Origin of the sequence: Pseudomonas frigoris (genome assembly GCF_047758635.1) — a bacterium.
GTDB lineage: Bacteria > Pseudomonadota > Gammaproteobacteria > Pseudomonadales > Pseudomonadaceae > Aquipseudomonas > Aquipseudomonas frigoris.
This window is the reverse complement of the sequence record NZ_CP180479.1, coordinates 4,972,965-5,029,414: the sequence shown is the minus strand read 5'-3', so window position 1 is coordinate 5,029,414 and position 56,450 is coordinate 4,972,965. Positions and strand designations below refer to the sequence as shown.

Here is a 56,450-nt window from a genome sequence, read left to right as displayed (position 1 = left end):
TGCCGGGAATACGGAAAGTCTATCCATCAGTCTGAGGGGGACGTTTCATGAGCACAGCCTATCAAGAAGACATCAGCACCAGCGTCTTGCGCCGCATGAAAGAAGGCGGCTTCGACTTTTCACGATTCCATCCCATCGAGTTCTACGCCATTTTCCCGGACGAGGAGCGGGCGCGCAGGGCGGCAGGGCATTACTGTGGTGAATCCTTGAATGCACAAATCAGCGTGCGCGACGACGGCGCGTGGTACCTGGAACTGAGCAAAGTGATGTACGCCACCTATGACGGCATCGGCGATTTTGAGCAGAATTTCGAGGCGGTGGTCGAGCCTTTGGGCGGCATCATCGAAGGATGGGGCGTGAAGCAGGAGGTACGAGGGCGACTCGCATAACTTATGAACAGTGACAACACTCAGCAACGGCTGACCTTCGGGTTGGCCGTTTTCGTTTGTGGGTTTGGAAAGATCAAAAGATCGCAGCCTCGTTTCACCTGTAGGAGCTGTCGAGTGAAACGAGGCTGCGATCTCTTGATCGTGTTTTTGATTCATAACGTTTCAAAAACGCAAAAAAAAGCCGCCTGAACAGGCGGCTAAAGGGAAGTTCATCAAGTTTTCCAGCGAATGCGCGGATTATCCGCAGCGACTCCCGGGCAGTGAAATCAACTCTGGCTATGCTGGTGAGAGGCGACAACATTGCTTCGCAATGAAGCGGGGGCGATCAGCTGGGGGCATTTACCGCACAGGATTGGTGCGGTGCGTGCGGTGCGATTATCCAACTGATTGATATCAAAGCGTTTATGCCGATGGCACGGGCTTTGCGAAGCCCAGATGTCCGGGTGACAAGGAGTACGGCATGATCCGCACCTATTTTGATGAGATGTACGATGCCGGCGGCCAGGTCCGCCCGCATTATCGGGAGTTTGCCCGTTGGCTGGCCGAAACGCCTGACGAGCTTTTGGCACAACGGCGACGCGAGGCCGATCTGTTATTTCATCGCGCCGGGATTACATTCACGCTCTATGGTGATGAGCAAGGGACAGAGCGCCTGATTCCCTTCGACACCATCCCCCGCAGCATCCCCGCCAGTGAATGGCGAGTTGTCGAGCGCGGCTGCATTCAGCGGGTCAAGGCGTTGAACATGTTCCTCGCCGACCTCTATCACGAGCAGCGCATAATCAGGGCAGGCATCATTCCGGCCGAGCAGGTGCTGGCCAACGAGCAATACCAGTTGGCGATGCAAGGGCTGGATTTGCACCGCGATATCTATTCCCACATCTCCGGTGTCGATCTGGTGCGCGATGGCGACGGCACGTACTACGTGCTTGAAGACAATCTTCGTACACCGAGCGGCGTCAGCTACATGCTGGAAGACCGCAAGATGATGATGCGGCTGTTCCCCGAGTTGTTCGCGGCCCAGCGCATTGCCCCTATCGACCACTATCCGAACCTGTTGCTCGACACCCTGAAAAGCTCCAGCCCGATTGATAACCCGAGCGTGGTGGTACTGACGCCGGGTCGTTTCAACAGCGCGTTCTTTGAACATGCGTTTCTGGCGCGGGAAATGGGCGTTGAGCTGGTGGAAGGCGCGGACCTGTTCGTGCGGGATGACAAGGTGTTCATGCGCACCACGGACGGGCCGAAAGCCGTCGATGTGATCTACCGTCGCCTCGACGATGCATTCCTTGATCCGTTGGCGTTCAACCCGGACTCGATGCTTGGCGTTCCAGGGCTGCTGTCGTCGTACCGCTCCGGCAATGTCGTGCTGGCAAATGCCATCGGCACCGGGGTCGCGGACGACAAGTCGGTGTATCCATTCGTCACGGACATGATCCGTTTCTACCTGGATGAAGAGCCGATTCTGAAGAATGTGCCGACGTGGCAGTGTCGTAATCCCTCTGAATTGTCCCACGTACTGGCCAATCTTCCGGAATTGGTGGTCAAGGAAACCCAGGGCTCCGGCGGTTACGGAATGCTGGTCGGGCCGGCGGCGACGGCGGCGGAAATCGAGTCTTTCCGCGCGCGGATCAAAGCCAAGCCCCATGCGTACATCGCGCAACCGACGTTGTCCCTGTCGACCTGTCCGACCTTTGTCGAAAACGGCATCGCTCCACGCCACATCGACCTGCGTCCGTTTGTATTGTCTGGCCGCGAAACCCGGGTTGTGCCTGGCGGTTTGACCCGTGTTGCCCTGCGCGAAGGCTCTCTGGTGGTGAATTCATCCCAAGGCGGCGGAACCAAGGACACCTGGGTGGTCGAGGATTGAAGGAAGCCTGCCATGTTAAGTAGAACTGCCTCGGATTTGTATTGGATGTCGCGTTACCTGGAGCGGGCGGAAAACCTCGCACGGATGCTCGACATCAGTTATTCGCTGTCGCTGATGCCACAGGATGGCCGCGGTGATGGCCTGCATGAACTCGCCATGCCGTTGTTGATCACCGGCACCCTGGACGATTACCTGGAGCGTCACGGCGAATTGCATGCTGAACGGCTGCTGCATTTCTTCGCCCTGGACGCGGCCAACCCGGCGAGCATCTACAGCTGCCTCGGCGCTGCGCGGGCCAGTGCCCATGCGGTGCGTGGGCGAATCACCGCCGACATGTGGGAAAACATCAATGCCACCTGGCTGGAAATTCGTGGGATAGCTGATCAAGGCTTGAGTCGCTACGGCATGAGCCGTTTCTGCGAGTGGATCAAGGAACGTTCCCACCTGTTCCGCGGCGCGTCCTACGGCACGATCATGCGTAACGATGCGTTTCGCTTTATTCGTCTGGGAACGTTTATCGAAAGGGCCGACAACACGTTGCGCCTGCTCGACGCCCGCTACGAAATGGCTGGCGATCAGGCCGAGGCGGTCAGCGATGGCACCGCTCACGCGTATTACCAGTGGAGTGCTTTGCTGCGGGCGTTGTCCTCGTTCGAGGCCTACACCGAGATCTACCGCGATGCGCCCGGCGCCCGGCATGTGGCCGAGTTGCTGTTGCTGCGTGCTGACGTTCCGCGTTCATTGCGAGCCTGCACAGAAGAAATCGACCAGATCCTTGCCCAATTGCCGGGGGCCAATGGCCGTCCCGCGCAACGCCTGGCAGCGGAAATGGACGCACGCCTGCGCTACACCGGCATCACCGAAATTCTCGACGAAGGCCTGCACGCCTGGCTGACCGAGTTCATCCCGCTGGTACGCCAGTTGGGTAACGCCATACACAGTTCCTACCTGGAGGCTGCATGAGACTTTCCATTAGCCACGAGACCACCTATCACTACGAAGATCAGGTGCGGGCGAGCATCCAGTACCTGCGACTGACACCCCACGACAGCGAGCGCCAGCATGTGCTCAGCTGGCAGCTCGACTTGCCGCGCCCGGTGCGCGCGCAACTCGATCCGTTCGGCAACATCCTGCACGTGCTGACCCTGGACGAGCCTCACGAGGCGATCATCATCGGCGCCCGGGGTCAGGTGGACATCGACGAATTGCGTGAGGCGGAGCATGAAAGCCAGTCGGCGCTGCCGTTCTTGCGCTTCACGCGCCTGACCGAAGCCGACGAAGCCCTGCGTGCGTTCGCCGAGAAGGAGTGCAAGCAACGCCGGGATCGCACGGCGTTGATCGACTTGATGCATGGCCTGAACCAGCACATGACCTACACGCCGGGCTCCACCGAAGTGGACACCAGCGCCGCCCAGGCCTTCGCCGGGCGTTCGGGCGTCTGCCAGGACCACACCCACGCGTTTCTCGCCTGCGCTCGCAGCCTGGGCATTCCTTCGCGTTATGTGTCGGGCTATTTGTACAGCGAGAACAGCGAACACCTGGCCAGTCACGCTTGGGCGGAAGCCTGGCTCGACGACGCCTGGTACAGCTTTGACGTGACCAATGAATTGGCGCGGCCTGAGCGTCATCTGAAACTGGCGGTGGGCCTGGATTACCTGGATGCCTGCCCGGTACGTGGCATGCGGCGTGGCGGTGGTTGCGAGCAGATGCATGCGAAAGTGTTTGTGTCGCCAACACCATTACCGGTTATCTCCGTCCAGCAGCAGTAAACCGATATACCACACCCCCCTGTGGGAGCGAGCTTGCTCGCGATAGCGTCGTATCAGCCAGCACTTCTGTGACTGATACACCGCCATCGCGAGCAAGCTCGCTCCCACAGGGGAATGATGTCAGGGTTTAACCTTGCGCCCAGCCATATGCTTCAAATACCCCACCAACCTCTCCAGATCCCCGTCCGGCAACACCGTCGCCGAAAACCCGGGCATCTTCGCCTGTGGCCACTGGCGCAAGCTCTGCGGATCACGAATGTAGCGCTTGAGGAAATCCGCGCCGAAGTACTCGGTCGGGTTAAACGGAATATTCAGGTCCGGCCCGAACTGCGCATCCCCGGCGCCGTTCAATCGATGGCACGCCAGGCAATTCTTCTGAAACAGCGCAAAGCCCTTATTCACCGGATCGTCAGCCTTCAACGCCGGATCGGGCAGCAGGGCAGGGAAGCGCTCGGCCACCGGTGCCAAGCGCTTGATGCTCGCCACTTGAAATGGCCATTGCTCGGGGCTGATATCGCTCGCCTGAGGATCGGTCCAGACCAGATAGAACGGCCCGGCGCCGGGTTTGCCTTCCGACAGCGGTGGCCACGGCTTGGCGGGTTCTTCAATCGCCAACCATGCGCGCGCACCCTGGGTATTGAGCAATGGCGCAGCCGACAGTTCTGCGGCAAAACCATCTAGGGCTACCGCCTGTAAATGGTCTTCAGGCTTGATGCCCGTCAACAACGCAGCCACCGGAACAGCGCGATAACTCATGTCCCGTTTGTAGGAAACGTCGTTGCTGATGGTGATGGTCTGAACCTGAGGATGCTTTAGCAATTCTTCGGTTTGCCAGGTGCGACTGCTCGCGCCCAGCTCAAGGTTCAGCTGTGCGGCAGACAGAGGCGTGCTGAGCAGCAAGGCCCCGAAAAGAATGAGCGTTTTCAAGTGATCGCCGTCCATGTCGTGGAAGTGCCGTAAAGGTTGGCACACCCACGCTGGCCCGGGTAGCGAGCCAGTCACATTTTTAGAGGGCGATATAAAACCTGGCGCCGTATTTTTTAATGACCGACTAGCCGATCACCTTGGTCAGGTTCGGCAAAATCAACAACAGCGTAGTGGCGAAAAGAATGAGCCCGGCTTGACGTACTTTCGATTGTTTGAACATGGCTTGACCGCCTTTATTGTTATTTCCTGATGCCTGCCTGCATTTCTCCATGACGGCAGAGCGTTGCACTTCCTGTTTGACGAGCGCCTCGGCAAAACCCGACGACAACTTCGTACAAGTTCACCTTAGAGCCCGCGTCACGCTTGGTTTAGATCCATTTCGTATGGGCTTCACATAAATTGCTCTTAAAAAGGCATGAGGCCTATTGCCAGCTTCTTGGGCGCCCGTTTGCTAGACAGCTTGGTGTCCTGAATCGGTTAATTCGGTCGTTGCCTACCGTCCGTCTGAGCGTGACCGTCAACGTCTGTGAGCACTGCGGTCATTGAATCCAGGGCTGCTCGGCCTAAGGTAGGAACTCTGAATTTACTCCCCTGCCCAGGTTCGAGAACGTCATGACTCAAGCTTTTATTTTCGACGCGTTACGCACTCCCCGCGGCAAAGGCAAGGCCAATGGCGCCTTGCACAGCGTCAAACCGGTGAACCTGGTGGCCGGGCTGCTCACCGCGCTGCAACAGCGCACGTCCCTCGATACCAGTCAGGTCGACGATGTGGTACTTGGCTGCGTGACGCCCATCGGCGACCAGGGTTCCGACATCGCCAAAACCGCGACCCAGGTGGCGGATTGGGACGTCAGCGTGGCGGGTTTGCAGATCAACCGCTTCTGCGCCTCGGGGCTGGAGGCGGTGAACCTCGGCGCGATGAAAGTGCGTTCCGGCTTCGAAGACCTGGTGGTGGTCGGCGGCGTCGAGTCCATGTCCCGCGTGCCGATGGGCAGCGATGGCGGCGCCTGGGCGCAGGACCCGGAAACCAGTTTTCACAGCCATTTCGCCCCTCAAGGCGTGGGCGCTGACCTGATCGCCACGATCGAAGGCTTCAGCCGTCAAGACGTCGATGCCTATGCGCTGCACTCCCAGCAAAAGGCTGCGCGGGCAAGGGTCGACGGTTCGTTCAACAAATCGCTGGTGCCGGTGCAGGACCAGAACGGCATTATCCTGCTCGATCACGATGAATTCATCCGCGCCGGATCAACCATGGAAGGCTTGGGCCAGCTCAAGCCGAGCTTCGAGATGATCGGGCAAATGGGCTTTGATGCCACCGCGCTTCGGGTCTTCAGCCATGTTGAGCGGATCAACCACGTGCACACGGCGGGTAACAGTTCCGGGATCGTCGATGGCGCGGCGCTGATGCTGATCGGCTCCGAAGCCAAGGGCCGGGCGCTGGGTTTGCAACCGCGGGCGCGGATCGTCGCCACGGCGGTCACCAGCACCGATCCGACCATCATGCTCACCGGTCCCGCGCCGGCCACCCGCAAGGCACTGGCCAAAGCCGGGCTGCGGGTTGAAGACATCGACTTGTTCGAGGTCAACGAAGCTTTCGCCTCGGTGGTGCTGAAATTCATCAAGGACATGGCGATCGACCCGGACAAGGTCAACGTCAACGGCGGCTCCATCGCCATGGGCCACCCGCTGGGTGCCACCGGCTGCGCAATTCTCGGCACGTTGCTCGATGAACTGGAAACCCGGCGCCTGCGCTATGGCCTCGCGACGCTGTGTGTCGGTGGTGGCATGGGCATCGCCACCATCATCGAACGCCTCTGAGCCCCGACCGACTTCAAGGAAGCACTTTCATCATGACTGAAGCCATTCGTTACGAAAAAGGTCAGGACCAGATCGTTGTCCTGACCATCGACATGCCGGGCCAGAGCGCCAACACCATGAACGCGGTTTACCGCGAAGCCATGGCCGCGTGTGTTGCCAGACTCGTTGCCGACAAAGACACCATCGCCGGCGTGATCGTCACCTCGGCCAAGAAAACCTTTTTCGCCGGAGGCGACCTCAATGAACTGATCAAGGTCGGCAAGCCTGAAGCCAAAGCCTTCTATGACATGGTGCTGACGCTCAAAGGGCAGTTGCGAACCCTGGAAACCCTCGGCAAACCGGTGGTCGCCGCGATCAACGGCACCGCGTTGGGCGGCGGTTGGGAAATCTGCCTGGCGTGCCATCACCGGGTGGCGCTGGACGATTCTTCGGTGCAACTCGGCCTGCCGGAAGTGACCCTTGGCCTGCTGCCGGGCGGCGGCGGGGTGGTGCGCATGGTGCGGATGCTCGGTATTGAAAAAGCCTTGCCCTATCTGCTCGAAGGCAAAAAAGTCCGGCCGCAGCAGGCGTTGCGGGCAGGTTTGATTGATGAGTTGGCGGCGGATCGTGATGAACTGCTGGCCAAGGCTCGCGCCTGGATTATTGCCAATCCTTCGGTTGTGCAGCGCTGGGACGTGAACGGTTACCAGATTCCGGGGGGCACGCCGTCGAACCCGCTAGTCGCGCAAATGCTGGCCATCGCGCCGTCGATCCTGCGCAGCAAAACCCAAGGCTGCCTGCCCGCGCCAGAGAAAATCCTCTGCGCTGCGGTAGAAGGTGCTCAGGTGGATTTCGACACCGCGCACCTGATCGAAACCCGTTACTTCACCGAATTGACCACCGGCCAGGTGTCGAAAAACCTGATCGGCACGTTCTGGTTCCAGCTCAACGAAATCAATGCCGGCAGCTCGCGGCCCCAGGGTTTTGCACCTTACGTGACGCGTCGCGTGGGCGTGCTGGGCGCAGGCATGATGGGCGCCGGAATCGCCTTTGTCAGCGCGTCGGCCGGCATCGACGTGGTACTCAAGGACATCAATCTTGGGGCCGCACAGAAGGGCAAGGCTCATTCGGCGGCGCTGCTGGACAAGAAGGTTGCTCGTGGCCAATTGAGTGCCGATCAGCGCGATGCAACGCTGGCGCGAATTCACCCCACTGAAAGCGATGCCGATCTGGCCGGTTGTGATCTGATCATTGAAGCGGTGTTTGAAGATCGCGATCTGAAAGCCAACGTTTCTTCGGCGGCGCAAAAAGTCGTTGGGCCGGATGCAGTGATTGCTTCCAACACGTCGACCTTGCCAATCAGCGGCCTCGCGACCGCCGTGCCGGATCAGAGCAAGTTCATCGGTCTGCATTTCTTCAGCCCCGTGGAGAAAATGCCCTTGGTGGAAATCATCAAAGGCGCCCACACCAGCGACGAAACCCTGGCTCGCGGGTTCGATTTCGTCCTGCAAATCAAGAAAACCCCGATTGTGGTCAACGACAGTCGCGGTTTCTTCACTTCGCGGGTGTTCGGCACATTCACGAACGAAGGCATTGCCATGCTGGGCGAAGGCGTGAGCGCGCCGATGATCGAGACCGAAGCGCGCAAGGCCGGCATGCCGATCGGACCTCTGGCGATCTCCGACGAAGTTTCCCTCAGCTTGATGAGCCATATCCGCCAGCAAACCGCCAAAGACCTGCAAGCAGAAAGGAAACCGCTGATTGAGCACCCGGCGTTCGCTGTGATTGACTTGTTGCTCAACGAATACAAACGTCCGGGTAAGGCTGGAGGGGGTGGTTTCTACGATTATCCGGCCCGTGGGCAGAAGCATCTGTGGCCAGAGCTGAAAAGCCGTTTCGAGAAGGCTGACGGGCAGATTTCGCCGAAGGACGTGCGTGATCGACTGTTGTTCGTGCAAGCCATCGAAACGGTGCGCTGTGTGGAGGAGGGGGTGTTGACCTCGACGGCGGACGCCAACGTCGGCTCGATCTTCGGCATCGGCTTCGCCGCCTGGACCGGTGGCGCGCTGCAATTCATCAATCAGTACGGCGTGAAAGATTTCGTCGCCCGCGCCCAGTACCTGGCGGAGCAGTATGGCGAGCGATTCGCACCTCCTGCGCTATTGCTGGAGAAAGCGGCTAAAGGGGAGGCGTTCTAGGGGACGGATGACGCATTCCGGGGCTTGCCTTGCCACTGTGTTTCAAGGCAGGCTCTGGGGTGTGCATTATTCCCATCACGTGTCAGGTATTTTTTATGTCGTTACGCATCTGCATTCTGGAAACCGACATCCTGCGTCCGGAACTGGTCGATCAATATCAGGGTTACGGGCAGATGTTCCAGCGTCTGTTTTCGCAGCAACCCATCGCTGCCGAGTTCACCGTTTACAACGTGATGCAGGGCGAGTATCCCGGCGAAGAGCTGACGTTTGACGCCTACCTGGTCACCGGCAGCAAGGCCGATTCCTTCGGCACCGACCCGTGGATTGAAACCCTCAGGGCTTACCTGCTGACCCGCTACGAGCGTGGCGACAAACTGCTGGGCGTGTGCTTCGGCCATCAACTGTTGGCATTGCTGCTGGGCGGCAAGAGCGAGCGTGCGGCCCAAGGCTGGGGCGTCGGCACCCACAACTACAAACTCGCCGCCAAGGCGCCGTGGATGAGCCCGGTGAGGGAAGAACTGACCTTGTTGATCAGCCACCAGGATCAGGTCACCGCGCTCCCGGAAAACGCCACGGTCATTGCTTCCAGCGATTTCTGCCCGTTTGCCGCGTACCACATCAACGATCAGGTGCTGTGCTTCCAGGGGCATCCGGAGTTCATTCACGATTACTCGCGCGCGTTGTTGGATATTCGTCAGGAAGCGCTGGGCGAGCAGATTTATTCGAAAGGTATGGCGAGCCTTGAGCACGAGCATCATGGCACTACCGTCGCGGAGTGGATGATGCGGTTTGTGGCGCATAAGCCAGAATCTGGGGCGGTTTAAAAGATAAAAGCTTCGCGAGCAAGCCCGCTCCCACAGTGGATCTCCGGTGTTGCAGAGATCATTGTGGGATCGGGTTTGCTCGCGAATGTCACAGGCACCTCGGTGATGGCTACAACCACCCAGACTTCTTGAAACTCGCCCACAAACCGACGCAACCAACCGCAATAAACCCCAACACCCCGAAATACCCGTAATGCCACGACAACTCCGGCATGTTCTGGAAGTTCATCCCGTAAATCCCCGCCACCGCCGTCGGGAACGCCAGAATCGCCGCCCACGCCGCAAACTTGCGCTGCACCACGCTTTGGCGTGACGCCTCCAGCAACACCCCAACCTCAATGGTCTGACTGGCAATGTCCGCCAGGGTCGTCAGGTCTTCCATCTGCCGTGTCACATGGATCTGCACATCGCGAAAGTACGGGCGCATGTTCTTGTCGATGAACGGAAAACTCAGCTTCTGCAATTCCTCACCGATCTCCACCATCGGCGCCGCAAACCGGCGCAAGCGCAGTACATCGCGGCGCAGGCTGTGGAGTTTTTGAATGTCGCGCTCGTTCAGGGAGCTACACATGACGTTGCGTTCCAGCTCATCGATCTCCGCATGGATCGCTTCGCCCATGGGCTGGTAGTTTTCGATCACGAAGTCGAGGATGGCATAGAGTACGAAATCTTCCCCGTGCTCCAGCAACAGCGGACGCGCCTCACAGCGCTGTCGGACATGGGCGTAGGACGCGGAGTGGCCGTTGCGTGCGGTAATGATGTAACCATTGCCGGCAAAGATATGAGTTTCGATGAACTGCAGTTTGCCTTCATGCCGGATCGGCGAATACGTGACGATGAACAGCGCGTCGCCGAAGGTTTCCAGTTTCGGCCGACTGTGTTTTTCCAGGGCGTCTTCGATGGCCAGTTCATGCAGGTTGAACTGGCGTTGCAGATTGAAAAGTTCCTGGGCATTCGGCTCTTCGAGGCCGATCCAGACAAAGTGGCCAGGCTTTGCAGCCCAGGCAGCGCCTTCGTCGAGGGTGATATTGGTGACTTTCTTACCAGCGCTATAAACCGCAGCAGCAACAACTCTACCCATGATAGTGATTCACTTCTTATTGGCAGCTTTCTATTAGCAAAGATGGCAGTGGCAGGCAGTCTCCAGCTTAGCCCTGTCTGCTGCTTGAGAGTCAGTGAAATCTGTTGAGTTCGCAGGCAAAAGCTCGCAGGCAAAAGAAAACCCGCACATGGCGGGTTTTTTTACGCGGCTTGCAGTTGCCGATCCATCGAAGCGATGCACTCGCGCATCTGCTCGCGGCACTGGGCTATCAGCAGCGGCATGTCATCCAGGCTCAATCCAGCCGTAGGAATCGCCGGTAACGAGCGGATCAGAATCTTCCCACTGCCCCAACGGTTCAATCGCATGTGTTTAACGTAACTGCTGACACACACTGGAACAATCGGCACCCCGGCGGAAATGGCCATTTGAAAGGCGCCTTTCTTGAACGGCAGCAACTCTTCGCCCAAGTTGCGTGTGCCTTCCGGGAAGACCCAGATCGAAGTGTCTTCATTCTGCAGCGTGTGGGTAGTGGTCAGCATCGACTGACGCGCTTTCTGCGCATTGCCGCGATCGATCAGCACATTGCCCGCCAACCAGAACAACTGACCAAACAGCGGCACCCACTTCAGACTCTTCTTGCCGATACACACAGTACGGCGGGGCACCACGTTACCGAACACAAACAAATCGTAGTTGGACTGGTGGTTGGCGATGATCACGCAGCTGTCGGGTTTATCCATCAGCGGTCCGACGTCAGCCTTCACCCGCAGACGCAAAATGCACATCGCCGGCCATGCATAAAGACGCGCGCACAAACGGCTGTTGTCCGGATTGAACGGTCGGCACAGGCCGAGAATCACCCCGAGCACACCGGCCAGAATAAAGTGCAGGCCCATCAATAACATACGAAACACAAACAGCATTTACAGGCCCCACCGGGACAAAAGGTGGCGCAGTGTACGGATGTGCACTGTTTTCGGCAATTGCCGCTATAGAGGTGGGAGATAGGCGATGTTTGAGCGCATGTTTCCGACTTATGGGTCAGATGCGATCTAGAGCGGTTGTAGGCTATTCAACAGAGCGCGTAAGAAAAAGCCCGACACGACGGTCGGGCTTTTCGGTGTGGCACGTTTGGGTTTAAACCAAAAAATCCTGATCCTCGATGATCGCGTTGTCCAGCCTCTCCAGCAGCGCTTTGCGCACTTTGAGCTTGGTGTTCTTGTGAGCGGTCATGTTGATCTTCTTCAACTGACGAGCCGCCGCCAGCGCCGCGCCTTGCAGCTCTTCGGCCGACACCACCAGGTCGAGGAACCCGGCATCCATGGCGCTCTGCGGATTAAACATTTCAGCGTTGATCACAGAGCGGTGGAACGCCGACTTGCGCAGACGATCACGGGCCAGTTCGATACCGGCGTGGTGCATGGTCATGCCGATCTGCACTTCGTTCAAACCAATGCTGAACGGGCCGTCGACACCAATTCGGTAATCCACCGACAACAGCAGGAACGCGCCCTTGGCCACCGCATGCCCAGGGCACGCGACGATCACCGGGAACGGGTGCGCCAACAGACGACGAGCCAGGGTCGAACCGGCAGTCACCAGCGCCACGGCTTCTTTAGGGCCGGAGGTCATCACCTTCAAGTCATAACCGCCCGACAGAATCCCAGGCGTACCGGTAATGATCACCACCGCACGATCAGTCACCGCCTGATCCAGCGCGGCGTTAAACGCAGCAATCACGTCCGGAGAGATGGCATTGACCTTGCCATTGCTCAAGGTCAGGGTCGCGATACCGTCTTCGAGATGGTAGGAAATCAACTCACTCATGACGCTATTCCTTTCAATAAAGTAGGGCAGACGTTACCCACCGCCGTAGGCAAGGTAAAGCGCCGTGACTGACCGCCCAGTCACCCTTTCCCCGCCCGGCAAGCGTCGCCCGCCACGCCAACCGCGCATTCCCCTCTATATAGAAGAGGGCGCGAAGCCGGAGATTGGCGGATTTGCCATGGACTGTAACCTGCTCGAACGACTAAAACGCTAAGCGCATGAAAATTCTGAAAAAAAAATTTGCCATCGGAAAAGCTTTCGACTACATTAGCGCGCCTCGACAGACAGAACATGTTTGACGAGATACGGTGAAGTGTCCGAGTGGCTTAAGGAGCACGCCTGGAAAGTGTGTATACAAGAAATTGTATCGAGAGTTCGAATCTCTCCTTCACCGCCACATTTAATCGTTAGAGCCCTGATTATTCGGGGCTTTTTCGTTTCTGCGGTTCTAAAAAAAAATTCAGCCCATACTTTGGCCCATACCCTGGACGGCTCAGTGCTTTGCGACCAAAGGCTGATTTTTCGACAGTTTCTAAGCGGTGTACATCATTCGACGCACTGTATTCCGTGATGATCCCCGCATCGTGTAAGCCCAAGGCATAGCCCTCTGCACGACTGGCTGATTCCAACACCAGGTGCATGAGGCTGCCTTCGATGATCTTGAGAGTGGAGTATTAGGCGGATCACCGGTAGCGATCCGCGAGAATGCTTACTCTGGCATTGTCCAGGATTGTAGCTTGTAGCCCTCCTGGCTCAACTCGGCGCGCACCTCTTCCAGCAGGCTTTCCAGCTGCGCCGGGTCGGAATAGGCACTGCTTGGAACCTGTTTGCGACAAATATGAGTGTTGGCCCGGTCGATGACGGTCAGGCTCAGTTCGCCATTACCGTCTTGCGGAGCCCAGGCGACGCATTGAAAAGGTTCGAATGCGTGGCCGGCAATCAAAAGTGCTTCGTTGATGCGGAACGGGGTGCTCATGGGTTGTCTCTCCTTGTACCCAAACAAATGATGTGCCATCGGGTGGGCTTACCGGTCGGCTGTTTATTAGTAGGGGGGCGGGTCACACGTAGTAATAATTTTGTTTAAACTTTATTTCATTCACAAAAATTAACCCGCGATTGTGAAAGTTGAATGGACGGTAGTAATTCATTAGGGAAACTCTGAAAAAGACTTCCAGATTTGGTGAAATTGTTGGCGCTGATTGAAAACTCACACACCCTGCCGATTGAAATTAGACCCAGGACGGATTGCTGATTTCGCAGCAGCAATTTCGAATAAACTTAGCAGCGTGCCGATCACATGAGTCGCGGAAGACCTGCTGCATGCAGTCATGCAGCAGGGCATTTCCACAACAACAGTCAAAATTGCTGGTCTTCCTCCGTACCCGCTCTGGCCCACAGCAGTTTTTCATTGCTTTACATAACTGCCTGGCGCCGGCTCCAGAGGCGGGAATTTGTCATTCCATATGTGCGGAACCGCTGGTTGGCGCTCGCCGGAGTGTCCCGCCAGCCAGTTGAACCAATCATTCCACCAGCTACCGGGTTGCTGCTCAGCATTCTTGAACCAGGTCTCCGGGTTTTTCGTGACCCGATTATTGGTCCAGTAATGGCGCTTCTGCTTGGCCGGTGGATTGATGACGCCGGCGATATGCCCTGAAGCTCCTAATACAAAACGCTTGGCCCCGGAGAGCAGGTTGGTGCTGGCGTAGGCGCTTTTCCAGGGCACGATGTGATCGTCATGGGTGGCGAGGATGTAAGCGGGAGCGTCAATTGCACGCAAATCAAGCTTGACCCCACAGCACTCCAGCTCGCCTGATTTCAAATCGTTCTGCAGATAGGTGTGGCGCAGATACCAGCAGTACATCGGCCCTGGAAGGTTGGTGCTGTCGTTGTTCCAGAACAGCAGATCAAGCGGGATCGGCTTCTGCCCCTTGAGGTATTTGTCGACGTTGTAGTTCCACCACAGCTCGTTGGGGCGCAGTAGGGAAAAGGTATTGCCCATGTCCTCACCACGAAACAGACCGATGGGACCATTCATGCCGCCGATGGTGCGCTCTCGATAGGTCACCAGTTCTTCGTCGACGAATATGTCGATGGGACCGGTATCCAGGTAGTCAAGGAACGTGGTGAACAGGCTCACGCTGGCGATCTCCCTGTCGCCGCGTGCAGCAAGTACTGCCAGCGCCGTGCTCAGCAGGGTGCCGCCGATGCAGAAGCCCACGCAATTGAGTCGCTGCTCGCCACTGATATCGCGGGTCACCTGCAAGGCGTCGATTACCCCGTGCTCAATCAGGTCATCCCAGGTGGTGCCAGCGTGTTCCTCGTCAAAGTTGCGCCAGGACATCAGGAATACGGGATGTCCCTGTTCCAGCAGGTGGCGGACCATCGAGTTGTCCGGGCGCAGATCAAGGATGTAGTACTTGTTGATCGACGGAGGTACGACGAATACCGGGTGTCGGTACTGGGTTTCGCTTTGCGGGTAGTACTGAATTAGTTGGAATAGGTGATTCTCAAAGACGATTTCGCCGGGGGTGTTAGCCAGATCGACGCCAACCTTGAAGGCGCCGCTGTCACACTGGCGCATTTTGCCTTCGTTCATGTCGCTGGCCAGATGCTGCATACCTGTGAGCAGGCTGGCACCTTGAGTCTCAACCACACGCTGGAGCGCATCAGGGTTACTGACCAGGAAATTGCTTGGCGCACTGGCGGCAATGGCTTGCTCCACCAGATAGCGCAGGCGTTGGCGCGGTTTTTTTTCGTCGATCAGCAACTTGTCGAGCAGTTTCAGGAGAAAGCTGGAGTTGAGCAGGTAAAACGCAGCGAGGGAGCCGAACTGTGGCTCGCTCCAGTTGCCGCTGGAGAAGCGTCGATCATCGAAGCTGAAGGGTTGGCCGGTCAGCAGTTTTTGGCCGAGTTGGCCCCATTGAACCTGGTAGTCCGCTTGAAGGCTGTCCAGGGTTTCGCGAGGTAACTCGAACCAGGCGCCGTGCTCATGCCCGGAAAACCACGGATTAGTGCTGACCCATAGGCGTAATTGTTGCACTGCAAAGGAAGCGATGAACGGAACCTGGCCTGACCAACAGGTTTTGAATGTATGCGCGTTGTTGTCCATAAAGTTCCTTGCCCATACAGATGAGCCGGGCAGAAAAAAAGCCGCGCTTTGCCGGACTCCGGCGTAGCGACGGCAGGAATGCGGGCAGCGTTGTCTGACGCCAACCTGACGCCAATCTGATGCGCGGAACAAGGTCCCAAGTCCGCGCATGGGCTACTCAGAAGCCGTTGGTTAGCGCTCGATAGCCAGGCCGACGCCTTGTCCGCCGCCGATGCACAAAGTGGCCAGCCCCTTCTTGCCGTCGCGACGGATCAGTTCGTGCACCAGCGACACCAGAATCCGTGCCCCCGATGCGCCGATCGGATGGCCAAGGGCGATCGCGCCGCCGTTGACGTTGACTTTGCTGGTGTCCCAACCCATCTCTTTGCCAACCGCCAGCGCCTGGGCGGCGAAGGCTTCATTGGCTTCGATCAGGTCCAGGTCCTCGACGCTCCAGCCGGCCTTTTGCAGGGTCAGGTGTGTAGCCGGGACCGGGCCGATGCCCATGATCGACGGGTCCACACCGGCGCTGGCATAGGCTTTGATGCGTGCCAGTACCGGAAGGCCGAGCGCTTGTGCTTTAGCGGCGCTGGCCAGCAACAGCACGGCCGCACCATCGTTGAGGGTCGAAGCGTTGCCGGCAGTCACGCTGCCGTCTTTCTGGAATGCCGGTTTGAGTTTTGCCAAGGCTTGCGCAGTACTGTCGATACGCGGCTGTTCGTCGGTGTCGAAGACCAGCGGTTCGCCCTTGCGCTGAGGAATCAGCATCGGGGTGATTTCGCTCTGGAAACGCCCGCCCTCAATGGCTGCGGCGGCCTTCTGTTGCGAGGCGGCAGCGAAGGTATCCTGTGCTTCACGAGAGATCTCGTACTTCTGCGCCAGATTCTCAGCTGTGATACCCATGTGATAGTCGTTGAAGGCGTCCCACAGGCCATCCTGGATCATGCTGTCTTGCAGTTGCGCATGGCCCATACGCAGGCCGGTGCGTGCCTTGGGCAGAACATAGGGGGCCAGACTCATATTTTCCTGACCGCCAGCGATTACCAGTTCCGCGTCGCCGCAACGGATTGCCTGGACGGCGAGATGGACCGCCTTGAGACCGGAGCCGCAGACCTTGTTCAAGGTCAGGGCAGGCGTGGTGTGTGGCAAACCGGCTTTGATCGCTGTCTGGCGTGCCGGGTTTTGCCCAGCGCCGGCAGTGAGTACCTGGCCGAGGATCACTTCATCAATTTGAGCAGCATCGATACCCGTCTGCTTCAGCAAGCGGCGAATCACTGCGGCACCCAGTTCGGTCGCGGGAATTGCAGACAAAGCACCCTGGAAACTGCCAATGGCGGTACGAGTAGCGGCAACGATTACGACTTCGTTCATGCGTGACCTCATCGAAAAGACAAAATTCGTCGAGCAAACCAGGGCATTCCTGCCCTGATCGGGGTTATTGCATGTTCATGCCGCCGTTTACCGAGAAATCGGCACCGGTGCTGTAGGCAGACTCATCGGAAGCCAGCCAGGCCACGATTGAGGCGATCTCTTCGGGTTGGCCAAGGCGACCGACCGGAGTTGCAGCGATCATGCCTTCGAGAATGTCCGGGCGAATTGCCGCGGTCATGGAGGTCTGGATGTAGCCTGGGGATACGGTATTGACGGTCACGCCCTTGCCGGAGACTTCCCGGGCCAGTGCCATGGTGAAACCATGAATGCCAGCCTTGGCGGCGGAGTAGTTGGTCTGACCGAACTGGCCACGCTGACCGTTGATCGAGGAGATATTGATGATCCGCCCCCAACCGTTGGCCAACATGCCTTCAATGACCTGCTTGGTAGTGTTGAACAAGCCCGTCAGGTTAGTCCCAATCACGCTGTTCCAGTCTTCCGGGGTGAGCTTGCGAAAAGAGGCGTCGCGAGTGATGCCGGCGTTGTTGACCAGCACATCGATCGGGCCGAATTGTTCACGAGCCATCTCGAAAGCCTTGCGGGTGGTCTCCCAATCGGTGACGTCGCCATAGATGCATTCGAACTGATAACCCGCCTCCAGCTGGCTGGCAATCCAGTCGTTCTTGCGGCTGGAATCAGAGCTGCAGCCGACGATTACCTTGAATCCTTCCTTGTATAGACGTTGGCTGATTGCCGTACCGATACCGCCCATACCGCCCGTTACTACAGCAATACGACTACGCGACTCCATACTTCTACTCCATTTTTTTTACGCTGTAGGAGAGAAGATTGTTGGTTATCGACGGGCCGTGCGGAAGTGTTTGAAGGTGACGTTCTCCTGTCCTTCGGTGCCACGCGGGGAGGTGCCCGCTGGCAAAAAATGAGGAGTACCTATACTGGGATCAATGTTTGAAACTGAAGGGATAGTTAATATTTCTGCAACGTAGTTGAAATATGTTCAACGCATGTCAGTATCGGCTTCGGACAGGACGTTCGGTTCCATTGGTCATTGAGGACGCCATGTATAGAATGAGTTCAGGTTATGCCAGCATGCTGGCGAATACGTTTTTGGCCCAAGGACTGGACCTTGACGGTCTGTGCCAGGAGGCGGGACTGGATGTCGAGTTCGTGAGTAAACCAGGAGCATTCTGCGAGCGAAGCGTTATCTATCGTCTTTGGGACTTGGCTGCTCAGGCTTCGGATGATCTGAATATCGGTTTGAAAGCCTACGGGGAATTCCATCCCAGTAGTTTTCAGATCGTGGGCTACACGATGATGTCCAGTTCGAATCTGAAAAGGGCGCTTGAACGTCTGGTTCGTTTCAGCCCGTTGATCGGTACCGGATTCAGCCTTTTCCTTGTCCATGAGCAGCAGCATTACCGATTGGCCAGTCTCGATCATCAGCAACATGGCTCGGTCAAACCCCGGCAATACACGGATGCAGCCTTGGCTTCGCTGCTGGGTTTCTGCCGTTGGCTGGCAGGTGGCAAGTCACCGCAACCGTTGAGTGTGGAGTTCACTTATCCCGAACCTGAAGACACGTCGGAGCATCAGCGGCTTTTTGGCTGTCCGCTGAGTTTCGGGGCGGCATATGACAGCATCTTGTTCGATGGCCAGGAGCTTCTGAGTCCATTGAGCATGGCCAACGAGGCGTTGGCCACACTCCATGACAGTTTTGCCGAGGCTCAATTGGACGTGTTGTCCGGGTACTCTATTGTTGGCAGGGTTCGCGCGCTGATTAACGAGCGCTTGAGCCAGGGGCAAGGCCGATGTGATATGGAATCGATTGCGGCGGCACTGAGAATCAGCAAGCGAACGCTCCAACGAGGCCTTGAAAAGGACGGCACGCAATTCAAGGATGTCCTGAATGATGTGCGCCGGCAGTTGGCCGACTTCTATTTACGCCATTCTCATTTCAACATGAAGCATGTGACTTACCTGCTCGGCTTTCATGATCACAGCAGCTTCCATAAGGCATGCACCCGTTGGTTCGGTATGACCCCCGGTCAGTATCGAACCGACGATTCGTTGCTTGTGCTCGAGGAATTCGCGCCTGTTCGACTCATGAACCCCGTCGGTTTGCGCAGAGATCAAAAGATCGCAGGCTTCGCCGAACGGATGCACCGCTAATCCCTTGTGAAGGGTCATTGAGGCTTGGGGCCTGTTGTCCCTTTGCTCGCTTTGCGCTTCGGGGCTTTAACTACGATGGCGGGAGCGGGCAGTGGTGTGTCTGCGGCGACAGCGTCACTGCAAGCGGAAATGGCTCCGAAGGGGTCTCCTGCGGGATGACAACTGTTTCACTGGGTGGTTGGGTCAGGCTGAAGCCCGGCAGCGGGACTTCGAGCAACGCTTGCAGTTCACGCCAGAATTCGCCTTCAGCGGGAGATCGGAGTCGGCGATCAGGGTTTCATGATCGAACTTGAGCAGCAGTGGATACCCGGCGCGTTCATGGGCCTGCGTATTGTCGCCGCGCTGGCGCAGGGTGTCCCAGAACAGCAGGCTGCGTTGGCCGAGGTCGGTGAAGTATTCCTGCCAGTCAGTGGGCGTGGGTTGTCTGAGTTGACCCCACTTCAGAGGCGCGAGGGTTTTTTCCTGGCGCTGGCGCAAAGCATCAAGGACGTTCAGGGTAATGAGGTGCTGCAGATGACTCAGGTGTTCGAACAGGCCGCGTTGAGAGGAAGATTTTTCATATTGCGATGCAATAATATCTTCCTGGCCCATGGTGATCACCTGGCGTTATGCATGAGAAGCAGCTGCCTGCGCCTCATTAGTAAAGAGGGTTTGGCTGGCTGTTCGATGTTAGGAGTCTATAGCGAATAGAGGCAGGAGAAGAAAGATTTTTGTGCGCTGCACAAAAAATCATTGCTAAACGAATTTGTGCGCTGCAATATTAAGGCTAACGCGATGACCGGCAGGATCGCTATCGCGTCCTCGGGCCCATGTAGGCCTTCCAGTATCAGGAGATTCAAGCATGTCTTTTTTTAACTCGGAAAAATTGCAAGACGCTCAGAAAGCCAACCTAGACCTCCTGCAGCAAATCAGCGGCAAAATCTTCTCCAGTGTTGAACAGTTCAGCCAATTGCAGTTCAAGACATTGCAGGCCTCCACCGAGGAGCAGTTCGACGGCTTTCGCAAGCTGCTGGCAGTCCGTGATCTACAAGGGCTCGCTGAGCTCCAGACTTCTTTCACCCAGCCAAATGTGCAAGCCGAACGCCTGGTTGAGTTCAATCGCCAAGTGCAAGCGTTGATTGTCGGCACTCACTCGGAAATCGCCAAACTGACCTCGCGTCAGGTTGAGGCGGGCACCCAGCAGGTGCAAGAGTTCGTCGAAGTGATCAGCAAGAATGCACCGGCTGGCTCCGAGCCTGTTGTGGCTGCGTTCAAGTCGTCGCTGGCGAATGCCGGTACCGTTTTTGAAAGCGCACAGAAAGCCGTAAAACAGGCTGCTGACGTTGCCCAGAGCGGTTTTGACGCAGCGACCTCCGCAGCCGGTAAAACCGCTCCTGGTGCCAAGGCTACAAGCGGTAACAAGTAAGTCACATTAGAGCGGTTACACTGATGGCGATGGGTTTACTCCCCTATCGCCATTTTTTTCGGCCCGCCACCGGCACCTGGCTTGCCTGGTGGCATGCCGCCGAACAGGCCGAAGAGGTTCTGAGTGTTCAGGTAGAGGTTTTTTGACTGGTCGACATACTGGCGCATCAAATCCTGCATGACCGGTGCTTGCTGGTGCATGAACTTGCTCCAGGCTTCAGAGGACTGAGCGCCGGTCTGGGACTGGATGTCGATGACCGTCTGGATGCTTTTATCTAGGTAGCTGCCGAGGACGCTCTGGTAGGGACCGTAGAACACGTTAAACCAGAAGTCATAGGGTGCAGGCCTTGTGAAGTCTAGGTTTTGGTGGGTTAATTTGAGTCATACCCGGTTGCGTCATACCCGGTTTAGCGCCCGGTTTTGAAGCTGCATATGATTTTACTTTCTCAGCAGTTACGTTGCTCTCGGTGCGCTGAGGCATTTGATCAAATGTCCTCGTTCGTTTGCTAAGAGGATCTTGCTTGACGTGACTAACGGCGAAGGGCCGGAGTCGCCCCCACAGCGGCCGGTCATTCGTCTACGGAAGTGGAGGCGTTGAAGTGTCAACCGTCAACCACGTTAGAGTTAGAGTAGGTCCATGGTGGTCATGGAATCAGCCATGCGGTAGCCCATCGCTTTGTAACCCGCCTGGCGCTTATCCCACATCCTCATCAGCGCGACATTACCCTCGTCAACGAAGTCGATCACTCGCACGTCGGCCTTATCGGCATGTGATCGATGCAACCGCCCCGCATATTGCTGAAGGATTCCCTTCCATGAGATGGGCATTGCCAGCACCAGCGTGTCCAACGGCGGATGATCGAAGCCTTCACCTACTAGTTTTCCTGTTGCCAACAGCACTCGTGGAGCATCAGGGGGAAGGGACTCAAGCTCATGCATACGGGAAATCCGCTGTTTCTTAGGCACTCGCCCATGAAGCGTGAAAAGGTTATGCACGCGCTGCTTCAATTCTAATTCAAGGGCATCCACATGTTCTGTTCGCTCCGTTAGCACTAGAATTTTTCTACCCTCGTTGTACGCCAGCTCAATCTCCGAGACGATTTTGGCTGTCCGCTCAGAGTCGTCCACTAGATGCCGAAAAACGTCCTGAATCCCAAAGCCGTCGGGGACCACTATTGGTTTGGACAGCAATCGAGGCACGACAGAGAGGTCATGGGGCGCACTCGCTGGTCGAGCAGCAGAATGTCGGATCGGTCCGCACTGCATGAAAATAATGGGCTGCTGCCCATCTCGGCGCACTGGGGTTGCCGTGAGTCCCAGCACGTACCGCGCGGTCGCGCTCCTCAGTAGTGCCTCGAATGACACCGCTGATAGGTGATGACACTCATCAACGATGATCTGGCCGTAGTTTTTTACCTGATCGCTGATTTCGCCTTTTCGCGATAAAGACTGCATGACGGCAATGTCGATGATGCCGGTAAGCTTCGCTTTTCCGCCCCCAAGAGTTCCAACGACACCATTCCCGACTCCCAAGAACACCTGCAAGCGCTCTTGCCACTGCCTTAACAGTTCCGTCCGATGCACAAGCACCAACGTGTTAATGCCACGTGCGGCAATCAACGCAGCAGCACTGACAGTTTTACCGAAAGCAGTCGGTGCGCAGAGGATACCGGTGTCATGACTTAGCATTGCGCTGACAGCCGCCTCTTGGTCAGAACGCAGGGTTCCGAGAAAACTCACGTCGATGGTGTCGCCCGCGAAGCGTTCGTCTTTAAGAATAGGGGTAACCCCGTTTTCCCCTAAAAGCTCCAGCGCAGCATCCAAACAGCCACGTGGTAACGCAATATGTTTGGGGAAGTTCTGGGCACAGCCGATAATCCTTGGCTTGTTCCACACTGACATGCGCATGGCCTGAGCTTTGTAGAACTCGGGATTTTGAAAGGCAGCGAGCCGGACAAGCTGGTTTGCCAATGGCTGTGGCAATTCCGACTTTTCAAAGTAAATTAAGTTAGCCAGCGTGATGTTGACAGCAGCAGGCAACGGGCATGTCAATTTACGTGATCTCGATTCACGATCTTTCCAAGGTTCTGCATCACCTTCGTCATCGACATAGGCGACCCCTAGAGGGTCCCGATTACCCATCGCCTGGATAATAACGGGCTGGATATCTTCTGGACTCATGCGCTGAATCGATGCCAGGAAGGCCCATTGATCAGGATGAGGCTCAAGCGTGTCGTCTACAAAAACGCTGTTGTTTTGGGCCCTGGCCCGCTTTTGCAAAGGGAGTGCGATGAGATTTCCGAAGCCGCCCTTAGGCATATAGTCCTGATTTGGAAACAGTCGATCATAGGAGCTGAGCGCCAACTGCCGGGTGCGCTCACAGGCATGACTGATGATTGCGGCACCGAGGCGGCGCGCATCGCAGGCAGGAACATTACGCTCAAAGAAAATCCAGCCATGAGCCCCTTGGCCTGAGCGCGATATTTCCAGCGCCACCGGGACGTTCAGCTCATGGCATGACTGCACAAAAGCTTTGGAATCATCACGCCATTCGGCCTCATCGAAGTCGACCGCCAAAAAATAACAAGTGTCATCAGAGAGTAGGGGGTAGATGCCAACGACCACTTCGCCCGCCAGATGGCGATAGACCACCTCATCGGTCAGCGGAAGCAGCTGGCGGTTACCGCAGTCGCCACATTTAATTCGGGGCTTCTCACAAACGCCAGGCCTCCATTCGTTTGCGCAAGCGGGTGCGTATCCTGATTTTCCTGCCTTGCTTTCCCAGCGGATGGGATAAACGTCCGTCCTACCACGAAACAAGCTTCGGAATAGGGCAAGCTTTCCATCAGTATCGAGTTGCTGTGATTGTTCTGCTCGGAGAATCGCTATCTTGACTGGCTCAGCAGGCGGGCGCCATTCGATGCCATGAGCATCCAGCAAGGCAACCAATCTTGCATTTTCAGCCCTTAGCTTCGCCACCAGACTAGTGTCTATCACCGCCTTCAGCCTCTACGTCTCAGGTGAAGCCTGTAGCCTCGAGCTACAACCCTCAGTCCATCAGTAAAACATAGAGGTTATCAAACAACAGAGGTTAGGTTCAGGGGCTCAAGAGGTCCGTCCTAATCCCAATCAAATCGTTGGCTGGCTCAATCTGCCAGTGAGGGATACGGTGCCAGCCTGGCACTGCTGATGCTGAGAGCGATGGTTGATAAGCGCAGTGATACGACCAAGAAACCCGTCAAGGATCAGACGTACTTTCCACAGGCGAACCCAGGCAAGAGGCCGAGGGGCAAGGGCGGTAAAGGGAAAGACAGATGACCGGTGTGCAGTACGACGACGAGGGCGCCCATGGGGAGCGCCCTTTATTTTAAAAGGCGCAGCATGCCGTCAGCCTCGGCTTTTTTGAGTAGCATGTACATTTCACATAGGTAATTGAATTCGCTGCAACCCCCGGAGAGTTTTGCCGCGCAGGCTTGAGCCACTTCCACCGCAACAAGTTGAGCCTCTTTCGATAAAGAAAGGTAGGCGTCCACTGTCCAGTCGATATCAACGGCGCACATCTCAGTGTCGTCGCCAGCTCTAATCATGAGCTTAGTGCCGGATTTGAATTGGGCCTTGAGACGTTTCATGACCGCCTCATTGAAATAGTGTACGTTTTCGTTGTTCATGATCCGCGCCATCAAGTGCCCAAGGTTGCCAGGTCATTGTGACCCAATCGGTGGGATTCACCAGTGGCTTTGCTGCGGACTGCTCTCAGGCGTCGCCACGGTGCTGGACTGGGGGCGCTCTACGGTTTGTTCGCATGACCAGCGAGTGAGTACAGAAAAAGGGTACTTGGAGAGTGCCCTTTGTTTTGCCACTTGGTTACCGCCAGAGGCTGTAGACCAGCAGACCGAGGATCAGCCAGCCAACTTGGGTTGAGCAGCGCAAGCACAGATACCGCCAGGCTCTATCGAGATTGTGAAACGGGCGGTACGCGCCGTTGAGGAAAACACCGAGCGTGAAGATCGCACCGACCGCAACCCAGAGCAGCAGCCACTGGTCACGGGCGCCTACGATGAAGGCCATCGCCCCAAAAAAACCGCACGATATAGCAGCCACCACGGCCCCCGCGACTATGCCCTTGGGCGTCAGTCTCAGCGGTTCCTTTTCCGGTAGCAGTAGATCAACTGCCTTGTAGGCTGCGCGCTCCAGGTCGTATTCCCTGAGGTTGCCCTCGTCGTTCCTATCTGTGCTCATGATGCCGTCTCCGTCAGTACCACCTGGTTGGGGTTACTGCCCATCGTCTTCGGTCTCTGGGAGCGACGCTTGTTCATCTGGTTTACAGGGCCGTGGATCTTGCGCCACGAACCACGTCCTGTACGATTTGGCCATCCACTCATAGCCATCCGAGTAGCAATGAATTCTCTCTGGATTCCTCGGTGGCATGTAGGTGAGGAGCCGGGTTACCTTTGCCTCGGTATCGTATAGCGGGTTACCAACTACTAGTTCCCGCAGGGCCGGCTCGGCCCAGCACCGCAGTGTCTCAATGCGGCGCCACAGGTAGGTAATCTCTTCCTTGAAGTCAGCGATATCGTTGTCGTACCGCGCACGCCATGCTCTCCATTCGCTGCGCTCGGCTTCCAATTCCCGTTCCAGCTCCGCGCTGCTCCGGTTTAGGTTACTCATGATCGGACACCTCTGTTTTAGAGTAGTCGTCGGAGGCGGTGCCGTGGTCTATGTGCTGATCCCAGTCATCTGGGCGTTTGTCGCTCCAGTAGGTGGGCCGGCGCCAGCACCAGGCTTTGTACCTGGCGGTAGTTGCGTTGGGGTAGCACCTAACACTTCCATCGCATTCGCGTACCTGTTCGGGGTCAGCCTTCCCGGCACGATCCCGTCACAGTCCACCGCGATTGCACGCGCCATGCTCGCGTAACGGCCAATGTCTCTGTCGAAAGGCGGCAGTTGCTTATCCAGAAGTGGGCTGAGGATCTCTACCATCGGGTCAACCGACTGTTGTTGTAGTTCCCGTGCGGCCGCTGCAGCCGTCTCTTACTTTCGTTCCATGCTCGTCATCGTGTGTGACGTAACGTTTGAGAAGCAGTGGCCGAGCTTCAACAGGTTGTTCCTGCACCGAATCACCATTCACCAGAATGGCTGTCAGCCTGCTGAGTAGTCTTGCAGTGTCCGTTGATCGATCTGACGCACATCGTTGTAACCGGGGCCGTCCTCTGACCGACACCAACGCACGAACGCTTGCCAACGATCGCTATGCGCTTTGACCGTGGCGAAGTGGCCGCCGGCAAACAGTTCCTTGAGCGCTTGTGGGCCGGCGTAGCTCAGCTGGTGGCCAAAGCCAAAGTTGCGACTCTCACGCCGACCGATCAGAGCCATCTTCATCACCGTTTTCGTTTGTTTGTAGAAAGAGCAGCAGGGCTTTCCAGTGAGGGCTGAGCCTGTCCAGCTGCTGCCAGTGCGTCGGGCGGATCAGGAGGGCGTTCTCTTGGTGTTGCAGCAGTGCCCCTTCTTTCCACAGTTGCTCGATCAGCCGGGCGAGGTTGGCAGGCTCAATTGGTGGTGTGGCGACAGCGGCGACAGTGGCGACAACCCGCGTCGTTTCTGGCCTGGCGCGTGGCGACAGGGTGGCGACAGAGGCGGCGACACGCCGCGATTCAGGCTGCGATTGATGTTGCGCCTGGTAGCGGCGCACCGCGTCATTGAGGCGAAACATGGCGGACCTCGAAAGTTTTTCCGTCGCGGCTGCTCAGCCAGCGATGAGTGATCAGCACGACCAATAAAGAGGCGGTATGGTCAGTGCTCTTGCGGGCAAAACGAGGGCCGTTGCGATTGACGTCGCGGATGGTGAAGTGGGTCCAGCCTTTCTGCACCAGCCAGCGCAGCAGCCGATCCGCCTCTTCGCATCGGCTATTGACCGGTTCCTGTTCGGTCAGGCGCTGGATCTCGGCCAGGTAGTAATCCATCAAGGTGGAGGCGCGCTGGATGTGTGTTTCGTCTAACGCACTGGCCTCTTCAACCATGGCCATCACGCCCGCGATGCGCAGCACATTCGCCGCCGCTTTGCCTGCGGCAGGCTGGACGCCGGCCAGCTCGCCGAACTCGCCAGACTGGCACTCGATGGTGTCGTGAATATCGATCCAGGCCCGTCGGGCCCGGGCAGTCAGTTCCAGCGTGGCGGGATTGAGTGAGTCGTCCTGGTGAAGCGACCAGGGCTGTTGCAGCAGGGCGGTGATCCGTTGCTGGTAGCGCTGGACTTTGGCATCTCGGGTCAGGTCGATTGCCTTGTAGAGCCGCTGGCCGGCCAGGCGCTCGGGCCAACTGATCAGGCAACGGCCGAGGATGCCTTGGCCATTGATCACCGGGTCTTTGAACAGTTGGTTGGCCAGGTAGGGCTGCAGCATCAGATGCAGACTGAGGCGGCGGTCATAGGCGCGCAGGCTTTCTCCGGTCATGGAGCGCGCCCGGTCGATCGGGCTGCCATCCCACAGTGTCGACAAGGTGGTAATCGCCTTGAGCCAATTCTCTTTGCTCATGGTGCTGCTGCCCAAGAACTGGCCCCCTTCATCATAGAACAAGCCCATGCTGGGCAAGCCCTGGCACAGGCTTTTGACCAGGGCCTTAATGGTCGGCTCGGCAATGATCAATCTCGGCGGTACCGGCTCGGACAGCTCATCGCCTTCTGTATCTGCGTGTTTCTTTGAGGTTTTGGGTTTGACCGTGATGCTGCTGGCAGCGCGATAGGCTTTGAGCTTTTCCGCGTACAAGGTCCACTGCTGTCGTTCCCAGTCACGCGCCGCCTTCAGTGCCAGCTGATCCACCGCGCTTTTGCGATCCCCCGAGGATGCCACCGTCAGTAGGTAGAGGGACAACGGATAGGTTCGGCCATCGAGTTGGACATTGGCATGACCCTGGCTCACCCGGGCCGCGCTGGCCAGCACCGATTGTGCAGCCATGGCGCAGGGCACGCCGATCACCTCGGCCAGTCGGTCGACCGCAGGGCCCAACAGTTCTCCGAGTGCTTCGACCGGGTAGGGCAGTGGCGCCTGCTGGTACTCCAGCAATGGTTGTGGTGGCTCGAACGCTTCGCACAGTTGCATCGCTATTCTCCTGAAGTTATCGACTTCGTCCTCACTCTTCCCGCCACGGTTGTTGAGTGTTATCAGGGATCAAGGCCCCTGCGACCTGTGAGGGTTGTCCACTAACGCGGGACTGGCGGCTCCTTACGACCGGGAGCTTGGGCACCTCATGATCTGGCCTCCTGAACACCGATAGAGGTGGGCGGGTGGAGGCTGCACTGGCTGACGAAACCAGCGCCGCGAGATCCTGAGTCGGGTGAAGGCAGGGATGCGATGATCGGGGCATGCCTGACTGTCAGTCAGGTGCAGTCCATTCCTTAGGCTGCGGCACCATCATCTGCATCGCTGTTGCTGGTGACTTCGGTGTTTGTCACGCCGATTGTCACGAGGGGGAATGCCGCAAAGCCTTGTACAAGTTGGGCTGCAGCAGCGGTTGGAGCGCCCGTCTCTTTCCGGGAGAAAGAGACGGGCGCAGGTTGGCGCAGTGAAATGACCAAGCAGAAAGGTTGCTGCAGGGCAGCTGGGTAGGGGGATGTATTTGTTGCAATGGCAATGATCTGAAGTAGGCATCCATCACTCGGTGAGTGACCGTGCGAGCCACCGGACGCTCATCGCACTTTGGGAGAACCACCACGGTGTGGCGTAGCCTTAAAGGTTCTGGCTACCTGGGTGCTGTCGAGGACAGCGCTTGTACGATTCTGGTGTAACGCTCGCTCTGCTCGCGGTCAACAGCATTTTGTGGGCGACTGTTGCGCCAATCGGTAGCGCTGGAAGACCTTGGAGGCCGGTGGCTTTCCATGGCCGGGTGGTCGTTCGTCGGTTTTTAATGTGAGCCCACGCGGACGGGAATGCGGAGCCTTCCCGCTCGCGTGGGCTTAGCCGAAAAGGCCCCACGAGCGAGGCTTGCAACGGCGACAGTCGCCACTTCTGTCGCCATGCTGCAAACCAGGTATTACGCGGGTTGTCGCCGGTGTCGCCGCTGTCGCCATCCTCCATTCGATAAACGAGGTGAGATGATGGCTTGAGCATCTCGCTTCTCATTCAATAGTATTTGCTGCCGCATGCCCTGTGGCATATCGCGCCCAATCCTCCATCAGTATTCGCCGCTTTTCAAAAAGATCGCCACGTCGATAAGCCGCCTCTACCGCATTCTCTACGGCGTGCGCGAGCGCCTGCTCACAGACCTCCCGAGGATAGTGAGTAACCTCACTCGCCCAATCCCTGAAAGTCGAGCGAAATCCATGCGTCGTGAGATCGTCCCGCTTCATCCGACGCAATGCCATCAACATCGCCATATTACTCAGAGGCCGCTTTTTGCGAGCCCCCGCAAATAGGTGATTGTTTCCTTCAACGCGAGGAAGCCCTGCGAGTAAATCCAATGCCGCTTTTGATAGAGGCACCCGGTGTTCCTTCCCCGCTTTCATCCTCGGCGCAGGAATGGTCCATACCCTTGCTGCCACATCAATCTCTGCCCACGTAGATTCAAGCACCTCACTGGTTCGGCAGGCAGTCAGGATGGTAAAGCGCAATGCTTTAGAACTCAGATCATTTACTTTCTCAAGGGGCGCCATGAAGGCGGGAAGCTCTGTCCACGATATTGCTGCATGATGCTTCACCCCACGCACTTTTGCGCGAGGTGGTAGCAGTTTGTCCAGGTGTCCACGCCATCGAGCGGGGTTTTCTCCATCACGCAGCCCTCTGGCCTTTGCTGCATCGAGTACCAGTTCGATGCGGTTTCGCAAACGGCTGGCGGTTTCGGGTATTACTGTCCAAATCGGCTTGAGGATTTTCAGCACATGCTCAATGCCTATTTCCTGCGTCGGAAGATCGCCTATGGTCTTGAACGCATAAGTAGCCAGAGTGTTCTCCCACTGCTGAGCATGCTTGGCATTTTTCCAGCCTGCTCTGTGGGCAGCGATGTAGTCGAGAGCAACTTCTTTGAAAGTGATTGCTTTGGCCCTGGCTGCATCCTGAACTAAACGTTCAGCTTCTTTTTCCAGCCGTTGCCGTTCCATCTCCTCATCCCGACTGGTTAGCGGATCGACGCCTGACTTGCTCAGCTTTCTGGCTTCTGCAGCTTTCTCACGAGCTACCGCAAGGCTTACTTCGGGGTGCCTGCCCAGTCCCATGTCTCGGCTCTTGCCAGCAAGCTTGTAGCGGAAGATCCAGCTTGCGCCACCGGTACGGCCGAGTTTCAAGTAGAGGCCGTCACCATCGTTGGTCATTCCGGGTAACCCTGATCTGACTATTTTTTCTACCGCTTTCGTCGTCAGAGATGCCATCACTCACTTCCTATTTGAAAGGATGATGACTCAATCTAAATGAATGCCAGCCCATACTCCAGCCCATACCTTGGACCCTGGCTTTTCGTAGTCATGCTTGGACCATCAAAGAAAAAATATACTGCAACTATATGTTTTTATGGAATTTTTATAGAAGTAATTAAACGTCTATGTACTTCTAGAAACACTAAAATGGCGGACTCCTTCACCGCCAAATTCGATGTAACCAAAACCCCTGATTTCGAGAGAAGTCAGGGGTTTTGTGGTTTCTGGCGTCTGGATTTTGTGGATGGCAAGGTTATTGACCCACGCCCATCGGCGAAGACGCTTCCGAAATTCATGTAGGACGGCTGATAGGCATGTGGGAAGTAATGCTGGGAAGCCAGGTAGTTGGGTGCTTTCATAGGTCCAGCACCTGACACGAGCCGTTTCGTGAGGGGTATTCGCTTTGCGCCTTTAGGGGGCAAAATGAATCAACGGCAAGGCACATGACGCGGCCTATTATCTGGAAGGACGAACGCACGTTATGCAGGAATTCACCATGAAACAGGCAGAACTGGAAAAGGTCCACGTGGAGATCGTCAAGCTGATGGCTGAGCAGCGCAAGCTGAACGCCGAGGCCGGAAAGATGACCCGTGAAACTTTTTGGTATCCGGTGGCTGTAGCGACAGGGTTGATTGGCACGGTGGCCACTGTCACAACTGTGTTGGTCAAGCTGCTTTAACGTTTTTTGGCAGTAGTCAATGAACAAAGAGCTCCGCATCACGGCTGCGTTGTTCGACGACTTTGCAGCTCTCGGCTCCTTTGTAGGTCCGACTTCCCCTGAAAAGCACGGTCTTCAACTTCCCCTTTCACCTGGACTGCCCTAAGCCCCTCGAATGGACTCGACACTATGTCTCACCCTCGCGCCGTTTCCCGCCGCATCGCTATTTCCCTCACCGCTGTGTTGATGAGTACCGTCTCCTTATTCGCCACTGCGTCCACGACTAAGACTTTCCCCGACGCCATAGCCAGCGACCCCGCAAAACTAGGCTGGATGGTCGGCTCACCACCACCTGCAGATCGCACCGTGCGCTTCGAAGACGGCAGCTATTTCCAGTTCCCGGCGATGCGCTGGAGTGTCTCGAACTTCCGTCAACTGATGCCTACGATCAACGTTTCACGGGGGGCTCAGTGCGCCGGTTCCATTGGTATCTGCGCTGCACAAAGACATCGATGCGATCAGCTTCGTCCCGCTGGGCGCGAAGGCTCCGATGACCTGGGAGCAATCCCTCGCGGCCACCTACACCGACGGGATTGTGGTGATGCATCGCGGAAAAGTTGTCTACGAGCGTTACTTTGGCGTGCTGAAGCCTGAAGGCCAGCACGCGGCAATGTCGGTGACCAAGTCTGTGGTCGGCACATTAGGGGCGATGTTGGTGGCAGAAGGGCGAATCGATGCGAACAAGCACGTCGCCGAATACGTCCCCGAACTGGCGGCTTCGGCGTTTGGCGGCGCTACGGTGCGTCAGGTCCTCGATATGACGACCGGCCTCAAATACAGCGAGGACTACACCGACCCGAACGCCGAGGTCTGGGCTCATGCAAAAGCTGGCAGCCCTCTGCCCAAGCCAAGGGACTACAGCGGTCCGCGAAGTTACTACGAGTTTTTGCAGACGGTTCAACCGCAAGGCGAACACGGTAGCGCGTTCGGCTACAAGACCGTCAATACCGATGTACTGGGTTGGATCATCGCTCGAGCGACCGGTCGCAACGTCGCACAGTTGTTGTCGGAGCGGATCTGGAGCCGTTTGGGGGCTGAGCAGGACGCCTATTTCACGGTGGACTCCATTGGCACCCCGTTTGCTGGCGGCGGCTTGAACACCGGTTTGCGTGACCTGGCACGATTTGGCGAGATGTTGCGTAATGACGGTCAGTTCAACGGTCAGCAAATCGTGCCCAAAGCGGTGGTTGACGACCTCCGTCGCGGCGGCGACAAGCAGGCATTCGCCCAGGCGGGTTACGATTTGTTGAAGGGTTGGAGCTACCGTTCAATGTGGTGGGTGACCAACAAAGAGGGCGGAGCCTTCATGGCGCGCGGGGTCCATGGGCAACGCATCTATGTCGACCCGAAAGCCGAGATGTTGATTGTTCGCTACGCCTCCCATCCGGTCGCCAGTAACTCGGCTAATGATCCGGTCACCTTGCCGGCGTTTGATGCGTTGGCTCAACATCTGTCCAGGTTGCCTTGAGTAATTATCCCCAGGCCATGAAGAAGGAAATTTAATGATCACCACCACAACCCACGCCATCGAAGGCCGACAAATCACCGCCTATCTGGACATCGTCAGTGCCGAGTCGGTGCAGGGGGTCAACGTTATCCGCGATATGTTCGCCGGGATGCGGGATTTTTTCGGTGGGCGCTCTCAGACGTTGGAGCGGGCGTTGAAGGAAGCACGGATTCAGGCAACCGACGAGTTGAAGGAACGGGCGCGGGCACTTCAAGCTGATGCGGTGGTGGGGCTTGATTATGAGATCAGTATGCCGGCCGGGAAGGGCGGGATGGTGGTGGTGTTCGTGACCGGGACGGCGGTCAAGTTGAGGTGAATGTGTTACGAGGCCGTTCGTCGGGGACGCAAAAATCTGAACTACAAGTCCGGTAATGACTGACTAGTCTCAAAAGCGTTGAAGGTCGATATTTTTCAGGCAAATAGGGCTTGCCGGTGTCGACCCTTTTTTGAGAGGGGAAAGGTATGGCTGATTCGTATATCGAAGACGACGGATCTGAGTTTTCGATCAACAATTGCGTGCAGTGTGGTCAAGCGGAGTATATGCCGGGCTTTGGTGAAAACCGGGTCCAGGTCGCCAAATTGAAATCCAAGTTGCCCCGGACCGAAAAGGCGAATTTCTTGCCCAAGAGGATGCCGCCTTCCAGGAAGTAACCGTCAACCGGACAGCCCCCGCCATTGAGCGGGGTTTTCATTTTCACAAGGTCGGCTGTCGGGATTTGGACTACAGATACACAGCCCGCTGTTAGCGATTTCTTTCACAAACTTTTCACACCCACCTACGTAGGCTCAACTCATCCGTTAGAAAGCAGTACCTGGCCCGTTCCCCAGCGGGCTTTTTTTTGCCTGTCATAAAACCTTTTCTAAAAACGCTGTCCAACCGTCGCCTATTGCGAGGTTGTACCCGTGCGTGTCTGGACTTTGTCTCCTTTAAAGCATTCAATCTCGCCCCTTTCGTTACCCCTTTTTTTGAGGTTCTTGTCATGCGTTTAACACTGCCTGCTTTGGTTCTGGGGCTTTTGGTTGCTCAAGGTGCGATGGCTGCGGGTGATGGCACTGCCGCGATCGGTGGTGGTTTGGGTGGCGCGCTGGGTAATGTGGTCGGCCAGAGCATGGGCGGCAGCACCGGTGCAGCGATTGGTGCTGGTGTAGCGGGCGCGGCCGGCAGTGCTGTTGCCGCACGCAAAGGCAGCCGCACTAAAGCAGCCATTGGTGGTGGTGTCGGCGCGGCCGGCGGTTCGATCATCGGCAACAGCTTGGGCGGCAGGACCGGTTCCACCATCGGCGCAGGCTTGGGCGGCGCATTGGGCGGCGGCGTGGGCAGCAACCTGGCCAAAGGTCACAAGCGTCACTGATCCTGATCGATCAGCTCAAAAAGCCCGGCTTGATGCCGGGCTTTTTGTATCTGGAAATTTCTTCTTCACGCTCTTCGAATTTACAGCTGTCCAACGATCAGCGCTGGCGTGATGAAAAAGCTAGACTCACGCCATCCGTAACGCGTTCTCTTACCCCCGATACGGAATTTAGAGGTTCATATCATGCGTTTGACATTGTCCACGTTGGTTCTGGGACTTTTGGTCGCTCAAGGTGCAATGGCAGCCGGTGACGGCACCGCTGCAGTTGGCGGTGGTATTGGCGGTGCGCTAGGTAACGTGGTCGGCCAGCAAATGGGCGGCAGCACGGGAGCCGCGATTGGCGCCGGTGTAGGCGGCGCGGCAGGTAGCGCGGTCGGCGCGAAGAAAGGCAGTCGCACAGAAGCGGCGATTGGTGGTGGTTTGGGGTCGGCTGGTGGCTCGGTGATTGGCAATAGCCTCGGAGGTTCTACCGGTTCGACCATTGGCGCAGGCCTGGGCGGCGCGGCGGGTGGGGCGGTAGGCAACAACTTGGGTAACGATAGCGGCAGTTCGCACTCCGGCAGCGGCCACAATCATAAGCATAAAAACAAGCACAGGAACAAACATCACTGATTCGTCATTGAGTCACAGCAGAAACCCGGCCCAGCGCCGGGTTTTTCGTTTCTGGAGTAGGACTCTGGAACGTTTGGTCGTGGGCCGCCTCGAACTTCATACACCCCAGAATGTTGTGAGGCATGCCATGACTCCTGAAACCAAAGGCAAGGAAGAAAAAGGCCCGAGCGGGCTTCCGTTCATTAACGATCCAGGAAACGAAGACCCAGGCTCGTTGATGGATGACGCAACGGTGCCGCTCAATGATTCTGATGATGCGGGCGACGTCGGAAATATCGAGTTCGAAGACGAGGAAGAGGATGAGGACGAAGATTGATCCTGCTGTGCGACGGACTCGACCGATCGTCTCTCTGATCGAACGCAATGCAGGGCGCAATCCTCGAAATTTCAGGGCCTGCTTTTCAGGCCTCTCGAGAGGTGCTTTATGAACGCTGATCCGAAAGACGCCGACATCGACGATACCCCTGAATATCCATTGCCTTCACCGACCGATTCCCTGAGTCGCGATCAACGTCCGCCTGATGACGACACCGCTGTAGAACAGTTGCCGTCTGATGAAGTGAAGCGCGGGGATGTTGAAGCTCACCCTGACGACCCGGACATTGCCGGTGAAGACGGCTCAAACGAACCGAGCTGAACATACGCTGTGGCGCAGCGTCGCTCGTCGATTGTGAGGCACCTTTAAAAAGCGATCGCTGCCAGAATTCAGGTACGCACCTTGTTAAAGGAGATACACCATGATCAGGTCCAAATTGACGACCCTGACGGTGATCGGCGTGTTGTTGGCCGGCTCAATGTCGGCGTTTGCTCAGTCCTCCGGCAACGATGCACCTGTGGATAAGGGCGGGATGCCGCCATATTCTGAAATGAATGCGGGCTCAGCGGACGAGAAGGCGTTGCCGCCTGGCACTATTAAGGGTGGGAATGGTGGTGATGCAAACGGAAGTAGCACCAGCCCGGAGAAGGGAAGCGGGACGATGAGTGGTGGAGGTTCGATGGGGAGTGGTTCTGGGAGTGGGTCTGGAGGATCCGGTAGTTCGGGGCGCGCTGGAGGAGGAACGGGTGGTGCTGGTGGTGGTACGAGTGGTTCGGGTGGTTAAGTCCGAGTTCTTACCGGAAGATGAGCCCAGTTTTAACTGGGCTTTTTCCGGATACGGTATCTTTGCGCTAGCTACTCGTCGGAGATGTCAGACTCAACCCATCGCATGAAAAACTCTTCCTGAACCTCAGGATCGTTTGTCAGATTGTTTTCCTCGTAATCAAAGATACTCACTAAATTACTTCTTAATGCTTGTTTTCCCAGTGTCAGTTCATATGCTTTTACGCCTAACGACATTTGTGAGGACATACTAGAGGGGTGTACGTTTATTTTTGCTCCTTTACACAAAAAAGTTACGTCACGATGGTCTTCCCTGGCATGACCCAGGCATTTGTAAAAGTCGTCGCCAGAGTATGAATTTCGATAACCATCTTCCATAACAAAAGTAATGCTTAGATTTTCGGAGTCACAGAGAAGCTCAGCGGATTGACGCTTGCCATTTTTGATTATGAAAATCTTTACGCTGTCCACGTTCTATTTCCTGTTCGGATTTAAGGTGGTGTGACCAGATGGGCGACCATTAGCACCAATAGGGGTTACGCCTAAAATATCTTCTCTTTTGACTCCGCCTTGAATTGCTAACTCTCGCTCGCTACCAAACTTATATTTTTTCCCAAGTTCCGAAGTCAGATCTCGCCCAGGGATCATCCGTATGGTGTACAAAAAACCGCTTCTCATGTTGAATTTTGTCGCGAAATCGATGCCAACCTCTCTAACTGGGGTAGTGCTTACAAAATTGCTCGGAGGCTTGTTGCTATCTAGGGAATGGAGCAGCAAGTCATTGCTGTCGCCCTTGGTTTTAAATCCTTGTTCAAATATCTCATCTGGGTGACGACCGTCTCCACGATATAAATACAATTCCTCTGGATATGATGGGAGTTGAGCTTCCCCCTCATCAACCTTAATCTTCTCAGTCGGATCCTCATCCCCAAACGCCGGCCGCTTACACCCGTCCCCCCCAGGACACTCACTCAACCCCAACGGATCAACCCACCCTGTCGGGTTCCGCGTGTACTGATACCCGTTTAACCCACCCGCCAACTTGCTCGGGTCCGGCGTCAAATACCGTCCAATATCCGGATTGTAGTAGCGATGCCGGTTGTAATGCAGGCCCGTTTCCGCATCGAAATACTGCCCCTGAAACCTCAATGGCTGATCAAGCACCTGATGGGTGTCGCGGTTGAGGCGAGTCAGGCGGCCATAGGCTGTGTATCGGGCGGCCCAGATGATGTCGCCGCTGTAGTCGGTGAGTTCTTGCGGTGTGCCGAGGTGATCGAGCTGGTAGTAGAACGGGCAGGCCTGGTGTGGGCCTTTGCCGTCGAGCATGGCCAGCGGGCGGAAGCTGCCCGGTTCGTAGACGTAGCTGCGGTAATGCTCGCGGTTGCTTTCGGCGATGAGGTGGTCGCCCTGCCAGAAGAACTCGGTGGTTTTGCCGTCGACGGTTTTGCTGATGCGGCGGCCGAAGGCGTCGTAGCGGTAGGTCGCCTGGCTGCCGTTGGGCAGGGTGGCTCCGATCAGCCGATGTTGGCAGTCGTAGCGGTACTCGGTGATCAGTTTTTGCCCGGTGCCACGGCGCTCGCGGATCAGGTTGCCAAAGGCGTCGTAGTCGTAATGGCGGTCGCCTTGCATGAGCAGGCGGTTGCCTTTGACGGTGGCCGGGCCAGGACGATCCTGCATCAGCAGGTTGCCCGCCGGATCGTGGGCGAAGCTTTCCGGTTGTTGATCGCGGGAGTGTCGGACGCGAATCAGACGGTCGAGTGGATCGTATTGGTAGCTGCGTTGGCCGTGTCGCGTGTCGGCAATGTAGTCGAGGTTGCCGTTGGCGCTGTAGGCATAGTCGCGGCGATACAGCGGTTGGAGGTGTTGGCTGACGGCGTGGGCTTTCAGACGGCCTCGGTCGTCATATTGAAAGTCACTGAGCAACAGGCCTTGTTGGCGGTTTTGTTCGCGCCCGGCGAAGAATGTATGCGACGTCAATCGGGTGCCGTTGAGGTCGATGGCCGTCAGCGCACCGCCCTTGGCGTGGTGGTAATCGAGTTTGCTGTTGTCCGGCAGACGCAGGCGATTCAGCTGACCGCAGGCGTCGTAGCCATAACGTAACGTGCCCCAGCCTTGGTGTTCGGTGATCAGACGATCCTGCTGGTCGTACTCGAACTCCAGCGGATGATCGTGGCCGTCGTCGACGCTGACCAGGCGGCCGAGGCTATCGTATCGGTATTCGACCTTGATGCCGTCGGGCAGGGTTTTGACCAGCAGGCGTCCGGCCGAATCCCGCTGATAAGCCGTCACCAACTGCGAGCCATCCTCGCCGAACTCGGTTTTCTCCAGTAACTGGCCGTTGAGGTCGTAGGCGTACGCCGTGCGTTGGCCGTCGAATCCGGTTTCCTGTCGGATCAAGCCATTGGGCGTGTAGTCCAGGAGATATTTTTCGCCGGATTCGTTTTCGATCTCGGTGAGCAACAGCTGGGCGTTGTCGTAGCGGTACTTCAGCTGGGTGCCGTCGGCATTGAGGCGGCGGGTGACCAGGTGCAGGTCGTCGACGTATTCGTAACGGGTGACGCGGCCCAGTTCATCGCGTTCGGCGGTGATTTTGCCGTAGGCGTTGTAGCTGAACGCGCGGCTGGCGCCTGTAGGAAGCGTGGTCTGGATCAGTCGGCCAACGCCATCCCATTGGTACTGGGCAACGGCGCCGTGTTCGTCCTGACGGGTAATCTGCCGCCCCAACGCATCGTAGGAAAACCGCCGTTGACCACCGTCCGGCAAGGTCTCTTCGAGCAATTGCCCCAAGGCGTTCCAGACGAACACATGCCGGCTGGTGTCCGGGTAACGGATCGACAGCAGCTGACCTTTTTCGTCGTAGTGATAGTGGGTGACATGACCGTCAGGATCGGTCGCTTCGGTGATGTCACCATGGGCATTGCGCTGATACTTCCACACGGCTTTGCCGCGGTACCGCGCGTGCAGGAAACCGTTGCGATACTCGTAGGTCGTCGGTTCGTCTTCCGGCGGAATCAGCGCAACCAGGCGTCCGACCTCGTCGTAACGGTATTCGGTGACGGCGCCGAGCGGATCCTGCTCGGCAATCAGCCGGCCTTGATCGTCGTAGACCTTGAGGTGTTCGCCGCCGTCCAGCTCGACCTTGCGCACCAGCCGCGCCCGGTCGTCGTGCTCGTAAATCTCTTCGCTACCGTCGGCGTTCTTAACCAGCACATTGCCGTTGTTGTCCCAGACATATCGCGTGTCCATCTGCGAAAAAGTCGCCCAATGCCGCACGCACCGGGCCGCTTTGCCGGCACGCTCCCACTCCCAGTAGAAACTCGCCCCCCCGGCTAACTGCCGCTGCTGAATCACGTGCTGATCGTCGTAGTCGTAGCGTTCGCTTTCGCCGGCGGCATTGGTCGCTTCGATCAAGCGATGACGAGCATCGTAGCGGTCGGCAACCAGTGTTTGCTCAGTACGCCAGGCGTCTTCCAGGGTGTCGGCCGGATGAAAACGCTGATACTCGACAGCGACCATGTGCCGGCGCTCATAGCGCAACAGAAGGGAGCGCCCTGCGCCGTTATCGAGGCGCTTGATCCTGTCAGAAAAGTCCCGCTGCACCATCAGCCGATTGCCGTAGGCATCGCTAATGGCCGTCAGACGTCCAGCACAAAAGTGAAAAAAACGCGCTTTTTCGCCAGCCAGGGCGAGGATCAATTCTTCGGGTTCATCGCCGAGATAAATCGCCGCCCGCGATAGGCTGTTGTGAATCGTCGGGCGCTCGCTACTCGGTAGCGGAAAGGTCGTACGACGGTTTTCGTGGTCGATCCAGATGACGGTGTCGCCATCGATTTCCAGGTGATGCGCGAGGGAGTGAGTCCAGCCGAATCCGAGCCCGCAATCGATCTCCACCGCACTGGTGCGATAGAGCCGGGTGAAGTCGAACGGCAAAATCCCGTCCAGCGCACCGTCGGTCAGCGTGAGCAGTTCCTCGCCCGTGACCATCGATACCGGACAGCCATTGGTACAGGTCAACGGTCCGCAATCGGCGCTGTCGCCGTTGGGGTTTTTCGCCTGATCCGGGGCATCGTCGCGATGTTCCTGCCTGCCAATCCTGGTCATGGCTTCAGACTTGTCGCGAGCAATGGCCACCGGATTTTTCACCAACAGAACCGGCGCAACCCCCGCGGTGATTTGCAACGACACGGCGGGCGCAGGTTTGATCGGTGCATTCCGGGCATTGACCATCAGCGGTTTGAGCGCGCCAGCGTGGGCTGTCAGGTCGGACCTGGCGGTGAGCTTAGCCAATCGCAAACTGGCGGCCGCCAGCCATTGCCGGGACTGCGGGGACTTGATCCTGGACAGCACCTTCTCACTCAGACGCAATTCCAGTCCCGCAGGACCGGTAAGGCACATGAGTAAGAAACTGATCAATATCTCCGTACGAATTTCCGCCACGACCTCGGCGATGTACTGCGGCGGCAGCATCCTCAGCCAACTGGTGAACGCCGCGAGATGAATGAACATCAACGGCTCGTCGCTCAGCATCAGCAACACCTTCGCGATGGACTCCGCCGAAGCGTTCAGCAGTGTTTCAAGCTCGGATCGGGTCAGGTATTCCAGGAGTTTTTCGCTGTTGGCCTGCAGGTCCGCGATCAGGGCGTAAATCTGCTTCACGTCATCCCACAAACCGTTCAGCGAGTTCTCGAAGCCGCGCCAGTCAGCCTGTTGCAGCATGCCGTAGCGCTTGATGAAACCGGCCTGGGAGAACCCCGCCCACGCTGGTTCGAACTCGGTCGTCCACTCGTTGCGCAGCCAACCTTCCAGCTCGCCGATGACGTCCTGATAGGAGGAGTAAAGTGCTTTGACGTGATCAGCGGATACATCGGGAAAAAAGGTGATGCGATAACGCTGGCCGCGCTGGCAATCGGGGATTTCCAGGATGCCGCTGGGGCCGATCTCGTCGTAGATCGGTTCGCCAAATGTCTGCTTGCCTGCCACGTCGGAAATCAAAGGTTCAAGCATCACCGGCGTATTGCCGATCGGCACGAAACGCGCTGCCTCAAACATATGCACCAGAGTCAACGGACCGCTGGCCGGGCACGCGGCGACTGTCGCACTGACAGGCGTAGTCGAATTCTTCGGCGCGCTTAGACGGACTTCGTTGCCGACCTTGAAAACTTGCTCGACATCCAGGGCCTTGCCGGTCCAGAAACTTTCAGCCCAGGCGTCGTAGTCGTTCAGGCACAGTCGAAAATCACCCAGCAGCGCTTCGACATTCGGCTGGTCAGGGTCCATGGCGGCGAGCACCAACAGCCCGATGGTGTTGTTCAAGGCCAGGAGGTTGTCAGGTATGAACATTCGCAGTCCCTCGCGCGGATCAATTCAGAGCGCGAGACTTTGCGGGGGATCGGCGGGGAAAGAAGTCGGGAAAGTAAGTGTTTGGTGTAGGGGAAATCGCTAAATGACGGAGAGCACTTCGGCGCAGGTTTTAGCACCGCTCAGGCATTGCCCGTTGCCCTATGCCCGCCGCGCTCGCTATGCTGCTGAATCCTTTAATCGATCGCGGACCCGGCCGTACCTGAGCCGCCTCTGGGATGTCATTAGAAAACGGATCAGATGCGATGAATGCACCACTGAATGAATTCGGCCCGATCAAGGCCGTGATTTTCGATATGGACGGCTTGTTGCTGGACACCGAGGGCATTTACACCGAAGTCACGTCGATGATTGCCGCGCGTTACGGTCGTGTCTTCGACTGGAGCGTCAAACAGAACATCATCGGCCGTGGCGCGGGTGATCTGGCGCGTTATTTGGTCGAGGCGCTGGACCTGCCGATCACCGCCGAAGAGTTCCTGGTGATCCGCGAACCGCTGATGCGCGAGCGTTTTCCTACAGCGCTGGCGATGCCTGGCGCACAGGAGCTGGTTCGGCATCTGAAGGCGAACAACATTCCGATCGCGGTGGGCACCAGTTCTTCGCGTCAGTCGTTCGGCCAGAAAACCACCTTGCACCGCGACTGGTTCGCACTGTTCGATTTCATCGTGACGGCTGATGATCCGGAAGTCGGCGCGGCCAAACCGGCGCCGGACATTTTCCTCACGGCGGCGCGGCGCCTGGGTGTCGCGCCCGAGGATTGCCTGGTGTTCGAGGATTCGCCGTTCGGTGTCACGGCGGCGAAAGCGGCAGGAATGACCGCGATTGCGATCCCGGATGCGGCGATGGCTGACGAAAAATACGCACACGCCGATGGCATTCTTCGTACGCTGACGGCGTTCAGACCGAGCGCATTCGGCCTGCCGACGCTTGAATGGGCTTGACGACAGACATGTGGGAGCGGGCTTGCTCGCGAAAGCGTTGTGTCAGTCGACATTAATGTTGGCTGATATTCCCTCTTCGCGAGCAAGCCCGCTCCCACATTCGATTTGCGTTTGGCTGACCCGTATCAGGCGCCGAAACCACCGTCGATGGTCAGGCTGGCACCGGTGATGTAGCCGGCTTCCGGCCCCACGAGGTAGGCGACGAAACTGGCGATTTCTTCCGCTTTGCCGTAACGACCCACCGCCATCAACGGGATCAGGCTTTCGGCGAAGTCGCCACTGGCCGGGTTCATGTCAGTGTCGACCGGGCCCGGCTGCACGTTGTTGATGGTGATGCCACGCGGGCCGAGGTCGCGCGCCAGGCCTTTGGTCAGGCCGACTAGCGCCGACTTGCTCATGGCGTATGGGCCACCACCGGCAAAGGGCATGCGGTCGGCGTTGGTGCTTCCGATGTTGATGATGCGACCGCCTTCTGTCATGTGTTTGGCGGCGGCCTGAGTGGCGATGAATACGCTGCGCACGTTGATCGCGAGGGTCTGGTCGAAGTCTTCGAGTTTGAAATCTTCCAGCGGTGCAACGGCCAGCACGCCAGCGTTGTTGACCAGAATGTCCAAACGACCAAAGGCTTTTACGGTGGCGGTCACGGCGTTGCGGATGGCCTCGACGTCGGCGCTGTCAGCCTTGATGGCGAGGGCTTTGCCGCCGTTACCGGTGATGCTGTTTTGCAATTCTTCGGCTTTGGCCGTGGAGCTGACGTAGGTGAAGGCGACTGTCGCGCCTTCAGCAGCCAGGCGTTTGACAATGGCGGCACCGATGCCGCGGGATCCGCCTTGAATCAAAGCCACTTTGCCGCTGAGGTTCTGAGTAGTCATATCGATCTCCAAAGTCCCGAGGCGAGATGTCTCGGTTGATGGAGCCTAGTATCGATTCAGGATTACCGGCTGTCTTCAGGGGTCATCAGAAAATAAAATCACCTTGTTACTGATCAACAGGTTACCGCGGGTGAGTCATATGAAAATAAAAAAAAACAGCATTTGATCTTAAAATTAGTACAGCCGCGATCAATTGAAGATAAAAAACTTTGCGGCAGGGCGACAGCCCTCAGGTTGGGTTGGCTTGAAGCAGATGGGTTTAGTTTATGCTGCAGGTTGTCGTTTCGGCACAAGATCCTTGCTATCGCTTGACTCGGTCCGGCATTGCTCTACTACCGTGTGCGACATCTATGCACATGGGCGAATACCGGTATGGGGCATCATGGTGTTGCACACTCACCGAGTGCGGCGAATGCCATTTTTAATTTTACATTTCGCAAAGGGGGGGTGGGAGGAAACTTTTTATTAGTAGAAGTATAAATAATGGGTTTTGGTATAGCGAATGAAAATTAAAGTGAATCATCTTGGGGGTAGATAAATTTAAGCATAGCGATCAATATATAAAAGGTTCGTGTCACAACGAAGGTATGACCCGTAGTCATCTAAGTGGTGAACAAAGCATCACCTACTCAGTGGGAGGTGCAAGTGAGTGTTTTGATGGTGTCTGTTACTTGGTATTTAATTTTTTGTTTGTGAGTGATGTTTTATATTGTAAATGTCACTTTGATTGTATAGTAGGTGTATGTCTCCATTTGAGTAGGCTAGTGCACAGGAAGGCTGAAGTTTTGACGTGGTGATTAAGCGGAGAGCTTCGTCGCGCCGGCATTTTAGTATTTTGGTTGCTTGTTCGATCGAACAGTGTTGTTGTAAGTGACTTTTCATGATCTGAATATGCGCAAGAGAGTAATGTGGGATTTTCTTGATTATGTCCGGATTGATTAATCCTGGCAGAACGAATCGATGCCTTAAGAAGCGTATGGATATATTTAAGAGTGCGGTCGTTTGTTTAGTCGTGAATCCGGTTGTTTTAGGTTCAGGGGATGTAAGGTTTATGGATGTAATTTCTTCTGTTGTTGCTGTGTTTGCGTTGGCTATTTTAATGATGTTATCTATGTTTCGAGGTGGTGGTAATACAATTGGAAAGAGCTTTGCGGTTTTTTTTAATCCGTTATGAAGATTTTCCAGTATAGTATTAATTTTGCATTGCTCATACACGTGTGGCCAGGGGATGTTATGGTGTTTTGTAATGCCAAGTTGATTTAGTTGGCGGTTTATCTGTGTGGGTGTTGTTTTTAGGGTGTGGGAAAGTGTGTTGGATAAAATGTAGCTGTTGTTGAAGCTTTCAATTGATTTTTTGCTTATTAGTGTGGCGTGCCTTCTGTCTGTTTTTTTGCTTTTGAGTTGCTGCAAATAGCCTAGTTTTAATAGCTGTAGGACGGTAGTTTTGCTGCAGTGAAGTAGTGCAGCGGTCTCCTGTATCGATAAATAGTTAAGGGTGAGCGCCTCCGTTTTAAATTTAATATGGAGCATGTGATCGAATGCTCGTCGGATTAGCCTGCAAATTGGAGTGCGGCAGTGGTAATAGGGTAAGCCTCTGCCGTATCGGCGTATTTCAAAATTGTCTGAGTTGAAGATTTTATTTGACCATTTTTTCCAACCAGCGACGGAGTAAGCTATCTCGCGCAGCGTTAACTCTACGTCAATACAGCATAATTCTGTTTCACAGTTTAAACTCGCAAGGTCTGGCTCTGTAATTAGTTCATTGGCGATTTCTATTAGCTGCGGGTGACTTGACCGCCATGGCGAAAAATGCATTGCGCGAGTGAAGCCAGGGTACTTTGCAAGCTGTGTTGTGATCATTTTGGATGCGTGTTTGCGAACTGCGTCTATGAAGAGGCATGAGTGTGTATCTTTAGCGGGGTTTCTCGATATCCAGATGTCCTCGCAAGTGTGTGCAATGCAGCTCATGTGTGAAAGTTTGTGGATATCAGCGTTGGGGCCAAACGTCTCAATATGTTCTGCATTAATCAGCGTACCGCTTAGGCTCTTAGAATGTAACTGATCCATAAACCCCACCTATCCAAACAGGCGGCGTCTGAGGTGGGGGAGGAATCAAATCATGCTGGCGCGGAGGCCATTCGCGGCGCAGCTACTTCATTTTTTGTGGCTTGATATCCACCACCGTGCCCGCTTGTACGTTTTTGATCGGTGAAAGCAAGTGCGGCGAAATATTCCAGCGTTGGCTGGTGTCGGTTACCACTGTGACGGTCTTGCGGTTGAACTTCATGACGGTACCGGACAGGCGCTCACCACTGGGTGAGTCGAAGCTTACCCGTGCTCCTGGATGGAACTGCATCATCGATTTATGAGCTTCCAACGACTCCAGCATCTTCAGCCGTTCGATAATGTGATGATTCAATGTCACTAACTCATCGACACTCAGATGATCAATATTGATACTCATGATGCCCTCCAATTCCAGGGTAGTAGCGCTTCAACGTCTTCACCCGACTCAGCCTGCGGTAATCGCTCCAGTACATGGCGCAGCCACGTATAGGGCTCCTGGCCGTTTGCCTTGGCGGTCTCGACCAGACTGTAGATCTGCGCACTGGCTGCGGCGCCCTTGGGCGTATCGCTGAATAGCCATGCTTTGCGACCGATCACAAACGGTTTGATTGCTCTTTCGGCGGCATTGTTGTCGATTGGTAAAAAGCCAGCCTCTATATAACGCTCCAGCCGGCTCCAGTTACTGGCCAAATAACCCACGGCCTTGCCCAAGGCACTTTGTGATGTGACCTGGGGATGAGTTTTCTCCAGCCAGTTTTTTAACTGGCTGAGCACCGGCAAGCTCTGTTCCTGGCGACCGGCAAAACGCTGTTCATCGGTCATCTCTTTCAACCCACGCTCGATGCCGTACAACTTGTTGATCATCGTCAGCGCAACATCGGCTCGACCGGCTTTGCCCTTGGGCTGCACTTTTTGCGCATCGACAAACTTGCGCCGTACATGGGCCATGCAGGCCAAACGCTCGATACCCGGCTGCGCGCCCAAAGCGTTATAGCCGGCGTAATCATCGGTCATCAGATAGCCGCGATAGTCGGCGAGCAGCCGCAACGGCACCTCCTGCGCTCGGCTGGTGGTGTAGTCAAACAGGATGACTGGGCGCTCCGGTGGGCCACTGGCTTGTACCCACATCCAGGATTGGCTGGTCGGGTCTCGGTCTGGCTCTTTCAGCACCTGCACTCGCGTTTCATCGCAGTGAACAATCGGACTCTCCAGTAACCGATCACGCATCAGATTCAGCAGTGGCTGGAAGTGTTCGCAGCACTGGATCACCCAGCGCGCCAAGGTTTGACGCGGAATATCGACACCGTGACGAGCGAGGACTTTTTCGAAACGGTGCAGCGGCAGGCCATCGACGTACTTGGTGGTCAGCAGCATCGCCAATACGCTGGGGCTGGCCATGCTTTTTTCGATCAGTTGCGCGGGTTTGTCGGCGGTGACCGGTGCTGTTTCGCAGCCTCGGCAGCCGTAGACCTTGCGGATATGTTTGATCACCCGGATCTGCATCGGCACGATCTCCAGCTGTTCGCTGGTTTCTTCACCGATGGCGTGTTTGCGGCAACCGCAAGCGCAGGTCAGTTCGTGCTCGGAGAGTTCGTGGATGACCTCGATGCGTGGCAAGTCAGCCGACAGTGGCTTGCGTTTGCCACGGCGCTTGGTCGGGGCGACAACTTCTCCGTCAGCTTCAACGGGCGCTGGCGTGTCGATACTTTCGGCTTCATTAAACAGCAGCAGTTGTGGCGTCGCCGGATCAGCGGTTTGCTCTGACTTGCGCCCGAACAGGCGCTGACGAAGTAGCGCATTCTCTTCTTCAAGAAGAACGACCTTCGACTGCATCTGAGCAAGTAATTGCTTGAGCGCAGCCAGGTCATCGGGAAGGTTGTCGGGCATGGAAATCATGGCCCGGATTATACCCAATCAAGCAACGAATCGCGGCGTCAAAACCTGATGCGGACGGTTGCGCCAGAGATCAAAACCGTCGAGCAGCCAGTTCAGTTCCTGAACCGTCAGCACGATGGCTTCGTCGGTGCCATCGGGCGAGGTTTTGAAACGCTCAGACTCCAGGCGCTTGAGCCAAAGGCAGAAGCCGTTGCGCTCCCAATAGAGGATTTTCACCCGATTACGGGGGCGATTCAGAAAGACGAAAAGCACGGGGTCGAATACCGCTACCTTGATATCTAGCTCGATCAGGGCCGCGAGGCCGTCGATGGATTTTCGGAAGTCCACGGGCTTGGGGTATAGGTACACTTTTTCGACTTTGGCGTCGGGACGCATCATGACGGACTGGCTCCAGAAAGAAATCGGGAGCACAGCATCGGACATCAGGTTTCGGCTTGGAATGTGGGCTTCATGGAGCGCTTACGTTGAAGGCGAACGGCGGACGGCTCGTTTGTCGCGATCGCAGTGATCTCGCCGTCGAGCTTGCATACACGCCCATCCAGCGCACGAAGGTCGTCCCACAAACCATCCAGCAGACGACGAAAGCGTGCTGTCAAACCGTTATCCGCATCCTCTAGCCAGCACGGTATTGCACGACGCAGCATCAGCAATTCCTTCGGTGCAACGAGACCGTACTCGGCGACCAGCCCACGGATCTGATTGGCTTTGGCCGTCCGCTGTTCGATTAAGCCGGCCCGGATGCGATGCGTCGCCTGGATATCCTGTTGTTCGATCGTCTTGATGGCGACGAAGCGCATGCTGGGACGGCTCATCGCTTCGCAGATCGCCTCGGCATCGTTCGCGTCGTTCTTGTTGCTTTTGACATAAGGTTTAACGAACTGGGGGGCGATCAGCTTGACTCGAAATCCGAGAGCTTCGAGTTGCCGCGCCCAATGATGGGCTCCACCGCAACTCTCCATGCCGATCTCACAACCAGGTTCGACCTTTTCCAGCACCGTTTGAAGCCAGCGATCACGTGGTAGCCGCTGCCGCCAGACCGGCTTCTCATGGCAATCCACACCGTGGATCTGAAACACGTTCTTGGCCAGGTCAACCCCAATGCGCATAAGCTTCATGTGTGGACTCCTTCTCACTGTTGACTGTGGTTCGCACCTTCAGTCTGGCACTCAAGATGCCGAAGTGAGGAGGAGTCCATCCCATTGCTTTTGGCCGATTGCTGCCTATTGAGTGAAGCGGTTTTAAGAAAAGTTTCGCAATAGCCTCGTGGTACAAACTTTGGCTTCCCACACATCATTCACCGGCTAAATCGATCAGTCCCTTTTAACCATTGCAATAGGTGGGCGGCACAGTAGAGGCAGCAATGTCCCACGTCAGCATTATCTGGGTGATGGCCGCATCAATGACCCCATGCTGCGTGTTATCCCGAGCAAGGATGGAAATACCCTGCAAGAAACTGTCAAACACCGTAGCCATCGCGGGCGCGTAAATATTGCCCGGTAACTGACCGGCACTGACACCCCGCTCAACACACGCCAAAATCCCCGCGCGAGTGCGGGCGCGAGATTGGGTCAGGGCATCGACCACCCGCGCATTCTCTGGGCTGGGCGCGCTCATCATGCCGAGGGCCACCATGCAGCCCTTGGGATGGCCTTCTTCACACTGCATGCGCGCCGACTGGCGCAGCGCTGTCTCGATGGCTTGGCGTGGCGGCAGGCTCTCGTCCCACAGGCATTCGGTGACCTGGGCGAAGGTCGCCAGGTAACGCTGCACACACTCATCAAACAACGCTTCCTTGGAACCGAACGCCGCGTAAAAACTCGGCGCGGAGATCCCGCCACCGAGTCCGGCTTTCAACTGAGCGAGCGAGGTCGCGTCGTAGCCGTGTTGCCAAAACAGGTGCAAGGCCTGTTCCACGGCGTGGTCGCGGTCGAAGGTGCGGGGGCGGCCCATTTGCGCCATTTCAAGGCTCCTCTAAATGACGAGATAAATACTAGTCGATACATAAGTCGTTGACAACAAGCGCTGACCGCCCTCAACATTTGTATCGATCAGTATTTAAATCTGAAAATTTAGCTCAAGGAGTCTCCCGTGACACCCTCAATCACCTTATCGGTAGCGCCCGACCGCCTGCCCATCGGCGCGTTACTTGCTCTGGCCATGACCGGCTTCATCTGCATCGTCACCGAAACCCTGCCCGCTGGCCTGTTACCGCTGATCAGTGAAGGCCTGGCGATTTCCCCCTCCATGGCCGGCCAGATGGTCACCGCTTACGCTCTGGGCTCGGTGCTGGCGGTCATCCCCATGACCATCGCCACCCGCGGCTGGCGCCGCCGTAACGTGCTGCTGCTGACCATCGTCGGTTTCTTGCTGTTCAATTCCATCACCGCGCTGTCATCCCATTACGGCGTGACTTTGGTGGCGCGCTTCTTCGCCGGTGTCGCGGCGGGGTTGGCCTGGAGCCTGCTGGCCGGCTACGCACGCCGCATGGTTGCGCCCCATCAACAGGGCAAGGCGCTGGCGCTTGCCATGGTCGGCACACCGATTGCTCTGTCCCTAGGCGTACCCCTCGGCACATGGCTGGGCGGCCTCGTGGGTTGGCGCACCACCTTCGGCATCATGTCGGCCCTGACTCTGGTGTTGATCGCCTGGGTACTGGTGAAAGTCCCTGACTACCCACCCCAAGCGGCGCACCAGCGTATGTCGCTGCGCACCGTGCTGACCACGCCGGGCGTACAACCTGTCCTAGCGGTGGTGATCAGCTGGATGCTGGCACACAACATTCTCTACACCTACATCGCACCGTTTGTGGCGCCGGCGGGGTTGGGGAATCAAGTGGATTTGGTGTTGTTGGTGTTTGGTATTGCGGCGTTGGTGGGGATTTGGGTGACTGCCAAATTGGTTGAGCCATTGTTGCGCAAGACTGTGTTGGTGAGCTTGGCAGCGTTTGCGGCGGTTTGCGTGATGTTAGGTTTTTTGGGTAGCGTGCCTGAGGTGATCTACATCGGCGTGGCGGTTTGGGGATTGAGCTTCGGTGGGGCGGCGACGTTGTTGCAAACGGCACTGGCGGATGCGGCCGGGGAAGGGGCGGATGTGGCGTTGTCGTTGAATGTGGTGGCCTGGAATAGCGCGATTGCGGGGAGTGGGGTGGTGGGTGGGGTGTTGCTGGATAGGTGGGATGTCGCCTCTTTTCCATGGGCAATGGTGGTGTTGGTGGGTGTGGGGTTTGCAATTGTCTGGAGCGCTCGGGTTCACGGCTTCAAATCGGGCCCGCGTGCGGCTGGCAGGCCTGCGGTTGCGGGGCACTGAACCACATGAAAAAGCGGCTATCTGAGGGGGCGGCCTAAAATCGATAGCAGCTTTTTGATCGATTTCTGACATCTGTAAAGGGTCGTTATCGACCCAAAGCGGACGCTCATTATCGGTTGTGATCGACTGCTTGCTGTCCGAATCCCGCCTCTCCAAGAAGCATAGTGTGAGTGGCATGGGCGTGATCTGTTCGCTGGAAACCACAGCGCAGATAAAAGGAGTCGCCTTCAGATGTATCAGTGCAAAGGCGCACGACGCGGAAATGTTTCGCGGCGTGTTCAAGAAGTGTTTCTACTAAGGCTCGCCCGATGTTTCGTCCCCTTAACGACGCTGCGACATACACTCTACGCAACCTGCCCGTACCATTCTGAGCATACGGATCAACTGAAAGTCCTCCGATACCAATCAGACAGTCGTCCAGATAGGCTGCTATCAGTAATTCGCCTGGTGCATCGAAGCGATTCGCCCCGGTATTCCAGTCCGCAATCAAGCGTGTGAGAAACCTGAATCCCTCAGCGGCCGCTGCTTTTTCCAGTGTCAGAAGCTGTGGAGGAAGATCCATGATCTGTTGAAACCGTACCTGTTTCATCCGTCGTCCATGATTTGTGTCTAGCGAGAGCAGTCGTCGACCCTAAACTGCATTTTCAATACACGCAGCAAGTTAGTGCACCAATTGTTTCGCCATGATGATAGTGCGCTCGGATTCGTGAAACTCGTCTCGAATTCTTTTAAAGCCAAGCGAAGCGTAAAAACCTTCTGCGGTGATTGAAGAGGGGACCCGCAGCAGGTTGATACCATCTTTTATGGCGATTGATTGAATCCTTGCCATCAGCTCTCTTCCAATGCCTCTCCCTTGATAAATCGGGTCGACAAACACGCTGCGGACTCCGTCCCGATCAAGACTGGCTGTTGCGACGATATGTCTGTCATTTGTCGCTACAAGCACCTGACGCCGGGACAACAAATCAAGAATCGCCTGTGGAGAAAAGCTTAGTTCCACTTGATCGATGATTTCGGATGAATAGTCCTGAGCATTGGACTCGCGGAGGGTGCCAATGATGATTCGACTGATGGCTGAGGCATCCTGGTTCATCGCGTTTCGAATTAGGCAATCCATTCAAGCAGCTCCTTCCGTGTGATTACTTGATCGTAGTGAGATGCGGTCCTACTCGCTAGCATGAAGGGCTGCTATTGGGCCGAGTGCTGCCTGTCACGATGGGCTGGAAGTGACAAAGCGGACCTCGAGACTAGGCCCACAGATAGAGGCGCGATTGACCACTAATAAAGTGAAGGTGGCTCATTTCCGATCTTGATATGGGAGAAAACCTGATCTGGATTTTTCTGGCACCAGTATCTGAATAAGAGACGAGGTTCGGTGTCTGCGAAATGCTCACCTATCGTGCTGTCGGCGGGCACCGTCAGTTTTGGCTCTGGCCATTGCTGAGCTAAAACACCTATTGGTTTTTCAGACGTACAAATTATCCAGGTGGCTTCGCCACCACTGATGCTTGGCAAATAGCCCATGGTTTGCACCTTATTTAACAGTGCACGTAGGGTTGCGGTGGCATCGACGATGATTGACGTCTCATGACTATGCATATCGTCTCCTGCATGCACGCTATCTCGATCCATGGAAACTTCCAACATGAGGGCTCCTTATGATGTGTGCTGATATTTGATCTAGCAGCGTAAGGACGACGGTAGCTATCGTCTACGGTCCGCTTTTTGGCCGACAGCTGCCCGCCATGATAGGCGGCAGATGGACAGACGCTGACGCTCGTCGGTATCTGCTGGCCCTCTACCACTTCAGGTCTGACCCCTGCGACGCTTTACTACAGAGTCCGGCCATCCTGATAGAATCGATCAGGTTATAGATAACACCCTTCTGAGAAATGGTATGAATACAGAATTGATGGAAGATGAGATGCGCCGGGCGCTATTCGGTGATTCTGAGCCCTCTGCGCCGGCAATTAACTCAGACGTGCAGGACACAGTCCCGGATGTTGTGACTGAGCAACCGGTGAAGGCAGCGAAGAAAAAGACAGTCTCAAAAGGCTTCACACCTAGGTTGAGAGTCACGCTCCGAGTGGGAAACGAATTTGAAGGCGAGATGCACGAGATGGTACATGAGGCCGATACGCTGAGCTCCCTAGTAGCAGAACAAGAAGCTACTAAGACGGCCAGAAAAAAATTCAGGTTTGTGGAAGTGGTCTCGGTCAAGTCGATGTAAGTGGGTACTCTCACTTAGCTCGCCCGCCTGGCATTAAACCGCACTGATTACCGCGGGTCACCCAACAGGTTCGTGTCGATTGAAGCCTCAAACATTAGGGGGCGGTAGTCGTATCCCGGACTGGATTTAACACCATCACTCCATCCAACTCTCAATGTTTAACTGGTCGCCAGCCCCAAGCCACCTAACTGAGGGTGACGACAGGCAGAAATCGACCCAAAGCGGACTGGGCGACCCCAGTCCGTCGTCGCGGTGAAATGGCCATCTACTGCTTATAATTATGCATCGTGACCTTCTCATGATCCGGGGCTTCCGTTTCCGACCATACGTGAGGACCGTTTAGTAAAAAAATTCATTGTTTTTGATGGGCAAATAATGGGCCTAAATTTTAGGCATCCCCTCCGTTCCATTGAATGCTTGAGTAAATACGACTACCTGCGTTTGCAGGCGGCTAGCAATTATTGGGCAAAGGGTAGCAATGGCTATACCACCTGCTAAGCCCACATACCCAACGAAGCTAAACCGCCCCATCATGTTAACCTCCACCCATGAACCTATACCTAGTAGCAGGAAGGCAACGCTGCAACCATAAAGCAACAAGGTATGGCGCTCCGCGTCGAGAAATTTCTGCAGAAGTGCATAATTTTTTGACTCAGACACCGCTCGGAACAGGACAGGTGTGAGTTTACTAGGAAGTAGCACTCCGAGAGTTGCTTCCATGGCCAGACTGGAAATGAGCCCTAACACGTACGCAACCACGAGAAGAGGAACGGCTACAAGGATGGTCCAAGTGCTGGCATGGGAATAGTCCTCAATAAAAGAAACCGAGCGTCCCATCAAGTATAAAAAAGACTCCGAGAATTTCGAGAGATCCTACTCCCAATGAACCAGAGAGTTCTTCCATTGGTTGCTTGGTTAAGGCCATTGCGCGCCCCTTCAAGTGATTGGATAGGGAAAACTGTGGAGACTTCGTGTGTCAGTATTAGAGGAAATCCCAGAAGACGTTGTTATTGTAGCTGTCGATTTTTGAAGGGAGGTACCAATCCGATCCCGCCGAAGACTGAAGTCCGTTATTTGCCTGCACATCCGCAGCCGACTGCTGCTGGACGCGAAGAGCCGCCCGTGCTTGGAATAATCCGAGATTGTTAATTAGCGATGCGCCCGCGAGAGGTCGACTGGCTCTCCGGCATTACCCTACAAGACCTCAACCTGAAATGGCTTTAACATTTCTGTGCCTACCTCACACCTTAAAGATCATCGATTTTGTGAAATCACACCACCCATGTATTGATTTAAATCGCGCAGATCTTTAATCATCCATGAGTACGGCGATAGCTTTACACCATTCTCACGTAAAGTTTTTGGAATCAAGTCTCCATTTGGACGAAGTATTATCGAAGATACAATCACGCCCGGATAATCATTTAATCGTTTTTTGAAAGCGGATGTTGTTAGATCAGGTGTAGGAGGATTGCTTTTATTAGCCAGTGGTCCTGTTGCTTTGAGATCTATTCCGTGGCACATGGTGCATCGCTGTAAATAGAGATTTTTTCCATTAGTATTATCCGCGAAGGATAGTAATGTTTGAGTTAGCGATAAAACTCCTAGCGAAGCGATGAATAATATTTTCATTGTTTTTATCTTCCTTGATGGGATGAGCGTCGATTGGACGCGATTTGGTGCGCGGGAAAGATATCAGCCATCGCGTCGGCACACACACACAGTCATTTCTGATGCCCATTGAATCAACTCGTTTTCCCGGCGCATCCCAGTGACCGCTCTTGGCCGATTTCTGCCTGTCACGACTGACCGGTTTTGATTGCAGCCCTTCGTGAAGGACAGCTATAGGCCCTGAGCGTGTAAAAACACCGCCGCGAGCCCTTGCTATGATTTCTGAGGGTTTCATCTCAGGGATCGCCCATGAAGCGCTTCATCCAAGGTGAACATCGAGGCCAAGGCACCTTACTTCCCGAAAGCGTCGACGACTACGTCAACGATACCAATCCGATTCGCATAGTCGACGTCTTCGTCGATGAACTCGACCTAGTCAATCTGGGTTTTGACGGTGCTATTCCTGCTGACACAGGCCGGCCTGCTTACCATCCTTCAATCCTGCTGAAGATCTACATCTACGGCTATCTCAACCGCATTCAGTCGAGCCGGCGGCTGGAACGAGAAGCTCAACGCAACGTTGAGCTTTTGTGGTTGACCGGGCGTTTGATGCCGGACTTCAAGACCATCGCGAACTTCCGAAAAGGCAATAGCAAGGCCATCCGAGGCGTCTGTCGCTAGTTCGTTGTGCTGTGTCAGCAGTTGGAACTGTTTGGAGAGAATCTGATCCCCATCGATAGCAGTAAATTCAAAGCAGTCAACAACCGCGACCGCAATTTCACGAGCGCCAAACTGTAGCGGCGAATGGGAGAAATTGAATCGAGCATCATCCCTTCGGGACGCTCAAACAGTAGATGGGTGCAACGCACTTCCTGACGCGAAAGCTGGCCGGGGTCCTCCCTCAACGTGGAGGACAAACCATGAAGATTATTGAACCGACCGGGAAGTGCAGACCATCGAGCAGGTTGTGCCCGGCGACAATGAGCAGTCCAAGAGCAAACAGGGTTGGACTTGGCAGCCAGACCAGTATGGCGAGGGCAATCATGCTTACACCGATGGCCCAGATCACCTGCATGTTAATCACACTGGGTGGGAACTGGAATGTCCAAGCGAAATTCACCGAGGTGAACTCCAGCAGGGCAAGGAATAGGCCACGCTTGAACAGGAAGGCGTAGATCAGGCCCTGCAGCAGATTTATGAAATCCAAGCGGACCGTCCGACCGAGGTCTGTGAAACACCGCTGTTCGAGCCAAGCGAGGAGTAATTGCGCCTGAAGTCTGCATCCTTACGCCAGCACCATAACCGGCGAATAGAAGTCTCTCAGATGACTCTGAAAAAAAATCAGAGGCGATTCAATCTGGAGACTTCTAAGGACGCAGGATCAGCGTTTAGGCTGGTTTAAAGCAATAAACAGCCAATTTATTGCCGTCGAGGTCGCGGACATAGGCGGCATAAGCATTCGGCGCCCAATCGCGAGTTCCTGGCGCCCCTTCATCGGTACCACCGGCCGCCAGTGCTGCTGCGTGGAAAGCATCAATCGAGGCGCGATTCGGAGCTGCGAAGCTGACAGTAACCCCGTTACCTACGCTGGCAGGGGCGCCATTGGCTGGTTTTAAAACGAAGAAAGAGGGGGCGTTCTCACCCCAGATCGAACCATTGTCGGCCAGATCGGCGATGCGCTTATGGCCCAACTGACCCAAAGCACTGTCATAGAAAGCACGGGCTTTGTTCAGATCGTTGGTGCCGACGGTAACGTGGGTAAAGATGCTCATCTAATTACTTCTCCGAGTGTAAACACAGTGGGTGGTGCAGTTATGTCAGGGCAACCCTGACGAACGTCGCTGCGCCCAAGCTCAGCGATCAAAATGAATGACGGTGCGAATGCTTTTGCCTTCGTGCATCAGGTCAAAGGCGTTGTTGATGTCATCGAGCCCCATGGTATGGGTGATGAAGGTATCCAACGGGATTTCGCCCTTTTGCGCTTTCTCGACATAGCTGGGTAGCTCACTGCGCCCCTTCACGCCGCCAAAGGCCGAACCGCGCCAGACGCGACCGGTCACCAGTTGAAATGGCCGCGTGCTGATTTCCTGGCCAGCACCGGCGACGCCGATGATCACCGACTCGCCCCAACCCTTGTGGCAGCTTTCCAGCGCCGCGCGCATCAACTGAACGTTGCCGACACACTCGAAGGAGTAGTCGACGCCGCCTTCGGTCAATTCAACGATGACATCTTGAACTGGCTTGTCGTAATCCTTCGGATTGACGAAGTCGGTGGCTCCCAGTTGTTTGGCTATCTCGAACTTGGCCGGATTGATGTCCACAGCGATGATCCGCCTCGCCTTGGCCATGGTGGCGCCGATGATGGCTGCCAGGCCGATGCCCCCCAAACCGAAAATCGCTACCGTAGCGCCTGCTTCGACCTTGGCGGTATTGAGCACTGCACCGATGCCGGTCGTGACACCGCAACCGAGCAAACACACCTTCTCCAGCGGCGCTTCCCTTGGGATTTTCGCCAGAGAGATTGCTGGTAGTACGGTGTATTCAGAAAAGGTCGAACATCCCATGTAGTGATAGATGGGCTCGCCTTTGTATGAGAAGCGACTGGTGCCATCAGGCATCAGGCCTTTGCCCTGAGTGGCGCGGATTTTCTGGCAAAGGTTAGTCTTGCCGGACAGACAGAACTTGCATTCTCCGCACTCAGGGGTGTAGAGCGGGATCACGTGATCACCCACCGCTACTGAAGTAACGCCCTCGCCAATCGCCTCGACGATACCGCCGCCTTCGT

At 56.1% G+C, this 56,450-nt stretch carries 49 protein-coding genes, 1 tRNA gene and 7 pseudogenes (1 of these 57 only partly in view); 22 read left to right on the top strand and 35 right to left on the bottom strand.

Annotated elements, in window-relative coordinates; genetic code table 11:
• The first annotated feature begins 47 nt into the window (after window positions 1–47).
• From ACMXYH_RS23105 to ACMXYH_RS23090, 4 genes are all read left to right on the top strand, one after another.
• Window positions 48–389 carry a ribonuclease E inhibitor RraB gene (locus ACMXYH_RS23105; protein ID WP_415765072.1) on the top strand — a complete coding sequence of 114 codons (342 nt, stop codon included), beginning with the start codon at window positions 48–50 and terminating at the stop codon, window positions 387–389.
• A 460-nt stretch (window positions 390–849) separates the two neighbouring features.
• On the top strand, window positions 850–2,259 hold the full coding sequence (locus ACMXYH_RS23100; protein ID WP_129442542.1) for a circularly permuted type 2 ATP-grasp protein: 1,410 nt from the start codon (window positions 850–852) through the stop codon (window positions 2,257–2,259).
• Between the two features lie 12 nt (window positions 2,260–2,271).
• Complete coding sequence (locus ACMXYH_RS23095; RefSeq protein ID WP_008148807.1) at window positions 2,272–3,222, top strand: alpha-E domain-containing protein; 951 nt, start codon at window positions 2,272–2,274, stop codon at window positions 3,220–3,222.
• Entirely contained in the window at window positions 3,219–4,028 is an 810-nt protein-coding gene (locus tag ACMXYH_RS23090) for a transglutaminase family protein (protein ID WP_134421816.1), read from the top strand. The genes ACMXYH_RS23095 and ACMXYH_RS23090 overlap by 4 nt, the downstream gene beginning before the upstream one ends.
• A 120-nt stretch (window positions 4,029–4,148) precedes the next feature.
• On the opposite strand, the gene ACMXYH_RS23085 is transcribed toward ACMXYH_RS23090, so the two are convergent.
• Complete coding sequence (locus tag ACMXYH_RS23085) at window positions 4,149–4,970, bottom strand: c-type cytochrome (RefSeq protein WP_415765069.1); 822 nt, start codon at window positions 4,968–4,970, stop codon at window positions 4,149–4,151.
• Window positions 4,971–5,567: 597 nt separating this feature from the next.
• Between ACMXYH_RS23085 and ACMXYH_RS23080 the strand changes: the two genes are divergently transcribed.
• From ACMXYH_RS23080 to ACMXYH_RS23070, 3 genes are all read left to right on the top strand, one after another.
• Window positions 5,568–6,773, top strand: coding sequence for an acetyl-CoA C-acetyltransferase (locus tag ACMXYH_RS23080; protein ID WP_415765067.1), 1,206 nt, complete (start codon window positions 5,568–5,570; stop codon window positions 6,771–6,773).
• 32 nt (window positions 6,774–6,805) lie between these two features.
• Window positions 6,806–8,950, top strand: coding sequence for a 3-hydroxyacyl-CoA dehydrogenase NAD-binding domain-containing protein (locus ACMXYH_RS23075; protein ID WP_415765066.1), 2,145 nt, complete (start codon window positions 6,806–6,808; stop codon window positions 8,948–8,950).
• 95 nt (window positions 8,951–9,045) lie between these two features.
• Window positions 9,046–9,774 carry an amidotransferase gene (locus ACMXYH_RS23070; RefSeq protein WP_129442553.1) on the top strand — a complete coding sequence of 243 codons (729 nt, stop codon included), beginning with the start codon at window positions 9,046–9,048 and terminating at the stop codon, window positions 9,772–9,774.
• Between the two features lie 109 nt (window positions 9,775–9,883).
• On the opposite strand, the gene ACMXYH_RS23065 is transcribed toward ACMXYH_RS23070, so the two are convergent.
• The 3 genes from ACMXYH_RS23065 to ACMXYH_RS23055 all read right to left on the bottom strand — a co-directional run bounded on the left by ACMXYH_RS23065 (window position 9,884) and on the right by ACMXYH_RS23055 (window position 12,643).
• Complete coding sequence (locus ACMXYH_RS23065) at window positions 9,884–10,855, bottom strand: magnesium and cobalt transport protein CorA (RefSeq protein WP_415765064.1); 972 nt, start codon at window positions 10,853–10,855, stop codon at window positions 9,884–9,886.
• 161 nt (window positions 10,856–11,016) lie between these two features.
• A complete protein-coding gene (locus ACMXYH_RS23060) occupies window positions 11,017–11,739 on the bottom strand; it encodes a 1-acylglycerol-3-phosphate O-acyltransferase (RefSeq protein ID WP_134421810.1) in 723 nt (240 codons plus the stop codon).
• A gap of 214 nt (window positions 11,740–11,953) precedes the next feature.
• Window positions 11,954–12,643 (bottom strand): crotonase/enoyl-CoA hydratase family protein, encoded by a 690-nt coding sequence (locus ACMXYH_RS23055; protein ID WP_129442561.1) that lies wholly within the window; start codon window positions 12,641–12,643, stop codon window positions 11,954–11,956.
• 64 nt (window positions 12,644–12,707) lie between these two features.
• Between ACMXYH_RS23055 and ACMXYH_RS23050 the strand changes: the two genes are divergently transcribed.
• Both ACMXYH_RS23050 and ACMXYH_RS23045 read left to right on the top strand, forming a co-directional pair.
• Complete coding sequence (locus ACMXYH_RS23050; protein ID WP_415765061.1) at window positions 12,708–12,857, top strand: hypothetical protein; 150 nt, start codon at window positions 12,708–12,710, stop codon at window positions 12,855–12,857.
• A gap of 93 nt (window positions 12,858–12,950) precedes the next feature.
• Window positions 12,951–13,040, top strand: a tRNA-Ser gene (locus tag ACMXYH_RS23045).
• Between the two features lie 22 nt (window positions 13,041–13,062).
• On the opposite strand, the gene ACMXYH_RS23040 is transcribed toward ACMXYH_RS23045, so the two are convergent.
• The 5 genes from ACMXYH_RS23040 to phbB all read right to left on the bottom strand — a co-directional run bounded on the left by ACMXYH_RS23040 (window position 13,063) and on the right by phbB (window position 17,913).
• Window positions 13,063–13,284 carry a hypothetical protein gene (locus ACMXYH_RS23040; protein WP_415765060.1) on the bottom strand — a complete coding sequence of 74 codons (222 nt, stop codon included), beginning with the start codon at window positions 13,282–13,284 and terminating at the stop codon, window positions 13,063–13,065.
• Window positions 13,285–13,352: 68 nt separating this feature from the next.
• Window positions 13,353–13,619, bottom strand: coding sequence for a hypothetical protein (locus tag ACMXYH_RS23035; RefSeq protein ID WP_129442564.1), 267 nt, complete (start codon window positions 13,617–13,619; stop codon window positions 13,353–13,355).
• A gap of 429 nt (window positions 13,620–14,048) precedes the next feature.
• Window positions 14,049–15,752, bottom strand: a complete 1,704-nt coding sequence (gene phaC, locus ACMXYH_RS23030; protein ID WP_415765059.1) for a class I poly(R)-hydroxyalkanoic acid synthase — start codon at window positions 15,750–15,752, stop codon at window positions 14,049–14,051.
• A 171-nt stretch (window positions 15,753–15,923) separates the two neighbouring features.
• Entirely contained in the window at window positions 15,924–17,102 is a 1,179-nt protein-coding gene (locus ACMXYH_RS23025) for an acetyl-CoA C-acetyltransferase (protein WP_415765058.1), read from the bottom strand.
• Window positions 17,103–17,166: 64 nt separating this feature from the next.
• Complete coding sequence (gene phbB, locus ACMXYH_RS23020; RefSeq protein ID WP_415765057.1) at window positions 17,167–17,913, bottom strand: acetoacetyl-CoA reductase; 747 nt, start codon at window positions 17,911–17,913, stop codon at window positions 17,167–17,169.
• A 269-nt stretch (window positions 17,914–18,182) separates the two neighbouring features.
• Between phbB and ACMXYH_RS23015 the strand changes: the two genes are divergently transcribed.
• Window positions 18,183–19,292, top strand: a complete 1,110-nt coding sequence (locus ACMXYH_RS23015) for an AraC family transcriptional regulator (RefSeq protein ID WP_415765056.1) — start codon at window positions 18,183–18,185, stop codon at window positions 19,290–19,292.
• A gap of 237 nt (window positions 19,293–19,529) precedes the next feature.
• Here the strand turns inward: ACMXYH_RS23015 and ACMXYH_RS23010 are convergent.
• Window positions 19,530–19,883: pseudogene (locus ACMXYH_RS23010) on the bottom strand (DUF3141 domain-containing protein); the annotation flags it as partial.
• 250 nt (window positions 19,884–20,133) lie between these two features.
• Here ACMXYH_RS23010 and phaP point away from each other — a divergent pair.
• Entirely contained in the window at window positions 20,134–20,697 is a 564-nt protein-coding gene (gene phaP / locus ACMXYH_RS23005; RefSeq protein WP_415765055.1) for a TIGR01841 family phasin, read from the top strand.
• Between the two features lie 35 nt (window positions 20,698–20,732).
• Here the strand turns inward: phaP and ACMXYH_RS23000 are convergent.
• The 9 genes and pseudogenes from ACMXYH_RS23000 to ACMXYH_RS22960 all read right to left on the bottom strand — a co-directional run.
• Window positions 20,733–21,011 (bottom strand): annotated as a pseudogene (locus ACMXYH_RS23000) (PHB accumulation regulatory domain-containing protein); the annotation flags it as partial.
• A 309-nt stretch (window positions 21,012–21,320) separates the two neighbouring features.
• Complete coding sequence (locus ACMXYH_RS22995) at window positions 21,321–23,693, bottom strand: TOTE conflict system archaeo-eukaryotic primase domain-containing protein (RefSeq protein WP_415765054.1); 2,373 nt, start codon at window positions 23,691–23,693, stop codon at window positions 21,321–21,323.
• Window positions 23,694–24,058: 365 nt separating this feature from the next.
• The gene (locus ACMXYH_RS22990; RefSeq protein WP_415765052.1) at window positions 24,059–24,325 is read right to left on the bottom strand and encodes a hypothetical protein; all 267 of its coding nucleotides are present in this window, start codon (window positions 24,323–24,325) and stop codon (window positions 24,059–24,061) included.
• Between the two features lie 235 nt (window positions 24,326–24,560).
• On the bottom strand, window positions 24,561–24,935 hold the full coding sequence (locus tag ACMXYH_RS22985) for a hypothetical protein (protein ID WP_415765051.1): 375 nt from the start codon (window positions 24,933–24,935) through the stop codon (window positions 24,561–24,563).
• A gap of 33 nt (window positions 24,936–24,968) precedes the next feature.
• Window positions 24,969–25,364, bottom strand: coding sequence for a hypothetical protein (locus ACMXYH_RS22980; protein WP_415765050.1), 396 nt, complete (start codon window positions 25,362–25,364; stop codon window positions 24,969–24,971).
• 477 nt (window positions 25,365–25,841) lie between these two features.
• Window positions 25,842–26,069, bottom strand: a pseudogene (locus ACMXYH_RS22975) (integrase domain-containing protein); the annotation flags it as partial.
• Window positions 26,047–26,406: a hypothetical protein gene (locus ACMXYH_RS22970; protein WP_415765049.1), complete on the bottom strand. Its 360-nt coding sequence runs from the start codon at window positions 26,404–26,406 to the stop codon at window positions 26,047–26,049. The pseudogene ACMXYH_RS22975 and the gene ACMXYH_RS22970, both read right to left, overlap by 23 nt.
• Window positions 26,390–27,790 (bottom strand): YfjI family protein, encoded by a 1,401-nt coding sequence (locus tag ACMXYH_RS22965; protein WP_415765048.1) that lies wholly within the window; start codon window positions 27,788–27,790, stop codon window positions 26,390–26,392. The genes ACMXYH_RS22970 and ACMXYH_RS22965 overlap by 17 nt, the downstream gene beginning before the upstream one ends.
• Before the next feature lie 1,016 nt (window positions 27,791–28,806).
• A complete protein-coding gene (locus ACMXYH_RS22960) occupies window positions 28,807–30,051 on the bottom strand; it encodes a tyrosine-type recombinase/integrase (protein WP_415765047.1) in 1,245 nt (414 codons plus the stop codon).
• Between the two features lie 541 nt (window positions 30,052–30,592).
• Here ACMXYH_RS22960 and ACMXYH_RS22955 point away from each other — a divergent pair.
• The 7 genes and pseudogenes from ACMXYH_RS22955 (at window position 30,593) to ACMXYH_RS22925 (ending at window position 34,922) form a co-directional block, all read left to right on the top strand.
• On the top strand, window positions 30,593–30,775 hold the full coding sequence (locus tag ACMXYH_RS22955) for a hypothetical protein (RefSeq protein ID WP_123364738.1): 183 nt from the start codon (window positions 30,593–30,595) through the stop codon (window positions 30,773–30,775).
• Between the two features lie 225 nt (window positions 30,776–31,000).
• Window positions 31,001–32,282, top strand: a pseudogene (locus ACMXYH_RS22950) (serine hydrolase domain-containing protein).
• A gap of 34 nt (window positions 32,283–32,316) precedes the next feature.
• On the top strand, window positions 32,317–32,637 hold the full coding sequence (locus tag ACMXYH_RS22945) for a YbjQ family protein (protein ID WP_129442594.1): 321 nt from the start codon (window positions 32,317–32,319) through the stop codon (window positions 32,635–32,637).
• Between the two features lie 664 nt (window positions 32,638–33,301).
• Window positions 33,302–33,673 (top strand): hypothetical protein, encoded by a 372-nt coding sequence (locus tag ACMXYH_RS22940; RefSeq protein WP_033055724.1) that lies wholly within the window; start codon window positions 33,302–33,304, stop codon window positions 33,671–33,673.
• Window positions 33,674–33,856: 183 nt separating this feature from the next.
• The gene (locus ACMXYH_RS22935; protein WP_415765046.1) at window positions 33,857–34,285 is read left to right on the top strand and encodes a glycine zipper domain-containing protein; all 429 of its coding nucleotides are present in this window, start codon (window positions 33,857–33,859) and stop codon (window positions 34,283–34,285) included.
• 127 nt (window positions 34,286–34,412) lie between these two features.
• Window positions 34,413–34,601, top strand: a complete 189-nt coding sequence (locus ACMXYH_RS22930) for a hypothetical protein (RefSeq protein ID WP_415765045.1) — start codon at window positions 34,413–34,415, stop codon at window positions 34,599–34,601.
• A gap of 108 nt (window positions 34,602–34,709) precedes the next feature.
• Window positions 34,710–34,922: a hypothetical protein gene (locus ACMXYH_RS22925; RefSeq protein ID WP_134421808.1), complete on the top strand. Its 213-nt coding sequence runs from the start codon at window positions 34,710–34,712 to the stop codon at window positions 34,920–34,922.
• Window positions 34,923–35,456: 534 nt separating this feature from the next.
• Here ACMXYH_RS22925 and ACMXYH_RS22920 read toward each other — a convergent pair.
• Window positions 35,457–35,855, bottom strand: coding sequence for a hypothetical protein (locus ACMXYH_RS22920; protein ID WP_415765043.1), 399 nt, complete (start codon window positions 35,853–35,855; stop codon window positions 35,457–35,459).
• Window positions 35,856–35,858: 3 nt separating this feature from the next.
• Complete coding sequence (locus ACMXYH_RS22915) at window positions 35,859–40,724, bottom strand: RHS repeat-associated core domain-containing protein (protein WP_415765042.1); 4,866 nt, start codon at window positions 40,722–40,724, stop codon at window positions 35,859–35,861.
• A gap of 263 nt (window positions 40,725–40,987) precedes the next feature.
• Here ACMXYH_RS22915 and ACMXYH_RS22910 point away from each other — a divergent pair, with 263 nt between their 5' ends.
• Complete coding sequence (locus ACMXYH_RS22910; protein ID WP_415765041.1) at window positions 40,988–41,683, top strand: HAD-IA family hydrolase; 696 nt, start codon at window positions 40,988–40,990, stop codon at window positions 41,681–41,683.
• Between the two features lie 125 nt (window positions 41,684–41,808).
• On the opposite strand, the gene ACMXYH_RS22905 is transcribed toward ACMXYH_RS22910, so the two are convergent.
• The 7 genes and pseudogenes from ACMXYH_RS22905 to ACMXYH_RS22875 form a co-directional block, all read right to left on the bottom strand.
• The gene (locus tag ACMXYH_RS22905) at window positions 41,809–42,555 is read right to left on the bottom strand and encodes a 3-oxoacyl-ACP reductase family protein (protein WP_415765040.1); all 747 of its coding nucleotides are present in this window, start codon (window positions 42,553–42,555) and stop codon (window positions 41,809–41,811) included.
• 678 nt (window positions 42,556–43,233) lie between these two features.
• On the bottom strand, window positions 43,234–44,622 hold the full coding sequence (locus tag ACMXYH_RS22900) for a helix-turn-helix domain-containing protein (RefSeq protein WP_415765039.1): 1,389 nt from the start codon (window positions 44,620–44,622) through the stop codon (window positions 43,234–43,236).
• 82 nt (window positions 44,623–44,704) lie between these two features.
• Window positions 44,705–45,019: a hypothetical protein gene (locus ACMXYH_RS22895; RefSeq protein ID WP_129444071.1), complete on the bottom strand. Its 315-nt coding sequence runs from the start codon at window positions 45,017–45,019 to the stop codon at window positions 44,705–44,707.
• A complete protein-coding gene (gene tnpC, locus ACMXYH_RS22890; protein ID WP_415764205.1) occupies window positions 45,016–46,518 on the bottom strand; it encodes an IS66 family transposase in 1,503 nt (500 codons plus the stop codon). Before tnpC ends, ACMXYH_RS22895 begins: the two co-directional genes overlap by 4 nt.
• An 18-nt stretch (window positions 46,519–46,536) precedes the next feature.
• Window positions 46,537–46,941, bottom strand: coding sequence for an IS66 family insertion sequence element accessory protein TnpB (gene tnpB, locus ACMXYH_RS22885; protein ID WP_415764206.1), 405 nt, complete (start codon window positions 46,939–46,941; stop codon window positions 46,537–46,539).
• 20 nt (window positions 46,942–46,961) lie between these two features.
• A pseudogene (locus tag ACMXYH_RS22880) lies at window positions 46,962–47,633 on the bottom strand (IS110 family transposase); the annotation flags it as partial.
• A gap of 205 nt (window positions 47,634–47,838) precedes the next feature.
• Window positions 47,839–48,477: a TetR/AcrR family transcriptional regulator gene (locus tag ACMXYH_RS22875; RefSeq protein WP_415765037.1), complete on the bottom strand. Its 639-nt coding sequence runs from the start codon at window positions 48,475–48,477 to the stop codon at window positions 47,839–47,841.
• Window positions 48,478–48,606: 129 nt separating this feature from the next.
• Here ACMXYH_RS22875 and ACMXYH_RS22870 point away from each other — a divergent pair, with 129 nt between their 5' ends.
• On the top strand, window positions 48,607–49,824 hold the full coding sequence (locus ACMXYH_RS22870) for an MFS transporter (protein ID WP_415765036.1): 1,218 nt from the start codon (window positions 48,607–48,609) through the stop codon (window positions 49,822–49,824).
• A 109-nt stretch (window positions 49,825–49,933) separates the two neighbouring features.
• Here the strand turns inward: ACMXYH_RS22870 and ACMXYH_RS22865 are convergent, their stop codons facing one another.
• From ACMXYH_RS22865 to ACMXYH_RS22855, 3 genes are all read right to left on the bottom strand, one after another.
• The gene (locus ACMXYH_RS22865; protein WP_415765035.1) at window positions 49,934–50,413 is read right to left on the bottom strand and encodes a GNAT family N-acetyltransferase; all 480 of its coding nucleotides are present in this window, start codon (window positions 50,411–50,413) and stop codon (window positions 49,934–49,936) included.
• A gap of 72 nt (window positions 50,414–50,485) precedes the next feature.
• Window positions 50,486–50,941: a GNAT family N-acetyltransferase gene (locus ACMXYH_RS22860; protein ID WP_415765034.1), complete on the bottom strand. Its 456-nt coding sequence runs from the start codon at window positions 50,939–50,941 to the stop codon at window positions 50,486–50,488.
• A gap of 161 nt (window positions 50,942–51,102) precedes the next feature.
• Window positions 51,103–51,471 (bottom strand): hypothetical protein, encoded by a 369-nt coding sequence (locus tag ACMXYH_RS22855; protein ID WP_415765033.1) that lies wholly within the window; start codon window positions 51,469–51,471, stop codon window positions 51,103–51,105.
• A 250-nt stretch (window positions 51,472–51,721) separates the two neighbouring features.
• On the opposite strand from ACMXYH_RS22855, the gene ACMXYH_RS22850 reads away from it, so the two are divergent.
• Window positions 51,722–52,054: a hypothetical protein gene (locus tag ACMXYH_RS22850; protein WP_415765032.1), complete on the top strand. Its 333-nt coding sequence runs from the start codon at window positions 51,722–51,724 to the stop codon at window positions 52,052–52,054.
• Window positions 52,055–53,308: 1,254 nt separating this feature from the next.
• Here ACMXYH_RS22850 and ACMXYH_RS22845 read toward each other — a convergent pair.
• On the bottom strand, window positions 53,309–53,686 hold the full coding sequence (locus ACMXYH_RS22845) for a c-type cytochrome (RefSeq protein WP_415765031.1): 378 nt from the start codon (window positions 53,684–53,686) through the stop codon (window positions 53,309–53,311).
• Between the two features lie 288 nt (window positions 53,687–53,974).
• Here ACMXYH_RS22845 and ACMXYH_RS22840 point away from each other — a divergent pair.
• Window positions 53,975–54,460 (top strand): annotated as a pseudogene (locus tag ACMXYH_RS22840) (transposase); the annotation flags it as partial.
• 130 nt (window positions 54,461–54,590) lie between these two features.
• Here the strand turns inward: ACMXYH_RS22840 and ACMXYH_RS22835 are convergent.
• From ACMXYH_RS22835 to ACMXYH_RS22825, 3 genes and pseudogenes are all read right to left on the bottom strand, one after another.
• Window positions 54,591–54,842, bottom strand: a pseudogene (locus tag ACMXYH_RS22835) (hypothetical protein); the annotation flags it as partial.
• Between the two features lie 211 nt (window positions 54,843–55,053).
• A complete protein-coding gene (locus tag ACMXYH_RS22830) occupies window positions 55,054–55,437 on the bottom strand; it encodes a VOC family protein (protein ID WP_008017318.1) in 384 nt (127 codons plus the stop codon).
• Between the two features lie 81 nt (window positions 55,438–55,518).
• Window positions 55,519–56,450, bottom strand: the 3' portion of a protein-coding gene (locus tag ACMXYH_RS22825; RefSeq protein ID WP_415765030.1) for an S-(hydroxymethyl)glutathione dehydrogenase/class III alcohol dehydrogenase. Its footprint extends 187 nt past the window's final position; the window shows 932 of its 1,119 coding nt (coding positions 188–1,119); its start codon lies beyond the right edge, outside the window; its stop codon occupies window positions 55,519–55,521.

Excerpts from the sequence above, each read along its gene's own strand:
- ACMXYH_RS23105 (WP_415765072.1), top strand. The coding sequence starts at position 48 with ATGAGCACAGCCTATCAAGAAGACATCAGCACCAGCGTCTTGCGCCGC.
- ACMXYH_RS23100 (WP_129442542.1), top strand. The coding sequence starts at position 850 with ATGATCCGCACCTATTTTGATGAGATGTACGATGCCGGCGGCCAGGTC.
- ACMXYH_RS23095 (WP_008148807.1), top strand. The coding sequence starts at position 2,272 with ATGTTAAGTAGAACTGCCTCGGATTTGTATTGGATGTCGCGTTACCTG.
- ACMXYH_RS23090 (WP_134421816.1), top strand. The coding sequence starts at position 3,219 with ATGAGACTTTCCATTAGCCACGAGACCACCTATCACTACGAAGATCAG.
- ACMXYH_RS23085 (WP_415765069.1), bottom strand. The coding sequence starts at position 4,970 with ATGGACGGCGATCACTTGAAAACGCTCATTCTTTTCGGGGCCTTGCTG.
- ACMXYH_RS23080 (WP_415765067.1), top strand. The coding sequence starts at position 5,568 with ATGACTCAAGCTTTTATTTTCGACGCGTTACGCACTCCCCGCGGCAAA.
- ACMXYH_RS23075 (WP_415765066.1), top strand. The coding sequence starts at position 6,806 with ATGACTGAAGCCATTCGTTACGAAAAAGGTCAGGACCAGATCGTTGTC.
- ACMXYH_RS23070 (WP_129442553.1), top strand. The coding sequence starts at position 9,046 with ATGTCGTTACGCATCTGCATTCTGGAAACCGACATCCTGCGTCCGGAA.
- ACMXYH_RS23065 (WP_415765064.1), bottom strand. The coding sequence starts at position 10,855 with ATGGGTAGAGTTGTTGCTGCTGCGGTTTATAGCGCTGGTAAGAAAGTC.
- ACMXYH_RS23060 (WP_134421810.1), bottom strand. The coding sequence starts at position 11,739 with ATGCTGTTTGTGTTTCGTATGTTATTGATGGGCCTGCACTTTATTCTG.
- ACMXYH_RS23055 (WP_129442561.1), bottom strand. The coding sequence starts at position 12,643 with ATGAGTGAGTTGATTTCCTACCATCTCGAAGACGGTATCGCGACCCTG.
- ACMXYH_RS23040 (WP_415765060.1), bottom strand. The coding sequence starts at position 13,284 with ATGCACCTGGTGTTGGAATCAGCCAGTCGTGCAGAGGGCTATGCCTTG.
- ACMXYH_RS23035 (WP_129442564.1), bottom strand. The coding sequence starts at position 13,619 with ATGAGCACCCCGTTCCGCATCAACGAAGCACTTTTGATTGCCGGCCAC.
- phaC (WP_415765059.1), bottom strand. The coding sequence starts at position 15,752 with ATGGACAACAACGCGCATACATTCAAAACCTGTTGGTCAGGCCAGGTT.
- ACMXYH_RS23025 (WP_415765058.1), bottom strand. The coding sequence starts at position 17,102 with ATGAACGAAGTCGTAATCGTTGCCGCTACTCGTACCGCCATTGGCAGT.
- phbB (WP_415765057.1), bottom strand. The coding sequence starts at position 17,913 with ATGGAGTCGCGTAGTCGTATTGCTGTAGTAACGGGCGGTATGGGCGGT.
- ACMXYH_RS23015 (WP_415765056.1), top strand. The coding sequence starts at position 18,183 with ATGTATAGAATGAGTTCAGGTTATGCCAGCATGCTGGCGAATACGTTT.
- phaP (WP_415765055.1), top strand. The coding sequence starts at position 20,134 with ATGTCTTTTTTTAACTCGGAAAAATTGCAAGACGCTCAGAAAGCCAAC.
- ACMXYH_RS22990 (WP_415765052.1), bottom strand. The coding sequence starts at position 24,325 with ATGAAACGTCTCAAGGCCCAATTCAAATCCGGCACTAAGCTCATGATT.
- ACMXYH_RS22985 (WP_415765051.1), bottom strand. The coding sequence starts at position 24,935 with ATGAGCACAGATAGGAACGACGAGGGCAACCTCAGGGAATACGACCTG.
- ACMXYH_RS22980 (WP_415765050.1), bottom strand. The coding sequence starts at position 25,364 with ATGAGTAACCTAAACCGGAGCAGCGCGGAGCTGGAACGGGAATTGGAA.
- ACMXYH_RS22970 (WP_415765049.1), bottom strand. The coding sequence starts at position 26,406 with ATGTTTCGCCTCAATGACGCGGTGCGCCGCTACCAGGCGCAACATCAA.
- ACMXYH_RS22965 (WP_415765048.1), bottom strand. The coding sequence starts at position 27,790 with ATGCAACTGTGCGAAGCGTTCGAGCCACCACAACCATTGCTGGAGTAC.
- ACMXYH_RS22960 (WP_415765047.1), bottom strand. The coding sequence starts at position 30,051 with ATGGCATCTCTGACGACGAAAGCGGTAGAAAAAATAGTCAGATCAGGG.
- ACMXYH_RS22955 (WP_123364738.1), top strand. The coding sequence starts at position 30,593 with ATGAAACAGGCAGAACTGGAAAAGGTCCACGTGGAGATCGTCAAGCTG.
- ACMXYH_RS22945 (WP_129442594.1), top strand. The coding sequence starts at position 32,317 with ATGATCACCACCACAACCCACGCCATCGAAGGCCGACAAATCACCGCC.
- ACMXYH_RS22940 (WP_033055724.1), top strand. The coding sequence starts at position 33,302 with ATGCGTTTAACACTGCCTGCTTTGGTTCTGGGGCTTTTGGTTGCTCAA.
- ACMXYH_RS22935 (WP_415765046.1), top strand. The coding sequence starts at position 33,857 with ATGCGTTTGACATTGTCCACGTTGGTTCTGGGACTTTTGGTCGCTCAA.
- ACMXYH_RS22930 (WP_415765045.1), top strand. The coding sequence starts at position 34,413 with ATGACTCCTGAAACCAAAGGCAAGGAAGAAAAAGGCCCGAGCGGGCTT.
- ACMXYH_RS22925 (WP_134421808.1), top strand. The coding sequence starts at position 34,710 with ATGAACGCTGATCCGAAAGACGCCGACATCGACGATACCCCTGAATAT.
- ACMXYH_RS22915 (WP_415765042.1), bottom strand. The coding sequence starts at position 40,724 with ATGTTCATACCTGACAACCTCCTGGCCTTGAACAACACCATCGGGCTG.
- ACMXYH_RS22910 (WP_415765041.1), top strand. The coding sequence starts at position 40,988 with ATGAATGCACCACTGAATGAATTCGGCCCGATCAAGGCCGTGATTTTC.
- ACMXYH_RS22905 (WP_415765040.1), bottom strand. The coding sequence starts at position 42,555 with ATGACTACTCAGAACCTCAGCGGCAAAGTGGCTTTGATTCAAGGCGGA.
- ACMXYH_RS22900 (WP_415765039.1), bottom strand. The coding sequence starts at position 44,622 with ATGGATCAGTTACATTCTAAGAGCCTAAGCGGTACGCTGATTAATGCA.
- ACMXYH_RS22895 (WP_129444071.1), bottom strand. The coding sequence starts at position 45,019 with ATGAGTATCAATATTGATCATCTGAGTGTCGATGAGTTAGTGACATTG.
- tnpC (WP_415764205.1), bottom strand. The coding sequence starts at position 46,518 with ATGATTTCCATGCCCGACAACCTTCCCGATGACCTGGCTGCGCTCAAG.
- tnpB (WP_415764206.1), bottom strand. The coding sequence starts at position 46,941 with ATGTCCGATGCTGTGCTCCCGATTTCTTTCTGGAGCCAGTCCGTCATG.
- ACMXYH_RS22875 (WP_415765037.1), bottom strand. The coding sequence starts at position 48,477 with ATGGCGCAAATGGGCCGCCCCCGCACCTTCGACCGCGACCACGCCGTG.
- ACMXYH_RS22865 (WP_415765035.1), bottom strand. The coding sequence starts at position 50,413 with ATGAAACAGGTACGGTTTCAACAGATCATGGATCTTCCTCCACAGCTT.
- ACMXYH_RS22860 (WP_415765034.1), bottom strand. The coding sequence starts at position 50,941 with ATGGATTGCCTAATTCGAAACGCGATGAACCAGGATGCCTCAGCCATC.
- ACMXYH_RS22855 (WP_415765033.1), bottom strand. The coding sequence starts at position 51,471 with ATGTTGGAAGTTTCCATGGATCGAGATAGCGTGCATGCAGGAGACGAT.
- ACMXYH_RS22850 (WP_415765032.1), top strand. The coding sequence starts at position 51,722 with ATGAATACAGAATTGATGGAAGATGAGATGCGCCGGGCGCTATTCGGT.
- ACMXYH_RS22845 (WP_415765031.1), bottom strand. The coding sequence starts at position 53,686 with ATGAAAATATTATTCATCGCTTCGCTAGGAGTTTTATCGCTAACTCAA.
- ACMXYH_RS22830 (WP_008017318.1), bottom strand. The coding sequence starts at position 55,437 with ATGAGCATCTTTACCCACGTTACCGTCGGCACCAACGATCTGAACAAA.